Genomic DNA, 57671 nt, shown 5'->3' on the forward strand with positions numbered 1-57671 from the left:
TGTTTAAAATCGTATTTGTACAGGGAGTCTGCCGCTACAATGTACAGGGTTTCGCTTTCCCGGTCAAAAGCTACGCTGGGGGTGCCCTTTGTGTGCACGGCTCCAGCCAGTGCCCAGTCCTGGTGCTGTGGCCGTATCCAGCTGGCATTACGCACTTCCGCTATCTTTCCGTGGATGGTATCCCGGCACTGTTTGCCGGCGCTTTCGCCCAAAGGCCAGTAATATTTCTCTTTGCTGTCTTCACTGATCACGATATCGCGGATATTCATGGGCGGTATATCCATCATCTGGAAGCCCTCAAAATTGTTGGCCCCGAACAACAGGCGGCAACAGGGCGCATCGCCCAGGTTAGCCTGACTTTGGGCCACTAATTTGTTATTTATATATAGTGATACGTCCTTCCTGGCAGGATCGATCTTTATGCTGCAATGATTCCATTGCTGGTAAAGCGCGGCGGAGTCAATCGTGAATGTTTTTGAGAAGGTTTCCCCAATCAGGAAATCGAAGCGCTGTGTCTTCTGGTTGTAAACAAGATCTATATTCTGGCGGTTGGTGAAAATAATGCGCAGTACGTAACCGAAGTAGATATCATGATAAGGTATAAAGTTCAGGTCAAAGGAAAGAGTGGTTGTTTCTTTCAGGCACAAGGGTGCATCCGGCGTTAAATTAAGCGCGGTTCTCTTCTCTGGCACTACCTCGTGGCTCTGAAACCTTAATCCGTAAGATTGAGCAAAGAGCGTATCCCTGCACAGGCACAAAACAAGGACTATAAAGACACAATATTTCATAACGCAGCTAAAGCAAATACAATTTAGGTAAGTTTTACTTCAGCTGCAAATTTTCTGCCGGGCTCGGCCAGCAGCTACAAGATGCGTATAGCGTTATTTTTTTGCGGGCACTTTTGCCAGCACCCATTTTACAAAGTCTGCCGCGGCTTTATCATTTTCGAAGGCAGCGGGCAGGCGGCCGTTCACATACTCATTATACAACCAGGGATCGCCTACGGCTACTACCATGCCTCTACCATGATCTACTGCGGCAATGATGGCAGCATCTTTTGATTTCAGCACCGCTTTGCCGGGAGCTTTTACGCTGATGGAGCAGGCATCCTTCATGAAGATCTTTTTGGAGGTGCGGAATACCGGGTGATCCTGTATGTTGATGGCGCCATCCTCGAAATGCGCATCATCCACCACATGACTAATGATATCATTATTGAAATGCAGTCCAAATACAGCCGCCAGCTCATTAAAATGGGGCAGTTCCGTATTGGCGCTGTCATTAGCCAGCATTACCAGCACGCCGCCGGCCTTTACCCATTGTTCAATGGCTGTTACATCTTTCCTGGTAATATAGTGCGGAGCGGGGCTTTCTTTTTTAGTGTCCGGATCCACGATGATATATACATCCGACCCTTTCAAATTAGCGGAGGAGGGCGCTTCGTACAGCGTATTGAGCGTAGCGCCGTTCTTCTTAAAAAGATCACCCAGGATGGAATAGCCGTTATTATCTGTTTCTTCCCATTTGTAGTGGAAAGATTCCATTTTTCCGGCGGCATCCTTGCGGTGCTCGTCATTGAAATAAGAATCCAGGGTGACCAGCTTTTGCTGCGCGGTTACAGTGACAACGTGGAAGCAGGCAAAGGCCATGCTGATATATAAAGCTTTCATGCATCCAATTTAAAAAATTATTGTTTAAACCGGAAATACGAAAATAAAGCGGCCACCTCATAAGTGAGGCGGCCGCTTTCATGTTACGCTATGTGATCGTTTTACTGTATCACTATCTTATTGGTAATGGTATTACGACCGTTGGTGATCACCACGATATAGAAACCGCTGGCGATGTTGGTAGTCGGAATGTTTAACATGCCGGCGCTGGCTTTGTAAGCAGCCACCACCTTCATGTTGATATCCAGTACGGTTATCTGTACCGGCTGGGTAGCATCATACTTATCTACCCTTATTGAAAACGTATTGCCTTTGGCTATCGGGTTGGGATATACGGAAGCCGCTACTCCTTTGGCATTACCTTCTGCCACGGTGGTTGTTTTAGCAGCCGCCATTGTTCTCGCGGCAGCGCCTGCAACACCCCAGTTAAAGACTTCCCAGCCTTGCGGAGCAGGTCTGTTACAGGTCATTCCCTTTGTAGCGTTCTCGGAAGAAACGTACAGGCCATTGCTGCCTCTCAGGGAGATGGTACCATCTGCATTAACAAGCCAGTCAAATTTTTCCCAATCCTGGATGATGGTAGCGGCACAGGTCATATCCTGCGTACCGTTGCCGGAGGTAACGTATTTACCCATGTTGCTCAGCGCGATCTTACCGTTGCCGGCGTCTACTACCAGGAACTGGTTCCAGCCAGCTACCGCAGTAGCGTTACACCACATGGAGCCTACGCCGTTCTTAGAGCTTACGTACTGGCCATTAAAGCCCTGCAGCCAGATGGTCTGGCCGATAGGCGCGTCTGTAGTGGGAGGATCCACGGGGCCGCCATTGCCGCCCCTCTGTAACACTACGTCATGGATAGCGCTCAGCAGGGAGTTAGCACCGGTTGCGTCATTAGATAGTTCCCAGATCATGATACCGCCGCCATTGTCAAACGCCAGGTTGGTTTTGTTCTTGATGGTAGGGATACCGTTGTAACCTTCACCGTTAAAGGAGTCTGAGTTGGGGCTGGCGCCCATCTGCAGCAGCTGCCAGTACGGATACCAGTTAGGCCTTGAATAGAAAGGCACGCCCAGTACCGCTTTTTCTTTAGGTAAGCCACGGTTTCTCCAGTAGCTCAGGGAAGTTTGTGCATAGTTATAGGTAGAGTGGTTAGGTCCCTCTGCATCATATGCCATGATGTTCAGGAAGTCCACTACCGGGAATACGCTGGTCAGGATACCGCCGCCGGTACCGCCCTGCGCTACGATAGCAGCAGTAAGCAGTTTACCACGGCTGTGCATAGCGGTAGACAGTTGGGTCATCAGCGTTACGTAGTCGTTGGCAGATTGTGTGTTAGGATCCGGGTATTCCCAGTCAATATCCACACCATCCAGGTTATATTGGCTCACCAGGTTCACCAGCGCGTTTACAAAAGTAGTGCGTGCGCCGCTGTTGGAGGCCATGCCATGGAAACCACTGTCGTCACCATTATTCCATCCACCTACAGAGATCATTACTTTAACGCCGGCTGCATGTCCTTTGCTTACAATAGTTTGCAGTCTGCCAACATTAGGCATGCCCTGCAGGGTGCCGTTGGTGTTGGGCAGGATAAAGGCATAGTTGATATGCGTTAACTTGCTGTACTGTACTGCATTCAGATCCATATCACCCCAGGAAGGTATGTAACCGATCACTTTAAAGTCGCTGGTATTGGTTGGCGGCGGTGTAGTAGTGGTATCTTCGTCTCCGCCTGGTTCATCCGGTGGATTGGTGGCGCCTACTTCACCCCAGGTAAAGGCTTCCCAGCCCTGGATAGAAGGCCTGTTACAGTTCATGGGCTGCTCGCCGTTCTCAGAAGATACGTACATGCCATTGCTGCCTTGCAGGGAGATAGTACCGTCTGCATTCACCACCCAGGTGAAAGCTTCCCAACCCTGTGGCGCAGGTCTGTTACAGGTCATTGCCTTTGTACCATCCTCAGAAGATACAAACATCCCCTGGTTGCTCAGCGCAATCTTGCCGTTGCCGGCGTCTGATACCAGGAACTGCTCCCAGCCCTGTACATCAGGCCTGTCGCAGGTCATAGCGCCTACGCCATTTGCGGACGTTACATACTGACCGTTAAAGCCTTTGAGCCAGATGGTCTTACCGATCGGGGCCTCTGTAGGCTGCTGCGGCTCATTTGGATCTTCCGGATCTTCAGGGTCTTGCGGCGGGTTGCTGCCATTACAAGCGCCTACTACAGCCCAGGTAGTGTTAGTGCCCGGGATATCCGCAGCGCCAGCCCACCATTGGTTACGGTAGATGGTGCTGTTATAGCGCACAATACTGCCGGCAGCAGCATATGTTTTAGCGGCATCCCATAAAGGCAGGCCGGCGCAACCTTCAAAGGTCTGGCTGTTCCAGATGGAGAAGGTAGTGGAAGCTATTACAGAATCCTTACCGGGGCGGATACCCACTGCGGTAGCTGTATAGGATTTATAGGCAGATGGTTTCCATTGTACGGAAGTACCGGACAAACGCTGGCCGTCTATCTTGATGAATACCTGCGTGATCTCGCCACGCGGGTCGTTTTTAGCTACTGACAGGGTAACGTTTGCCAAAGAGGTTACATTCAGGATACCATTGGAAGGCGATGTAAAGGAGAGGGAAGCGATCTTGCTGCACTCTGCAGCGTCTGACGCAAAGGGGCGCATATTGGCGCATCCGCAGTTAGCAGGGTTGTTGCCGCCATTAAGCTCCATGCTTACCTGCTTAATGCCGGTATAGCGCTGGAAATGGCCTATACGGCTCTGCACCTTGGTGTTCTCTGAAGGGCCACCGCATTCAATACCACCGTTGATGATATTTACGGTAGCGCCAAAACCCGGGCGCAGGTTAAGTGATGACTGCTCAGGCGTAGGCGCCCATTTGCCGGGGATCATTACATCGTGACAGGAAGGTTTGGGATACTGCTGTGTCATCCAGAACCAGATACCGGTCTCAAATGCGATCACGCCATCTTCGATCACTTTCTCCGGGTTAGCCAGCAGCACGTTCTTATCGCCAAAGATGAACTCACTCACCTGTCCGTAGTTATAGTTATAACTTAACTGGATAGGACCGCGGCCGTGATAGGATTTACCAGCAGCAGGCGGATAGGTGGCGTCGGCTATACGGTAACCAATGTTGTTAGTACCCTCATAACCCTGCTCTTCGCGGAAATAAAGGCCCCAGGCATACTGTCCGCCGGGTGCTGTAGGCCAGCCACCGGTAGTTTCCTGGGAGATATTTGCCAGGAATGCCATCAGCTCCCTTTTGCGGGTAGCCAGGTCGCCCTCGCCTGCAAAGGAGGCATAATCAACCGTTTCCGTGAGGATGTTGTTGGGAGAGATGTTAAAATCCGCATCTGTACGGATCACTTTGGAAACGCCGGTGGTCTTGTCCACACGGGTAAGACGGTAGGCATTGGTGCCACAGCGCCTTTCCATAATGATCTTGATGTTGCCCATACGGCGTACTGCTTCTGCAAAGTTGGCATAGGAATAAAAATCCTTTGCAGCAGTGGTAGGCAGAGAACCGGAACCGGTACGGTCATCCGGGTTAAAGCGGTGCGGGAACAACGTGTTCCATTCTGAGCTGGCCAGCACATCGGAAAAATTCTGGGCATAGCCCTTGTTGGCTGCGGCCATGCAGCACAGGATAAAGGTTAAAAGAACGCTCCGCCTACACCATCGTTTGATGGTTGCGGACTGACAGTACAGGATTTTCATAGATATACAATTGGTTTTCAGTGAATAGACAATGAACGACAGATTTTTTTATGGTGAATAGGTGATATGGCTGTACAGTATATTACGTAGGTGTTTGGACATGGTTATAATACAAGCGATTATTCTGAGTGTTTGACTAAGGTGACGCACAACAAATGAAATGGTACTACGGAGAAAAATATTTTTTTTACCGGGCTATATTGTTATAAACGCAAATAGCTGCCACCATTACGGCAGCAGCTATTCGTCAGTCAGTCAATCAATCAACTTACCTTTACCGCGTGCAGCACGGCATTCAACCTTTCGTACAGGTCTTCGAGGTGCGCGCGCGTGGTATTATCCGCGGCTTGTACGGATGCGTTCTTTATCTCTGCGGCTAATGTCTTAGCATGGGCCTTTATGATGGAGAGGCCATCGTTCAGGCTATTGACGCCACTCTTCTCCGCCAGGGGCGGCAGCATGGTGATCAGCTTTTCCACATAGGCTTTTTGCAGCTGGCGGCGGTTTGTGCTAACAGGCTTGTGGGCTGCCAATTCTGAGAAGATGCCCTTTTTCAGATCCTGCAGCATATCTGCAGCAGCATAGGCTTTAGCCGGCTCATAGGCCTGCTGGTCCAGCAGGCGGTTAATAAGCTTTGGATCCAGCAGCATAAACAACACTTTATCCTGTACAGCGCTAACCATGTTAAAGCCGGTTTCTGTAACGTTAAATAGCTCTTGATCATTCAGCCATTCCGGCGTGGTAAACAGCTGCTCTTGTAAAAAGGCGATAGCCCTTTTCTGCTTTTCTTTTGCTACAAATTCGTATACAGGGCCAGCCTGCTCTACGGTACGGGGCGTGGTGAGGAGACCGCCTATATTGGCCAGCACATGGCCCATATAACGCTCGTACTGGTTCAGCACTTCTTTATACATTTCGCCGGCCTTTCCATAATCTTCTGCGGGCTCACGGGTCCATTCCATCAGGTGCGGCTCAATCCGCCGCAGGTTTTTAATACCATAGGCGCCTGCTTTCATGGCATCGTCGCCCAGGTCTTCATTCTGGTTACGCGGGTCCAGCATGGTCATGGGTACCCAGGGCATCTTTTCTATGCCAAAAGTGTAGCGTTTGCTGGCAGCCAGCTTATTGATGACCCATTTGTTCAAGGTTTCCTTTTCCGCAGCAGCAGTTTTTGCATCCGGGATGTAACGGTAGCCCCATTCAATGGCCCATTTATCATAGTCGCCTATACGGGGAAACATGCCTTTATCGCCAATGTGATCTTCCGGCTGCGCTACATAGTTAAAGCGGGCGTAGTCCATAATAGAAGGAGTATGGCCATGCGCCTCTACCCATTGTTTATTACGCAAACTATCTACCGGCACGGTGGAAGAGGAACCAAAGTTGTGGCGCAGACCTAACGTATGACCTATCTCATGAGAAGATACAAAACGAATAAGCTGTCCCATGAGCGCATCATCCAGCTGTAGCTGATGCGCGCGGGGATCTACTGCGCCAGCCTGAACAAAATACCATTTATGCAGCAGGTCCATTACATTATGGTACCAGTTGATATGCGTTTCCAGGATCTCGCCGCTACGGGGGTCCTTTACGCTGGGGCCCATGGCATTGGGCGTGCTGGATGGTTTGTACACCACTACGGAGTGGCGGGCGTCGTCTATACTCCAGGTACTATCATCTTTAGGCGCTTCTTTACCCACGATGGCGTTCTTAAAGCCGGCCTGTTCGAAGGCCGCCTGCCAGTCATTAATGCCCTGTATAAGATAAGGCACCCATTTTTTAGGCGTTTCCGGATCAATGTAGATCATGATGGGTTTAACCGGTTCTACCAGTTCACCACGCCGGTATTTGTCCATATCTCCCGGTTTGGGCTCCATCCGCCATCTCCAGGCCACGCTTTCTGTTTTTACGCCCTGGGGATTGGCGTCAAAATCCACAAATTCATCTGCAAAGAAACCTACCCGCGGATCGAAATAGCGGGGTTGCATAGGCTCCTTAGGTAACAATACTACAGAGGTATTCAATTCATAGGTATAGGACTTTATCTCATTTGTAATGGGATAAGGACGGGAACTATATGTCTTTACGGTCTTGATCTCTAGGTTCATCGGATAGGCCTTCACGCCTTCGATATAAGACCTGTCCGGCGCCTGCATGGAAAGTGTCATGAGCGCCTTCAGGGCAGCATCAAAAAAGAAGATGGAGTTATCGCCATTGATATAATCCGTCATCTCTATCACGCTGCTTTTGCTGGAATCGTTCAGCGCTTTAATAGGGAAGGCGGCCTGTACCGGCTGTATATTGCTGTTGGTGAGCGCGCGGTAAAGGCCATTCTCTGTGCTATCTGCGGAACGTTCCTTAAAAGAAAGTTTCTGCAGGAATAATTTGTTACCCGGCACTTTCTGAAAGCGGATCACGCACTCCCCTATCTCATCCCCTGCAAAGCTTAACGCGCCACCGGGCAGGCGTAGTTCTGCAGGCGCTTTGGCAATACGGGCCACCACCAGTATATCGCGTTCCAGCATGGAATCCGGTATTTCAAAAAAATACTTTTCATCCACCTTATGCACTTTAAAAAAGCCTTTACTGGTAATGGCGGTAGCAGGGATGATGTCCTTATAAGGTTTGGGCGCATCTGCCTTTGGAATAAGCAGGGCTTTCATGGCGGCCAGCGTGTCTACCTTTTTAACGGTGGTATCTGCTTTTTTGCTGTTGCCGGGCTTCTGGGCCAGGGCCGGCACAGTAATCAGCATAAGCAACAGGCGCAGGGCGCCTGTGCTGAAATTCTTCAGTTGCATGATGAACGATTACTTTTATGAACGGATGGTTTCCTTTGTTATGTTAATTTGGATATCCGGGATTTTGTGAGAGATGATCGTTTAACAGGATCTCGCTTTGCGGTATTGGCCATAGTAACCAGTTGCTGCTCCAAACGCCTCCTTTCTCCGGCGTTACAACACTCATGATGGCATCTGCCTTACCCGCACGTTTCAGATCAAACCAGCGGTGGCCCCATTCTGTGAAGAGCTCTACCTGGCGTTCATGCAGGATAGCATCCAGCAGCGCCTCTTTGGTGGCTGCGGTTGTACCGCCTAATCCTGCACGGGTGCGGATGGCGTCCAGATCGGCTTTTGCGCCGGTGAGGTTGTTCAGCTGGGCACGCGCCTCTGCACGGATCAGCAGCACCTCTGCCAGGCGGATGATCATACAATATTCCCCTGGCCCTGTGGGCAATTTATACTTCTTCGGGTAATAGTATGTGTGGGTAGGAACAGTACCAGTGGCGGCCACATCATCTACGCCTACCCAGGCGGCAAAACGCTTATCCCCTGTTTCAAATGCATTGAGCAGGCGGGTAGATAAAGACACTGGCCTGAATACATCCGGGGGCGCTCCGGGTGTAAGCAGGTATACCTGCGGATCACCCAGGCTTATACCCGCTCCTTCTGAGATGGGCGCCATTTGCCAGATAGCCTCCTGGCTGTTGGGCGGAAATGCGTCCACAGGATCTGCTGCCAATGCATAATGGCTATCACCTAATACGGCATCCGCCTGTTCTGCTGCATGCTGCCAGTCTTTCAAGTACAGGTATACCCGGGCCAGTAAAGCAGCAGCCGCCTGTTTATTGGGCCGGCCTTTATCCGTGGTGGTTTTACCATTCCCATTTTTATAATCATCGCTCAGCAATTGCTGCGCTGTCTGCAGGTCTTGTACTATCTGTTCATACACCTTTGCCTGCGGGCTGCGGGTGAGCGTATTATTGGCATTGTAATCCGTGGAAAGCGGCATGGGTACATCGCCAAACAGGTTCACCAACTGCAGATATAAAAATGCCCGCATTAACCGGGCTTCTCCCAGGGTCTGGTTCTTTACATCCGCACTCAATGCACCGGCGGCGGTAATGCCTTCTATAGCGGCATTGCATACATAGGTTTGCTGGTAAAGGCTATTCCAGATCGCGCTCACCAACCCTGTATTCTGTAATGCATTCACATAAAATGGCTGGCTGGTATTTTGCGGCGACCAGTTCTGCAGCTCATCCGCGTACTGGGCCATATAGTAACCGATGCTACGCTCGCCGCTGGCGATGCCGCCCCTGGATATCACCTTGCTGTATATACCTGTAAGTACGGCCAGGGCAGATTTATCATCATCGTATGCAGAACCTTTGGTAATGCCGGTAATGGGCGGATCTACCTGTACAAAATCCTTACATCCGGTAATGCCGGCTATGCATAGTATGCAGAGGGCAATGAAATATCGATGTATAATAGATGCTGTTTTATAATAGCGTTGCATGTTCTTCTGTTTATAAGGTGATCTGAAAACCGGCGGTATAATAACGTAGTGGCGGCATACGGGTGCTGCTAAGGCTTTCCGGATCCGTATTCTTATAACTGGAGATCGTGAAGAGGTTCTGCCCTTGTACATATACCCTTATATTAGCCACCCGCAGCCTGCTTAATACCTGGTGCGGCAACTGGTACCCGAAAGACAGGTTCTGCAGGCGGGCATAAGTGGCCTTACTAACGGCGCGTGTACTGGTGCGGGCTAATATCTGGGAATAAAATTGAAGGGGGCTCTGCGTATAACTGCGTACATCCGTTATATCGCCCGGTTTCTGCCAGCGGCGCAATGCTTCTACCGTAGCATTATACCTGAACCCCGGCGGGAATACCATCTGCTGTCCGAACGCATTCTGCCCCATCCTGCTGATGAAACTGAAATTCACATCCAGGGAGAAGCCTTTGTAATACAGGGAATTCAGTAAACCGCCGGAATATTTAGGCGTAATGTCTACCAGCTCCGTCATATCTGTAAGGGCATTAGGAGTTGAGGTGATATTGCCTTTGCTGTCATAGAAGGTATATACGCCTGTTTGCGGATCAACCCCTGCGTATTTATATAACTTATACATGCTTACGGACTTACCTATCACAAATCCATTCTTATCGGAAGATTTGTCCAGGTCAGGGTAGGCAATCAGTTGATTACGGTTGGCGCTGATGTTAAAGGACGTACTCCAGGTGAAATCCTTTGTTTTGATATTAACCGTCCGTAACACGGCTTCTATGCCCTTATTCTGAATAGTGGCCGGCGAGTTACGCGTAATGCTGCCAAAACCGGTTACCTGTGACAGATCATATGGCAACAGCTGATCAGAAGAACGGTTACGGTACAGGTTCACCTCCAGTGATATACGATCTTTCAAAAAACCAAGCTCAATGCCGGCTTCCAGTTTTTTATTCAGCTCCCAATGCAGATCCGGGTTATACAGGCTGGTTGGCACCAGGCCCTGGTTACCCTGGTAAGCATTACCAAAGGAATACAGATCATAGAATAAATAATCCCTGATCTGGTCATTACCAGTGGTACCAAAGCTGCCTCTTAATTTACCAAAGCTCAGGAAAGGCAGGTTATTCTTAATAAAAGCTTCTTCTGTAAAGATCCAGGTAGCGCCTACTGCGCCAAAGAAATGGAATTGTTTGCCGGGACCAAACCTGCTGGAGCCATCATAACGCCCGGTGAGGTTCAGGATATATTTATTGTTCCATGCATAATTGAGGCGGCCAAATAACGCATTATAGTTGTAGAGCGTTTGCGAATAGCTATCTACATAGCTGCTATCAGCAGCGCCTGGGTTTTCCAGCAGGGCCTCATTGCTGAACCCAAAAGCATCTATGGCCAGCGAGTTAGTTTTGGTGCTCTGGAATGTAGCGCCCACCAGGGAAGACAACACGCCTTTACCCAGGGTAATGGTATAGAGGGCCTGGGGCTCTATAGACCAGGTGCTGTTATTAAATGTGGTGTATGAGCTGCTGTTCTTCGGATTCAGATCCAAAGGGCTGAAGAAGGAAAGCGGCGTACCCAGGAATTCGTTAATGGTGGAAGTATTATAGCCTAATGAAGTTTTCAGTTCCAGGCCTTTTAAGGGGCGGTAGCTGATCACGGCATTGCCTATGAGATTATTTGCCCGCTTTTTATAGCGCTTCTGCAGATCCTGGTAGGGATTGGACCACTGGCCATTTGCCCAGTTCAGTGTTCCATCCGCATTAAAGGGATCCGGCGATACGGGCGGGTTATTGAATAGATAAGCGGCGAGGTCTGTGGCGTGTATATTATTGAAGGAATACACATAATCGCCGGACAGCTGCACGCCTACTTTCCGGTTGGCTGTTTCCGTATTAGTATTGAAATGCAGGTTAGCCCGCTGATCAGCGCCGCCGCCTGGCTGCACGGATGTTTCACGATGGTAACCGCTGCTGATGCGGTAGGTGGTACTGTTGGCGCCACCGGCAATACTGATCTGCGCATCTGAGGTATGGGCCTTCCTGTCCAGCAGCTGCTTAGACCAATCTGTATAACGGGTGGTATCCCATGTGCCGTTAAGATCATAATCATTGGGCAGTATGGGCATTTTATCATTTGCTTTTGCTTCGTGCCGCATCTGCATATATTGCTCCAGATTCAGCATCCTGGGCGCGGTAGATGGCTTAGAGAAACCGGAATATACATTCACGTCTATTCTCGCATTCCCAGGTTTTCCCTTACGGGTGGTGATCAGGATAACACCATTTGCACCCCTGGATCCATAAATGGCGGTGGCGTCTGCATCCTTTAGCACATCTACGCTTTCAATATCCGCGGGATTAAAATAACTCAGGAAATTACCGCCACTCAAGGCCTGGTTGAGCATGGTGGGATTCAGCTGTCTGGAGGGATAAGGCACCCCATCTATGATATACAGGGGATCGTTACCTGCAAAGCTATTGATGCCCCGGATATTTACGCGGATCGATGCGCCCGGCAAACCGGCATCCTGGGTAATGACCATACCCGGAACGCGGCCCTGTAAAGCCACCAGCACATTACTCACCGGATTTTTGCGGATGTCCTCTCCTTTTATCGTAGTCACATCACCGGTATTAAAACGTTTGGTGGTTTTTCCATAACCTATTACCTGCACCTGATCAAGATCGTTAGTGGCCGGGCTTAGGACAATGGTCATAGCAACGCGCGGATTAGCTTTGGCGGTCATTACATTATAGCCGGTGTAAGTGATCACCATCGTATTGTCTTCCTGATCAGAGCTGATCTCGAAATAGCCGTTTGCATCTGTTTGTGCGCCGCGCCTCGTACCCTTTATCATTACCGTAGCGCCGGGCAAAAGGGTTCCGTTAATGTCTATCACCCTTCCACGGATAAGGACATGGGGCCGCAGGCTGCCGGTATCTGCAACATTTGGCGGCGTAACAAGTGTTGCGGTCACCGGCGCCTTTGTTATAATAATGATGTTGTTCCTGATCTCGTAGCGCAGGCCACGATCCTTCAGCAACTGCCCAAGCAGCTCTTCCACCAGCCGGTTCTTTACATCGATGGTGACCGGAGCCGCATGTTCTGCAACGGCGGGGCTCAGCAGGAACTCCTGCCCCGTCTGGGCCGTCAGCAGTTTACACACCTGCGTGAGCGGCGCATTTTTCACTTTCATTGTTACCCGCTGTCCAAAGCCGGTAGCACTTACGTGCAAGGCTCCCACCAGCATCAGCACCATGATTAACTTCATAATCATCAGCGTTTTAATAAGCGAAAGATTTCGCATACCTTTACCAGGTACAATACAGTTCATACTCTTTGTACATTTAGGGATTTACGGAAAATGTTTCAAGGCATTTGTAAGCGATCCCGCCACAGCGGGTTTCGACGGCAATCGGAACCCGCTATTTTATGCAGGGATTACATGTTGGTTGTAATCTTTTACATAGACTCCTGTTGGTTGGTTGATTAATTAAATAATCCTGGTTGATTTTTGATCCCGACGATTTGCGGTCTTCCGGCTATTATTGCCCCCTTCCGGGAAAGACCGTTACTTTATTTCCTTCTATTTTAAAGTGCACTTCTCCTGTTGCTGCTATAGCATCCAATAACTCCACTGCAGATTCTTTTCTCGACAGAATGCCCTCGAACTGTATGCTGTCCACATTCCCTTCATAGGTAACGGTCATATCGTACCAGCGGGCCATTTGGCGCATAATGCTTTTAATATTGGTTTTACCGAAGCTGAATTTTCCTTCTTTCCAGGCCACCACTTCCTCCATGTCTGGATGGCTGATGCTGAAATCTGCTTGCTGGCCGGACAGGCTGGCCTGCACACCGGGCGCTACTACTGCGTCTGCCGCGCCAGCGCGTACTTTTACCGCGCCTGATAATACCGTAGTGCGGATGGCTGCTTCATCGTGGTAGGCCATCACGTTAAACGAGGTGCCCAGCACCTGTACGTCTACCCTGCCGGCTTTTACCATAAAAGGTTGGGCGGCGTTCTGTGCTACTTCGAAATATCCTTCACCTTCCAGCTCCACCGTACGGTCATTACCGGTAAATGCAGTGGGATAGCGGAGGGAAGAAGCTGCATTGAGCCACACCTTTGTGCCATCCGGCAGGGTAAGCCGGAACTGGCCGCCGCGCGGCACGGATAATTTATTATACTCTATAATGCTGCCGCTGCCCTGGTAGGCAATAAGACCACTATCCAGCTTTACTATCTGTACGCCGCCTGCATTGGCCACCTGGCCTTTAGCGGCATTATCCAGTATGATCTGCTGCCCGTTTGCCAGGGTAAGCATGGCCCGGTTACCACCCGGCGCCAATGGCTGCGCAACGGCTACTGCCGGCGATTTTTTTTGTGTGCGGAAAAAGAGGATGGTGCCCGCCCCGAGTATTACAAGCAGTGAAGCCGCAGCTAACCACCTGTAACTCCGCCGGGAACTTATGGGCACCACCATTTGTTGTTCCTGTCCTATGAAACCCTCCTGTGTTATTGAATCACGGAGAAATTGCAATTTTTGAAAGATACCCGCGGCCAGCTCCTTATCATACACCAATTCCTTATCTGCCGCCATTAAAAGGGACTCATGCACCGCCGCCAGGGCCTGGCGGTCTTCATCCGTGGCGTCGTTGAGCAGCCACTGCTGAAAAGCCGCCACTTGCGTTGCTGCTACCGTTTTTCCGGTAGCCAGTGCTTCAATATGCGCTATTGCCCCTTGTAAGTTCATGTGATATCGTACTAAAGACGGTGAGTAATTCCGGATTTTCACCCAAGATGTAAAAAATTTAAAAAAAAGTTCACAATTGCCGGTAAATGACGGCGTAATGGCATCACAATGAACTGTTTCCGCAGCAGGTTCCCTATTTTGTGTTATTGTTTGCCCGCAACGCATATTCGTTCTTTATAGTGGAAACCCATTCTACTTATTACACCCTTGTACCCTAAAAACACTCCCGCATGAAACAAATGTTACTTATTCACCTGTTCCTGTTGTTATCCATAACAGCGCTGGCGCAGCCTGCCGGATATACGCCCGGCGCCCAGGTATGCTGGAGCTTTAACGGCCGGGATCATGGCTATTTTAAAGCCGCAGGCAATGGCGAAAGACATATCCTTATCTCGTTCACCGGCGATGGGCAGAGCAATTGCAGCAATTATCAAAACGAAAGCCCTCAGAAATGGCTGAACGATGCCGGTCTTAACTGGGATGGCCGTACCGTGCGCGCCCCCGGTGACACCGTGGTATGGGAGATCTTTACTATCCCCAATAACTCCGGCACCTTTATGGCCGCCTATGCGGCAGACATCAATTATTTCTTTGCCCATATTGCAGCTATCGACACGTCAGATCATAGTAAATTCCATATAGAAGGGCTTAGTGGCGGCGTAGGCCGGCAGTGGGGCTTTATGACCAATTTACAGGATCATAACAGTCCCTACCGCAATATCTTCTCCACCACCATCAGCCAGTCTACTCCCTGGCTGGGGCAGGAAGCGCAGATGACGGCCTATAGCGTGGGCAGGCGGCACTGGGTATGGTATGGCGCAGCAGACTCCCTGCACCTAACGCCACCCGCCGCTTCTATTGCTTTATATAACCTGCTGAATGGCAGCAAACACCTGACGGTGCAGGCAGGCACCGGCCATAACGGCGATACCTGGGATAGCTGCATGTCCCTGAACGGGGCTGATACGCTTACCAACCGCTGGTTATGGATGGTAGCCCGCACTGATAGCGCTCCTGAGCAGCCCATCTGTTATCCCGGCGGCCCGGAAGGATATGTACCGGGGACCCAGGTAGTTTGGCGGTTCAATGGCCGCGATCACGGCTACTTCCGTGCTGCCGGCTGCGGGGAAAGACATATCCTGGTAAGCTTTAATGGCGACACCGTCATTGACAGCACCAATTACCAGGAGGCGTCTCCCCAGAAGCTGCTGGATGATCTGGGCATCAACTGGGATGGTAAAACAGTGCGGGCACCCGGTGACACCATCCTGTGGGAAGTGTTCTCCATCCCTTACAACAGCGGCTATTTCCTCCCTAACTATGCCAATGATATTGACTATTTCTTTACCCATATTTACCCAACGGATACTACTAACCATGACCTGTTCCATATCATAGGGGTAAGCGGCGGCGTAGGCCGTATGTGGGGTTATATTACCAATGACCAGTCGCATAACAGCGCTTACCGCGATCTGTTCTCTACCACCATCAGCGTGGCTACACACTGGTTCTCCAGCTATGCCCCCCTGGCGGCCTATAGCATTGGCAGGCGGCATTGGGTATGGCATGGGGCAGATGACATGAGCGGCACTAATCCCCCCGCTGCCTCTACTGCCTTATATACGGCGCTGAATGGAGAAAAACATCTGACTATGCAAGCCGGCGCGGGGCACGATTACACAGTGGTAGACAGCGTTTTTAGCCTGGCCGGTACAGATACCAGTACCAACCGGTGGTTATGGATGGTACGGCCCACCGCTTCCGGTGCGCGTACTATGTACAGCGGCAAACAACCAGTTCCACCAACCACCCCTCTGGAGCAGCAAAAGGCTTTCCGCCTGTATCCCAATCCTGCGGTGAGCCAGCTTACCATGCAGCTACCCTTACCACAGGCTGTTTATACTATAACGGTAACGGATATGAGCGGTAAGGTGTTCCGGGTGCTTACTCGCATACAAGGGCCTGTTTACCAGCTGGATCTATCTTCACTGCCGCCAGGCATTTACATCCTGCGGGCAGCAGGCGGTGGCGCTCAGTGGCAACAGTCATTCATTAAACAATAACACGGTGATCCCATAGAAAACAAGGGCTGGTCTGTTGGCCGGCCTTTTGTTTTGGCCATATGCAAATTTATTGGAGCAGATCCGCGCAGCAGCAGAGGATAATGAGCAGGTTGTAATGTACGCCATGCCGGCCCAGGTGATCGCGCAGGGCAGCAATGGCCTGCTGGAGGGATTTATGTATACCGCCTACGGACATGCCCATCTCGTCTGCTATTTCCTGGATGGTCTTATCATCGCGGGTGCGCAGCTCAAAGATGCGGCGCTGCTTTTCCGGCAGGGCAGCCAGGGCGGCACGGGCAATGGCCTCGTACTGGTCTGTAAGCAGCTTATCGTCCGGGCTGTAATGGTGCGGCTGCACAAAATCCCGTTCATAACCAGCCTGTTGCTGCTGGCGGGACTGCCGCGCACGTAGAAAATCGTTGAGAGCGTTACGGGTAATAATGAAGATGTAATTTTTGAACGAGCGAACGGTGATAAGGGTCTCTTTCCGTTTCCATACCTTCAGGAATACGTCCTGCCCTATCTCCTCCACATCCTGTTTTTCTGGCAGGTATACCTGTAAATAGTGCAATACCAGGGGGCTGAAAAGCTCATACAGGCGGGAAAATGCTTCCCAATTGCCGGCTGCTACATCGCCCAGCAGCTCTTTTTCCTGTTCTCCCGTAATTGTGGTATAAGTAGGTTGCACTGTCAAATCGGGTAAATATAGCTAAAAAATACCCTAATACAAAGGTCGGAGGTCATCAGGCTAAATAGATGACATGAAAGTACCAAAAAAGAATGCCGGCTGCTGTAGCAACCGGCATATGGTGATTGATATCGCTTGTTATTGGCCGGCGCCCATATCACTATTGCTTATAAACGCGATCCGCTTGCTATCGGGCGACCAGGAGGGCGTATTAATGGAGCCCTGCCCGCCATAGAAATAAGCCAGCACTTTAGGCGTGCCGCCGCCGGATGTGGGCAGCAGCCGGATGTATACATGTTTATAAGGCGGATGATTGCCCGGTTCTACCTCTTCCTTCAGGAAAGAGAGGAATACCATCCATTTACCATCCGGGGAGATATGCGCAAACCAGTTATTAAAATCGTCATTGGTTACCTGCTCCTGGTTGTTGCCATCAGGCGCCATACGCCAGATCTGCATGGTACCGGAACGTACGGAGTTGAAGTAGATGTATTTGCCATCGGGCGAATACTCGGGCCCATCGTCCAGTCCGGGTGAGGTGGTTAACCTTTCTTCCTGGCCACCGGCGGCGGGTATGCGGTATACATCAAACTCATTGTTACGTTGTCCGCAGAATACCAGGCTTTTACCATCCGGCGACCAGCCATGCAGGTAAGATGGCCCTTTGGGCGTAATTTGTTTAGGTATACCGCCTTTGATGGGTACTGTATAGATGATGGAGCCGCCCAGTTCCCGCACATTGCTGCTCAAGCCCAGCATCTTGCCATCGAAAGAGATCACGTGGTCGTTATTGTTATTGGTGATCGTACCGGTGTTGAGCTTTGAGGGCTGCCGGGAGGCCAGGTCAAAATTGTACATGATCCCTTTGTTATCGTTATAGATCAGGGATTTGCCGTCAGTGGTCCAGTTGGGCGCCTGTATGGAATACGGTACCGTATAAATGATCTCCCGGTTGCCGCTGGCTACTTCCAGCAACTCCAGGTTACTGCCCAAGGTCATGCGGACGTTCGGGTTGGTGTCATCCTTGTGCGGTACCGTGATACGTACATCGCGGAACACGCCGGTCTCCAGCACATCGGCATTATGCGAGCCAACAAAAAGCCCTACATATACCTCATCCCCCAGGTCAAGATCTGTTACCTTTTCTGTTACAAAAGGTTCTCCATACCTGGCTACGCGCATGGTATAAGTGGTACCCTTTCTTTCCAGTTGTATCACATCCGCATGGGTAAGGGAAGATTTCAGCTCTTCTGTTTGCGCGCCAACGGTCTTGCGGTACTGCAGGGAGGTAAGGCCATCTCCATGTGTTACCGCATTGATATGAGGGGAATTGCCTTCCAGGTTTTTACGCACCATCCAGCCTGCTTTACGGTGTTCCTCTACCCCTTTGGCGCCCACAAAGGCAGCGCGGGTATAGAGGATAAAATCGCCTTTTATCTTTTTCCAGAGATACTGGAATTCATCATGGTCGAACCAGATGTTATACCCGGCCCCGGAAATAACATATTGTTGTGTTTGCGGCAGGTAAACGGCAGACCCGGGCTTTACACCGGTACCTATATCCCCGTGCCCATCGAAGATACCTGACTGACTATGGCTATTTTGTGAAAATGCGGTATGGGTTATGCATAGGGTTGCCAGGAGTAGAAAAACGTGGAGTTTCAGTTTTTTCATACTGTGAGGATTGTGGTGGTTGATAAGTGAGGGGCGCGCCGGCGCCGGGAATATTTTGCCCTCACTCCTACCGGGTCCATGCGGATCTTTAAAAGTGCTCAAGGCAAAATATTCCTGTCCGGCTTATGGTCTTATACCAGGTTCTTTTTGATATAAGAAATGCTTTGAGCAATGCTGTTAAACGGATCGCCGGGGCATTTATCCTGCTCTACAAAGAAATATTTTAACCCCGCGTCCTGTGTATGTTTGAAGATCTCTTTAAAGTTAATGGTGCCATTGCCCACTTCTGTAAAGGCTTTTTCCGGCGTATTATCCATATCCTTTACATGCCATAACGGGAAGCGGCCCTTGTGTTGTTCCATAAGTTTTACAGGGTCCAGACCGGCCTTGGTTACCCAATAAATATCCATTTCCATCTTTACCAGGTCCTTATCGGTATTCTTGAGGAGAATATCATAGGGGTACTGGCCATCCTGCTGCTGGAACTCAAAATCGTGGTTGTGATAACAGAACTGGATGCCTGCTTTTTTACAGGTTTCTCCCGCTTTATTAAATTCCTCTGCCAATTTTTTGTAATGATCCAGGCCGCCGCGCTCCTCTTCTGACAGGTAGGCGCATACCATGTATTTAACGCCTACAGCCGCAGCATCCTCTACCGCCTTTCCCCATTCATACAGCATAGTGCCTTTTACCGGGGCGCCGTTGGCCTTTTCCTCACCCAGGCGGAAATGGCTGCTGGGCATGATAAGGCCCTGCTGTTTAAGCAGTTTGGCAAATGCCGGCGCATTCATACCATAGAATTGCTGGGTACCGGTGTAGGTAGCCCCTTCTACAGCAGTAAAGCCCAGTTTGGCCACTTTGGCCAGGGTGCCCGCAGGATCTTGCCCCATGGCGTCCCTTACCGTGTACAATTGCAAGCCTATATACTTTTTTTGTTGTGTGGCAGCCCATAACGCGGAAGGTTTCACCAGGAAACCCGTGGAAGCTAAGGTGGCGGCTTTGAGGAATGATCTTCTTGATGTCATTGGAATTTATTTCGCTTTAAAAAATGGGTTATTGAAGGCTATTCAATACGACATCGTGAAGTTATAAATAATAGGGGTCTGTTGCAATTAGTAATTAGTAGTGGGCTGTTAAAAATAAACAGCCCACTACTAATTACTTGCTGATCAATTGAACTAGGGCTCTGTGACAGCCGCTTTTTCCACATACTCCTTAAGCTTAGTGCCGATGAGCATGGTCCAGCCGGTTTCGAAATTGCCCCTGGCCACTTCCGGTGAATCGCCAAAGGTCTCGAGGCCAGCATGAGTAAGCTTTAACCGCGTTTTATCTCCTTCCGGAAACAATTCAAACGTAACAAAGGAGTTGCCGGGAAATTCCTCGTACTGCCAGCTATAGGTGAGCTTTTTATTAGGCTCCACCTCCGTTACCCTACACAGGTGCAGGAAAACCCGGTCTGTTTTGCCCGCGCGGAAGGAGAACTCAAACCCAACTTCGGCTTTAAATTCAGGCAGGTCAAAATACCATTGTTTCATATGGTCCTTATCAGTAATGGCGCGCCAAACCCGTTCAACGGGGGCATTAAAGGTACGCTCCAGCGTAAGTGGTTCCTGTTGCATGGTGATCAGTTTTTATGAATATGCGTAATTCCGTAACCAATTGGTTGCAATATATAAGAAACCATCCGGTTACACAAATATATTTTATGAGCGTCCTGGCGCAAACACCCACGCAAACTGTCGCACCCGCCCGGTAGCCTTTGGCAGAAGCTGCTTATCTTTGCAGGATGGATTATTTCAAAAAGCTGCAGCAACTGTTGAAGATCGAACGGGATGAAGACCGGCTATTATACAAACAACTTACAGAAAGCTCCTCTATAACGGCCCGCCGTGCCAACGGACTGGCCTGGTACCCGGTAGCCATTAAGGATACTGAACTGGGCCGGGGGGATTACCTGACCGTAGAAGTAGAGCGTACCACTCACCAGGATATCACCCACCAGTTCCGCCCTGGCGTATCGGCTATACTTTTTTCCAATCACGATGCTAAGAATAACCAGATAGAAGGCACTATTGTTTACCAGGGCGGCAACCGCATGAAGATCAGCCTGCGCACGGATGAGCTGCCGGAATGGTCGCGTGATGGCAAACTGGGTATTGACCTGCTGTTTGATGAGAACAGCTATGACGAAATGCAGAATGCCCTGCAGCTGGCCATCAACATGTCGGAGAAAAAGGAAGAAGGCCGTTTGATCAAAATACTCACAGGTGAACAACACCCTACCTTCCATAATGAACTACCGCCGCTAACCCTGCCCCGGCTCAATGCATCGCAGCAGGCAGCCGTTAACAAGATCCTGGCAGCCAATGAACTGGCCATCGTGCACGGCCCTCCCGGTACCGGCAAAACCACCACCCTGGTGCAAGCCATTAAAGCGCTGGTAAAACAGGATCATAAGCAGATACTGGTAGTAGCGCCCAGCAATGCAGCGGTAGACCTGTTAAGCGAAAAACTGTCTGACGAAGGGCTGAATGTACTACGCATCGGCAACCCCGCCCGCGTATCAGAGCGTTTGCTATCGCTTACCCTGGAGAATAAAATGGTTGACCATAACAGCACCAAAGAGATCAAGCGCCTGAAACGGCAGGCCAATGATTTCCGCGATATGGCGCACAAATACAAACGCAATTTTGGCAAAGCGGAGCGCGAGCAGCGCAAAGCCCTGTTTGACGAAGCGCGCAAGATCATGAAAGAGGTAGAGAAAACAGAGCAATATATCATTGACGATGTAGTGGCCAAAGCGCAGGTGATCACTGCCACACTGGTAGGCGCCAACCATTATACCGTACGGCATGTGCAATACCATACTGTAGTAATAGATGAAGCGGGACAGGCCCTGGAACCTGCCTGCTGGATCCCCATCCTGAAAGCAAAAAAGGTAATACTGGCCGGGGATCATTGCCAGCTGCCACCCACCATCAAATCCAACGAGGCAGCCCGTAAAGGTTTAAGCCATACCCTGCTGGAAAAAAATACGGCCCTGCATCCGGAAGCCGTGGTGCTGCTGGAAGAACAGTACCGTATGCATGAGACCATTATGGGCTATTCCTCCAGCACCTTTTACCGGGACCAGCTGAAGGCGCATGGCTCCGTAGCCCAACACCTGCTGTTTGCCGCAGATACGCCGCTGGCGTTTGTGGATACCGCCGGCTGCGGCTTTGATGAGAAGATGGAAGGCACCAGCGCCACCAACCCGGAAGAAGCCGCTTTCCTGTTCAAACACCTCACCCAGCTGGCTGCTGCCCTGAATGCCCATTATCAGCCAGCTAATTTTCCTACGATCGCTATTATATCACCCTATAAACAACAGGTACAGCTGCTGCAGGAATTATTGCAGCACTCCCCTGCCCTGCAGCCCTATGGTAAAAAGATATCGGTGAATACTATTGATAGCTTCCAGGGACAGGAGCGGGATATTGTGTACATCAGCATGACACGCAGCAATACGGAAAATAAGATAGGCTTCCTGTCAGACATACGCCGTATGAACGTAGCCATGACAAGGGCCCGTAAGAAACTAGTGGTGATAGGCGATAGCGGCACCTTGTCGCAGTTACCGTTCTATGCAGATTTTATCAGTTATGCCACTAACCGGGATGCTTACCAGAGCGCCTGGGAGTTTATGGATAATTAAATATTGTTGTTACTATGATCTTCCGCGAAATACGACCACAGGCTGCCCTGCAGCCCTATATCCGCAGCTTTTGGTGGATGGATGGGGAAGCGCCGGCATCGGTGAACGATACCATATTACCCAGCGGCTACCCGGAGATCGTATTTAACCTGAGCTCCGCCATCTGGGAGTCTGTGCATGACGGTAAGGCCTGTACCAATCCCCCGATTGAGCTCATAGGGCAGATCACCCAGCCCACGCCCGTCAGCACCCAGGGCCATGTACAGATGCTAGGCGTCCGTTTTCACCCGCATACAGCCGCTTTTTTCCTGAAAACCGGCATGGCGCCCCTTAATGATGGCATACACGATCTCTCAGACGTGCTTAATTGCGCAAGCGGCCTGCATGAGGCCCTATTGCACGTACACACACTGGAGAAAAAGATCTCCCTGATAGAGCAGTTCCTGCTGGAACACCTGCCCAGCAATAAACGCCAGGTATATAAAATGCAGCTGCTGGATCATGTGCTGCAGCAAATGCAGCAACATGAGAGCATAGATACCATTGCTTACCAATCCAATATCAGCGCGCGTTATCTGCAGCAATTGTTTATGGAGCACCTGGGCATCTCTCCGCGTATGTATCTCAAGATCCGCCGCTTTAAAAGAAGCATGCGGTACCTGAACCAACAACCCCGTTCCCTCACAGCTGTAGCTTATGAATGCGGCTATTTTGACCAGGCACATTTTATCCGTGATTTTAAATCCTTTACCGGCGTTACCCCTTCTGCCTACAAACCGGAGCAATTCCCGGTAAACCAGTTATTTCACTGATCCCCAAAAACTGTTCGGTTTTATACAATCCCTGCCGCCTTTTAGTCCGGTACTTTGTGTCATGACTGACGAGGGCTGGAAAATGTTCCGCGACTCGTTCAGTAGTAACCGTTAGAAACGGGTTGACACAAACGAAAAGCGGTCCCGTATCTGCGGGACCGCCTCTGTTATAGAAGTATAACGCTATTATTTGATCGATTTAAAAAAGCGGCTCCAGCGAAGCCCGTCCTTGCCATAGCTCAACCAGGTGATCCAGGCTTTGCCCACCACATGATCTTCCGGCACAAATCCCCAGTAGCGGGAATCTGTGGAGTTATGGCGGTTATCGCCCATCATCCAGTAATAATCCATTTTAAAAGTGTAGGCATCCGCAGGCTTATCATTAATAAAGTACCGGCCGTCTTTTTCTTCCAGTTTATTGTCTTCATATACCTGTATGATACGGCGGTATATTTCTATGGTGTTGCGGTTAACGGCTACGGTCTGTCCTTTCTTTGGTATCACCAGCGGGCCAAAATTATCCTCATTCCAGCGGTAATAGGCCGTATCGTGGGGGAATACCGCAATATCTGCCGTGTCTTTGTCAATATCCAGCTCCATATTCTTTACTACGGGAAAACTTTTGAATGTGGCTACATTAGCAGGCGTAAGGTTGTACAGGAAATATCCTTTACGTTCACCGGTTACCGGCGCGTCTATCAACCCTAACTCGTCCATGCGGTCAGTATTCAGTTCCGTACTGTCAGCTGTTTGCACCCAATAGGGCATTTCGCTTTCGGGCGCTATAAATGCTTTTTCATCGTTTATATATAATACCCCGTCCCGGATCCGCAACGTATCACCGGGAACGGCTACACAGCGTTTTATGATATTTTCCCGCTTATCCACCGGGCGGGCCAGGATCTGGTAATTTTCCCAGATCTTTTCACGTCCCCGCCGCCTTACCAGATCGTAATAGTTACTGCGTTCTTCTATTTCCAGCGCTACGGTATCGCCTTCCGGCAGGTTAAACACCACTATATCGTTACGTTTGATATGAGTAAAACCGGGCAGCCGGTGGTAAGACCATTGTACGGCGGTGGAATAGGAAGGCATATATTTCGTAAGCGGCATCTTATTATGCACCAGGGGGATGGCCAGCGGCGTCATGGGGATACGGGGGCCATAACTCACTTTACTTACAAACAGGTAATCGTTCACCAACAGCGTTCTTTCCATGGAGCCGGAAGGAATACAATAGGCCTCAAAGATAAAAGTACGGATCACAGTAGCGGCAATGATGGCAAACACACCTGCATCCAGCCACTCACGCAGTTTGGATCTTTTCACGGCGTTTTCAGGCGCTTCCTTTTTCCGGAAAGGGAATTTCATGGTAAGCATTTTAGAGGGATTAAAGTACTAAATGGTACTGAAAGCACACTTCAGTTTGTTATCAGCGGCAAAAAACCAATCCCTACACCATGGAAGGGGCCACACCGTATGTTTTCTTAAATGCAAAGGAAAAGTGGGAGAGGTTTTCAAAGCCAACATCCAGGTAAACATCTGAGGGTTTTCTGCCTTTTTCCTTGATCATATAATAGGCTTCAGATAGCCTTTTCTGCATAAGCCACTGGCGGGGTGAGGTACGGAAGATCTTTTCAAAATCGCGTTTAAAGCCAGCCAGGCTTCTGCCGGTGAGCTGCGCGAACTTGCTTACCGGTACATTGTACATATAGTTTTGATTCATGAATGCTTCCAGGTTGATCTTATGCGGCTCGCTGAAGTCGAACAGGAAATAGCTAAGCCGGGGGTTGTGCTGCAGCAACAGCTCAATGGCTTCATTCGTTTTCAGGTCAGCTATCTGACTGGTCAGGCGGCCTGGCTGGTCGAAATAGGGCATCAGGGAATGGAAGAATCCTTCCAGGAACGGATCCGGCGGCAGCTCCAGCAGCGGGTCCCCGGTATAGGGCCCGCTGGCTGTGATGTTAGCAGCTGCGCTGTAACGCCGCAGCGCATCCTGGGTAAGGAAGATGCTGATGGACCGGAACTGCCCGTCCTCGCCAGGCACCTTCAGCGCCTTTACCAGCTGGTTACGCCGGATAAGGCCTATCATGCCCTCGCGGGCAATACGGTTGCCCCTGGGCGTCAGCAGCTGGCTTTCGCCGGATAACATGATACCCAGGGTATGCTCCGGCACAAACTGTTCGTTACCGCGCTTTTTCTCCGAAAGGCAGGAATATAACAGGTTGTTAAGTATGATATCGCCTGTAGGATCAGTACTCATAGCTTGACTTTAAACTGGCTTCTTACCATGCCGTCCATCATCTTATCTGAAAATACCTTATTCATGAATAACATACCGTCGGCCATATACCCCGCGGCATAACGTGTTTTAGGCTTAGCGTCTGTAATAGCTTTTTGCACCAGCCGGGCAATGACCATAGGCGAAACGCCTTTTTCCGCCGCCGCTTTTCCCATCGCAACAAAACGGTCTGCCATGGGCCGGTATACGCTATGGCCGGATACCTTCAGCAGGTTATCTACCGCAATATTACCCCATTCTGATTGTACGCCGCCAGGCTCTATGACGATCACGTCTATCCCAAACTGCTTTACCTCATTACGAAGGCTATCGCTCAGACCTTCGAGGGCAAATTTGCTCGCATGGTACCAGCCACCCAGGGGCAATGCAAATTTACCGCCGATAGATGAAATATTCACGATCTTGCCCCAGCGCTGGCTGCGCATATAGGGTAACGCCAGCTGCGCCAGGCGTGCCGCGCCAAATACATTTACTTCCAGCTGGTAACGGGCCTCATTGAGGGGCATATCTTCCACTGCGCCGTAAGCGCCAAAACCGGCGTTGTTCACCAGTATACCTATCTTCCCTTCCTTTGCAATGATATGCTGCACGCCATTCACCATGGAGTCATCGTCTGTTACATCCATCTGCACGGGTGTTATGCCCAGGGGCAACAGGTCGTTCATTTTATCTGTTCTGCGCGCGGCGGCGTATACCTTATAGCCCTGTTGCGCCAGTAATTGCGCGGTTGCCTTGCCCATGCCGGAGGAAGCGCCTGTGATCAAAACTACTTTTTTCATGTGTTAGCTGTGTTTTTAAGATAACACAAAACTAAGCTGGTAAAGGGCCCGGCTGGTTTGCTGGAAGGCTCAAACCTGTTTTGCTGTATGGCTCAGGAGGGTGTTAACAGCTTTCTAATATTCTTTCCCTATTTTTGGCGGCCAAACCAAACAACTATGGCTACTACAAAGATCACAGTAAACAACAACGGCTCCCTGAAAGTGGAGGGCGATTTTGAGATCGTGGATAAGGATGGCAACAAGTATGACCTGGGTGGCCGGGAAGCGGTATCTATTTGCCGTTGCGGATTATCCAAAAACAAACCTTTCTGCGATGCTTCGCACAAGGGGCATTTTGAGCATGAGGCAATTGCCTTTGCACTGCCGCCTAAGAAAACTACCTGACCGGTATAACAGCAGCCCTGGTGTAGGATCACCGGGGCTGTTTTTTTACCACTCTTCCTGGTATACGAATTTAGGCATCTGCCATTCAAACCTGATAGCCAGTAAACGCAATATAAGCCCTAATACGGCCGCAATAATAGTTGCCCACTCCATGCTACCACCCAACGCCTCCACGCCCAGATAAATACCTCCTGTTACAAAAGAGGCGCTGGCATAGATCTCTTTACGGAATAACAGGGGAATATCATTACACAGCACATCGCGCAGTACCCCACCGGCACAACCGGTGATCACGCCGCTCATGACAATGATGACCATGGGCAAATGCATTTCCTCCGCCAGCTGGCAGCCGATGATGGTGAACACCACCAGGCCCAGCGCATCCAGGAAAAGGAACAGTTTCCTCAGCTGCCGCATAAAAGAAGCGATCAAACCGGCCAGTATAGCCCCGCCGGCCGTAATGAGCAGGTACTCTGGATGGCTTACCCAGGTCATGGGATAATGCCCCAGCAGTATGTTACGGATAGTACCGCCGCCCAGGGCCGTTACCCAGGCAATAATGAAAACCCCTACCCAATCCATATTGCGCCGCCCGGCGGATAAAGCGGCTGTCATAGCTTCTGCGGTAATAGCGATGATGTACAGGATGTGCAGCATAATATCTGGTTTTTAAAGGCAACTAAATATCGCATTTTTCCTGTGTATGCGTTACCGGCTGATCTTGTACAGGTAAAAATCCCCATACCGGTCTATCCCCCCTTCTTCTTTATCCAGCAGCTCTGAGTGAAAGCCTTGTGTGAATACTGAATCCCGCTCCTGCAGCACTTGCGGGGAATAAGTAGTGATCATATATACCTGCCGTAAACCCTGCTGCTGCAAAAAGGTATTAACGCCTTTATAATGCGGGTTCACGCCGCCAGGCACATTCATAAATTCTCCTTTTTTCCACATCAGGTAGCTCATCACCTTTTCCTGGTTCACGCAATAAGTTGGTTTATCTGCAAAAGCAGATACTGCTATCATACCCCAGTAATCAGTGACCAGTTGCTGCCCCTGCGGCACTTCCGCTACCATTCTTTTAACGGCCCAGGCGTTTGAAAATGGATACTTCAGGTCCTGTTGCAGCGCTACGCCAGCGCCCGCCAACTGTATAAACAACAGCATACTTACCAACCACTGTTGCCGTCTGTTAACCGGCGTTTCACTGGTATATAACCACCAGGCAACCATAAATCCTATAAATATAAATCCCACATAACGGGTGCTGGTAAGAGGAAATACGGTGGCTGTACCAAATGTAAAAAGGACGTTCAGGCCAAATAGCGCCAGGCTTTTCCTGTTACCGCGTAATACGGCAAAGGCGCAGGCCAGCAGACCCACAGAGCACAAAGCGCTTACTATCTTGAGGAACGGGTATTGCCCCTGTGCCTCCAGCAGGAACTGCGTATTCCACCAATGATGGTTCCACCAGGCAGGAATCGGCATCAGGGACCTTAACGGCGCATACAGGATAGTGGCCAGCTGCGCCGGCAACTGCCAATGCCGTTGCAGGAATGCCTGCGGATGCAGGATACTGTCTGCCGGCGGGAAAATGAACCAAAGCGCCGAGAGCCCCAGCAGGATACCAGCTACGCCATGTAAGAGCAGTGCCTTATTTGGCTGTCCCCTTTCCTTATTCAACAACAGGAAGTACAGGTGCAGGCTGCCCGCCAGCAATATGCCCAGCAAATGGGTACTGGCCAGCAGGATCAATAAAGCATAATATAACAGGCGCTGGTATTTAAACTGCCTGCGTATGATCACACAGATACAGCAGGCAATCAGGATACCGATAGCATAGTTCCTGCTCAGTGTTGTAAACTCAAACAGTAAATAATAGCTAAAAGGGAACCACACACGGGTAAAAACGGGTATAGTGGAAAAGAACAACAGCACAAAAACTGCAGCTACGGCTATCAGCAAATGAATTGTTTGCACCCAGACCAACTGATGGGAAAATTTTGAGATCGTCCACAGGATCAGGTACCATGCCGGCGGATGCCCCTCGTAACGGATATTGGTCATCAGTTCTCCCAGGCTGCTGCTGGATTTTGCGATGTTCCAGCTGTGGTATTCATCTCCCCACATTTCATGATGGAACATAGCGCAGGCAAATAGCAAGGTATAAGCGATAAAGGCTATCCAAAGCGCAGGTTTCTTAAAATTGCTGTTGTTCATTGATCATGTTACTGTTTGCCCGGCAAACGGCTTTCTGCAATCTGCTTTTGCAGGGCGTTAAGTTGCTGTTGTTGTTGTTCGTTCTCCTGCTTAAGCGAGATAACATATAAAGTTAACTCTTCTATTTTCTGTAACAGCTTTTTATTCATTTCTCCCAGGTCTTGTCCGGTCCGCGCTATTTCTTCGGCAGACGGCATATCGGGCAGGCGTTTGTTTTCATCAATATACGCTTTCACCATCTGCAGGGATGGCAGCGCGTAATCTTTGTTAAAAACATAGTCCGGCCAGGCAGCATTTAATTTTACAACTGCCTTGGTGAATACCGCGGAGCCATTTACCGCCAGCATATAACCTTTGGCGTCCGCGGTGCCAATGGCCACCGTACCGTCAGTGTTTATGCGCATACGTTCTACCAGGTTGGTCGAGAACGCCATCGGCATATTACTGGTAAAAAAGCCCGCCTTACCAAAATCCGGCGTATAGGCAATGTCAAAGGAAGATGTTTTTCCGGGAGCCCGGAACGTGATGAAACCAGATGGGCCCTGTAATTGAAAGATCCTGTCCGTGGCGCCAAAAGTGCCCATTAAGGCGGTAGCGCCTATCAATACATTCCCATCGCGGTAAAGGAGATTGCTGGTTGTAGTGGAACCGCTCCATTGCTGGGCATACAAATTACAGCAGGCCATGCTGAAGGCAAAAAGGGATACAATTTTTTTCATTGTCCGGGTATTAATGTTGATTTAATAACTTGATCTGTTTATCCTGGGAAAAAAGGGGCCGGGCGGGTCAACTGGTCAACAACATCGTATTTCCATAGGGATATAGAAACAAAAGAAAACATTTTTCTCTACAATAGCAACCCCGTCCTTCCATTATCATACAAACATACTATACATACAAAACACCCCGTATGTCTGCAAGTGCAAGTCTGTATTGGATAAGAGCGGTAAAAATTTTAGCTTTATACTATGAAATTCCACAGCCTGGCCATACGGGTAACAGTATGCTGCATTATTATTTTTTTTAGCATCACACGCGGTAACGCACAGAGTAACCCGCCCTCCTTTAAAGTGATCGCGTTTTACACGGCCAAAGAGGACCTTGCGCACATCAGCTTTGTACATGAGGCTAATCAATGGTTCCCGGCTATGGCTGCCAAATATCATTTCAGCTACGATTCCACCAATAACTGGGATAATCTGAATGATGATTTCCTGGCGCAATACCAGGTGGTGATCTTCCTGGATACAAGACCGGAAAAACCAGCCCAGCGCGATGCTTTCCAACGGTATATGGAGCATGGCGGTGGCTGGATAGGTTTTCATTTTGCCGGTTTTGCCCTCACTCCTTCCGCCTTTCCGCAAAACTGGGATTGGTATCATAATACCTTCCTGGGCGCGGGCTCATATGCCAGCAATACCTGGCGGCCCACGGCTGCCGTGTTGCGGGTAGAGGATAAAGTCCACCCGGCTACGCAGGAATTGCCGGCCATGTTCAGCTCCGCACCCAATGAATGGTACCGCTGGACCAACGACCTGCGTAAGAACCCGGATATTAAGATCCTGCTATCCATAGACAGCAGCAGTTTTCCGCTGGGCACCGGGCCCAAACAGCATGAGATCTGGCATAGCGGGTATTACCCGGTGGTGTGGACCAACACCCGCTACCGCATGCTGTACCTGAATATGGGACACAATGATATGGACTATGAGCACGGCACCAACAAAACGCTGTCGCTTACGTTTGGCAATGATACACAAGACAGGATCATCATTAACGCCCTGTTATGGCTGGGCAACAAACAACAAGGGTAAACTATCGTTTCATCATAAAATAGTTAGCTAATGGAATTCTTGCACACTTTGCTCCACGAGTTAGTCTCCTTTCTGGGCATAAGGCGCTTACTGGAAATGTATCAGACTGGCGATTATCATGCGTTGTTGACGTTTGACGGTGTCCTCTCGGCCATATCGCCGGTGATACCGTTCCTGTTGTTGTTAGAGATCGGGCGTGCCCTTGTGTACAAGCGCTTCCGTATAGAGGACTATAAGATGCCGTTCATCATCTTTGTGGCGAACCGTTTTATATCCCGGTTCCTTTCCATTGCCGCCGTTGCTTTTTGTATAGGCTTTTTTGAAAAATACAGCCTGTTTAAGACCAGCTTTACCTGGTACTGGTTTATTTACGGCTATATAGTATGGGAGTTCTCCCATTTCCTGTATCATTTCTGGGGGCATAAAGTCCGGCTGTTCTGGTGCCTGCATTCTACGCACCATACGCCGCAGACCATGAACCTCACCGTATCCTACGCCCACTTCTTTTTAGAAGCCCCGTATGCGGATGTGATCCGTACCACCGTATGTATACTGGCCGGCATAAACCCGCCCCTGCTGTTCTTTATTATGTTCATAGACGGTACCTGGGGTGCTTTTATCCATGTGGGCGAAGGTATTTTGAAGAACGGGCGACTGGGTTTCCTGAACAATATCATCCTTACGCCTTCCCATCACCGGGTGCACCATGCGCGCAACCCGCTGTATATGGATACCAATTTCTGTAACCTGCTCAACATCTGGGATAAAGTATTTGGCACCTTCCAGCATGAAAAAAAGGAGACAGTTATTGAATACGGCATTACCCGGGAAATGAATCCTAATAATTTCTTTGACGTGTATTTCGGGGAATTCTACTGCCTTTGGAAAGACCTGAAAAAGGCGCCCGGTATCAGGAACAAGCTGCTGTATATTGTAATGCCGCCAGGCTGGAGCCATACCGGCGATCATAAGACCGCCAAAATAGTTAAAAAGGCCTACCTGGAAGAAGAGCATGCACATGCGCATGACCAGGAGCCTTTGCCGCTGCAAACGCCGCAGGCCGTGTAATTACAGGCGATTTATATGCTGATAATAAAAGAAGGAAAGCTGACTGTTGAACAACAAATCAGCTTTCCTTCTTTTTATTTTTATTTTTTCACTTAACTATACCGGTCATTTCGCCAGGGGTAAGCCGTATTGGAATAACCCCTTTCTTCCCAAAAGCCAAGGCGGTTACCTTCCAGGAACTCTACCCGGTTGATCCATTTAGCACCCTTCCAGGCATATAATTGCGGCGTGATCATACGCACGGGGCCGCCATGCTCTTTGGGCAAGGGTATGCCATCTACGGTGTGGCCCAGCAGCACATCCGGCTTCAGGGCTTCTTCCAGCGCTACATTGGTGGTATAATCATCGTAACCGTAACACATGATATGTGTAGCTGTATCCTTAGGCATAACCAAGGCGGCCAGGTCCATAAAGCGCACGCCCCGCCATGGCATATCCAACCTGGACCAGGTGGTCACGCAATGGAAATCGGACGTGTCATCCGTTTGTGGTAAGGCCATAAAATCGTTCCAGGTAAGCACCAGCGGATGCTCCACGGCGCCATCTACAATAAGCCGCCATTCCGATAAGGAAATATCCGGCTGCACGCCCAGGTCCAGCACCGGCCATTTTTTGGTAATAGTCTGGCCAACGGGCAGCACCGGCATACCATGGCGGTTGGGCTTGCCAGTGCCCATGGGGCGGTTATCAGCCACAGATGGGGTGTTGCGCATCTTTTCCTCAAACCGGGATTTTAGCTTCATACGGGCTTCTACTACCCGTTTTAATTTATCTGCTTCTTCCATAATATGAAGGTAAGCTTTTAGATGGGATACCATAGGCACCAAAATTGATGTTTACCGGTTGCAAATCGAATCTCATAAAATATGGATATACCAATCTGGCCAGGCCACCCTTATCCCCTGGGCGCTACCTGGGACGGCGAAGGCGTGAACTTTGCCCTGTATGCGGAAAATGCTACCCGTGTAGACCTCTGCTTGTTTGACCAACCCAAAGACGCCCCGGAAACGGCCTCCATCCGGCTCAGAGAGCGCTCCAATAATGTATGGCATGCCTATGTACCGGGCATTAAACCCGGCCAATTATACGGCTACCGGGTAGATGGCCCCTATGAGCCGCAGAACGGCCATCGTTTTAACCGTAATAAGCTGTTGATAGACCCTTACGCTAAAGCGATTGCGGGCACTATAGAATGGCATGATTCCCTGTTTGGTTATCAAATGGGACATAGTGAGGAAGACCTTAGCTTCAGCGAAACAGACAGCTCACCTTTCATACCTAAATCGGTAGTGGTAGATGAGCAGTTTAACTGGGAAGGCGATAAACCGCCCAAAACACTGTATCACCAAACGGTGATCTATGAAACACATGTAAAAGGTTTTACCAAACTGCACCCGGATATACCGGAAGAAGAACGCGGTAGCTATAAAGGCATGGGGCACCCCGCTACCATTGCCTACCTGCAGGCCCTGGGGGTTACGGCCGTGGAGCTGATGCCCGTGCACCATTTTGTAACAGACCGTTACCTGGCAGATAAAGGCCTGACCAATTTCTGGGGCTATAATACCATTGGGTTTTTTGCACCGGACGTCCGTTATGCTGCCACCGGCATTTGCGGGGAGCAGGTGCGCGAGTTCAAGGAAATGGTAAAAGCCCTGCATAAAGCCGGTATTGAAGTGATCCTGGATGTAGTGTATAATCATACGGCGGAAGGCAATCATCTGGGCCCTACCCTTTCTTTCCGCGGTATTGACAATGCGTCTTATTACCGCCTTACGGACGACAAGCGCTATTATATGGATTATACGGGCACCGGCAATACGTTGAATGCCCGTCTGCCCAGCGTATTGCGCCTGATCATGGACAGCCTGCGTTATTGGGTGCTGCATATGCATGTGGATGGTTTCCGTTTCGACCTGGCGGCCACCCTGGCCCGCGAGCTGCATGAAGTGGACCGCCTGAGCGCATTCTTCGATATCATTCACCAGGACCCCGTGATCTCGCAGGTAAAGCTCATCGCAGAGCCCTGGGATGTAGGGGAAGGCGGCTACCAGGTAGGCAAGTTCCCTCCCGGCTGGGCAGAGTGGAATGGTAAGTACCGTGACAGCATCCGCGACTATTGGCGGGGCGCAGAGAGCACACTGGCGGAGTTTGCCTCCCGTTTTACCGGCAGCGCAGACCTGTATAAGGAAGAATACCGCCGCCCTACTTCCAGTGTGAACTTTGTAACGGCGCATGACGGTTTTACGCTGCGCGACCTGGTTTCTTACAACGAAAAACATAATGAGGCCAACGGTGAAAATAACCAGGATGGCGAAAGCCATAACCGGTCCTGGAATTGCGGTGCTGAAGGCCCCACAGACGATGCAGACATCAATGCCCTGCGGCAGCGGCAGCAACGCAATATGCTCACTACCCTGTTGCTTTCCCAGGGTGTGCCCATGCTGCTCTCCGGCGACGAAGCCGGCCGTACCCAGCAGGGGAATAATAACGCTTACTGCCAGGATAACGAGACCAGCTGGATGCATTGGGACCAGATGGACAAAGACCTGCTGGCCTTTACCCAAAGACTCATCCACCTGCGGCGGCAGCACCCCGCTTTTTGCCGCCGGCGCTGGTTCCGGGGTCAGCCGGTAGAAGATACGGTGGTGGAAGATATTGCCTGGTTCCTGCCAGAAGGCATGGAAATGTCGCAGGAGCACTGGGACACAGACTTTGCCCGCTCCCTGGCCATTTACCTGAACGGCCTGGGACTGCGCAGTATTGGGCCTAAAGGAGAAAAGATCACAGATGACAGCTTTTATATAATGCTGAATGCGCATCATGAGCCGCTTGACTTTAAGCTGCCTGCGGAAGCCTATGGCGATGCTTGGGAAGTAGTGCTGGACACCGCATCAGACTCCGGCCAGGGTGATACGCACACCTATAAAGCCGGCAGCACCATGCAGATAGGCGGCCGCTCCGTGGTGGTATTAACGTTTAAGGAAGCAAAAGACAATTAATGTAAGGGCTAATCATTCACCAAAAAAGCTACGGGAAATTTATCCAATAGGGCAGTTGACAGCTGCCCTTCTTTTATATCCACCTTTTCCGCTGTAAAGATATTTCGCCATTGCCGCGGTGCGTCTTCCGGCAGCACCAGGTCCTGCGGTATGCCTTCGCGGCCCACTGCGGCAGCATTTAATAACGGCGCCATGATCAGGCACCATTGCTCCTGCTCCCGCCGGGCATAGGCCATTACTGTTTGCGTACCCCGGCTGTAGATGGGCAGATAGGCGCCTTTTGTAAACAGGATTGCCCGCTCCCGCCTTGCCTGTAAAGCTTTCCAGGTTACGTACAGCTTCTCCATACCTAGTTGCCGGTTGTCTTGCAGAAATGATAACACGCTATCAATCCCCTTATTTTCCAGCAACTGCAGCTTGCGCAAATACTGTTTACGCTGCTGATAATCTACCGGGCGGCGGTTATCCGGGTCTACAAAACTAAGGTCCCATAATTCACAACCCTGGTAGGTATCCGGTATGCCGGGCGCGGTGATCTTAATAAGCGTTTGCGTTAAGGAATAGATACAAGCCTGCCGGTTGATCTTTTCCACATACGCCCCTATGCTGTCTTCAAAAGGATGATCTGCGGCAAACAGGTTCGCTATGAACTGCAGGCAGGCTTTTTCATATTCCTCGTTGGGAGACGACCAGTTGCTATGCACTTTTGCCTCGCGCAGCACCTTTACCATATAGTCAGATAACCTTTCAATGAACGCCTTTGTCACCACGCCATCCGCCGGAAAACCGGAAATAACGGACTGGTAGATGAAGTACTCGTCATTCATATCCGGCCCGGTCTCTTCGCTAAAAGGTTTATTGATGCAATGCCAGTGCTGCACCTGTTGTATCCACTGGTTAGGGCAAAGCGTCAGCACATTCAGGCGGATGCGCCCATCCTCGCCCCGTTTGGTATCATGCGTGGCGGTAGTGCTTAGTGACAATGGGTGGAAACGCTGTCTATGCGCGGCGTGTTCATGAAAGCGGTCCAGCGAGCATTTGCAGCCTTCCGGCGCATCGCCCACTTCATTATGTGAAAGCAGTGCATTGTACACGTAAAAAGTAGTATCCTCCACGCCTTTCGCGGTAAGCGGCCCGGTAAACTGCATTACCCGTTGCAGGAAACGTAGGCCGGCCTCACTTTTCTTTTCCTGCTCCCACCAGGTGCGGATGATATCAAAAACGCGGGTAAGGGAAGGGTTGCACCGGATAGCGCCATCCAACGCATACTCCAGCAGGGAAATACTGCGTATGCTCAGCGGCCAGCGCACGGGGTAAATGCGGTATACCGGCATATGTATCATAAAAAGTCCCAGGGCTTGCTGCAGTTCTTCCTGTGCTACCTTACGGTCTGCCAGGCCCAGTTCATAACAATACCTTACCAGGTTATCCCATTCCCCTTTCATCTGGGTTTCCAGTATCAGCTTTTTTTTGCTGATGACCAGGCGGTCATATTTAGCCAGGTCCGGGAACTGGCTGCGGTAAAAGCGATTGATGGTCTCCAGCCCCTGCTGATCAGTGAGCAGCTGGCTCACATCACCCAGGAACTCATAGCCGGTGCTGCCCTGCATGGGCCATTCCCGGGGCAGGGTCTCGTTGCCGGCCAGTATCTTTTCTGCAATGATATAACACTCTTCTCCCATCAGTTCCCGCAACCGTTGCAGATAAGCGCCGGGGTCCTGCAGGCCGTCTATATGGTCAACACGCACCCCCTGTATCAGCCCTTCTTTATACAACTCATGCAAAAAGCTGTGGTATTCGTCAAATACGGCCGGGTCTTCCATGCGCAGCGCAATCAATCCATTTACAGTAAAAAAGCGGCGGTAGTTAATACGGGTTTCTGCCTCCTGCCAGTAAGTAAAACTATAGTACTGGCGCTCCAGTACGGCGGTAAGCAGCGTTATATCCCCGTTGATCTTTTCTGTAAGCGCCTGCCAGAAGCCCTCCTTTGCGGCCGCCATGGCGGCTGCTTTTTTACGCTGCCATACTAACATAGGCTGCGGCTTATCCAGTTCTTGCTGCAGCTCCTGCAGCCATTCCTGCGTTTCCGTTTCTTCGTGCGGCAATAGCTGCAACAGCAGTTCATACGCGGGCGTAGATAAGGGGAACAAGAGCGTACCATATTGTATGCTCCAACCCTCCGGCGAAAAGATCAGTTGTATTTCGCCGGCCTTCAGGCTATCCTCCAGGGACTGGCCCAGGAAAGGTAACATCAGTTTACCGGTAAGCGCCGGATCCGGATGGTTCCAGTCTATATCAAAATAATTATAGTAAGGCGACAATGGTCCTCTTTCCAGCACATCCATTAAACGGGTGTTGGCCGGGTGCAGGGCCATATGATTGGGTACTATGTCCTGTACCCAGTTCATACCCAGCGATTGCAGGTGACGGTGCAGGCTACGCAGCTCGTCAACGGTGCCAATAGCGGGGTTAATAAGGTGCGGGTCCGTAATATCGTACCCGTGTGTGCTGCCAGGGGCAGCGTTAAAAATAGGCGAGGCATAAATAGTGGTAATGCCCAGCTCATGCAAATAGTCTATTTGTTCTTCCAGGTGCCTGAAAGTAAAGTCTGCATTGAACTGCAAACGGTAAGTAGCTACTGGGGCAAAGACTTCTTGTTTCATGGTTAACGGTTTGAACACTAGATCATTTCATACACAACAGCAGATAAAGGCTGTATACTCATTGTTCCGCCGGTGGCAGCTTCGTCCGGCGCCAATGCGCCCGGGCCGTTCCACTGCTCACCGGCAGAATCAAATAATTTACGGAGTTTGATGGCCGATGGCGGATGCCAGGCCTGTTCTGTTTTGCTGAAATTGAGCAATAACAGCAGGGCTTCCTTTCCAGGGCTCCTGCGCTCTATTACCAGCACTGCGTTATTAACAGGTGCATGCACCTTAGTATTACTACGCTGGCGGTTTCGTAAGGCAGCATGCGTTTTCCGCAGGTTGATCAGGAACTGGTATAATGCCAGCAATGCGGCATGCTCTCCTGCCTGCGTTTGCCAGCTAAGCTTAGCAGATGCAAATACCTCTTCCGCCTGGGGATCCTGCGCTTCCCCATTCAGATGGAATGCCGCGAACTCCCTTTTCCGCCCTTCGCGCACAGCCTGCACCAGGTCTGCATCCTCAAACGAACAGAAGAAGGGGAACGGATTTTTTTCGCCATATTCCTCGCCCATGAACAACAGCGGCACAAAAGGCGATAGCAGTAAGGCCGCCGCAGACAGCTTCTGCGCTTCAAATGGTAATAGTACGCCCAGGCGCTCACCCAACATGCGGTTACCAATCTGATCATGGTTCTGGATGAAAGTAACAAAGCGGGTGTAGGCATGCTGATCCGGCTTTACGCCAAATTTCCGTTTGCGGTGCACGGAGTACTGGCCGGTATATACATATGCATCCGCATAGGATTTAGCGAGTAAGGCCAGGTCTCCAAAGTCTTCATAATATCCCTGTTGTTCGCCGGTGAGGCAGCTGTGCAGGGCATGATGGAACTCATCCACCCATTGCGCATCCAGGCCATAACCGCCATTGGGTATGGGCGTAATGTAGCGGGGATTATTGAGATCTATTTCGCCTATCAGTGTCTTTTTACGGCCCGTACGCATCTCCAGTTCCTGCACGGCGGCCGCCAACTCCTGCGTAAAGTGCAGGGCGCTGCTGTCCCAATAAGCATGCACAGCATCCAGCCGCAGCCCGTCTATATGAAACTCGTCCAGCCACATAAGGGCGTTCTGTATGTAAAAGGCGCGCACAGGGTCGCAGCAGGCATCGTCAAAATTGATGGCCTTTCCCCAGGGCGTATGATATTTATCCGTAAAATAAGGGCCGTAATCACCCAGGTAATTACCCTCTGGCCCCTGGTGATTGTATACTACATCCAGGATCACCGCCATGCCCAATTTATGCGCGGCATTTACCAGCTTTTTAAGATCATTGATATTGCCATAGGTATTTTGCAATGCGTAGGGAAACACGCCATCATACCCCCAGTTACGGTTGCCGGGGAACTGTGCTACGGGCATTATCTCAATAGCGGTGATACCCAGTTCCTGCAGCCATGGCAGGCGGGTGGTCAATGCATCTATCGTGCCCTCCGGCGTAAACGTGCCAATATGCAGCTCATACAGGATCATGTCGGCAGTATCCATGCCCTTCCATTGTGCATCTGTAAAGCTAAAACCGGCAGGGTCCGTAACAGCAGAAGGGCCGTGTACGCCCTGTGGCTGCCAGCGGGAGGCCGGATCAGGCCTTTGGAGATCATTGTCCAGCACAAATTGATACAATGTGCCTGCCCCTATGCCTGGTATCTGTACCTCCCAGTAACCTTCCCCATCGCGCTCCATGGCGTAGGTAGCATTGCTTTCTGGTAACAGCAGCGCCAGCTTTTCCCTGAATGGCGCCCATACCCGGAAAGTGCATATGCCGCTGGCTGCCAGCAGCGCGCCTGTTTGTTTATACGTGCTTGTCGCCATTGGTCCGTATTCTGTTGTAGGTTTGCGCCCACGTTTTTAAACGTTGCATAATTGTATCATTGAACTGGCCGGGCAGCATACGCCATTGCCAGTTGCCGTTTATCTCCGCCGGTTTGTTCATGCGGGCCTTCCCATCCAGCGCCAGTACATCCTGCATGGGCAGTATAGCGGTGTGCGCTACAGAGGCATAGGCCATACGGCCCAGCACAAGCGGGGCCTCTTCTTGTGTAACAGTTTGGCCGGCATATGTGTTTAGCCGGTCCCTGTCTTCCGGCCCTAAATCTTCCTCCCACCATCCACGGGTGGTATTATTATCATGGGTGCCGGTGTACACAAAGTAATGGGGGCTGTACTCGTGCGGAATGTGCTCAGAAACGGGCATGTTATCGCCAAATGCAAACTGTAATACCTTCATACCCGGCCAGCGGAACTGATCCCGCAGCTGCAGCACGGCCTCATCTATCTGCCCCAGGTCTTCCGCTACAAAAGGCTGTGCGGGAAAAGCGGTCTGCAGCACCTGTAGCAAATCCGCGCCGGGCCCTGGCTGCCACGCCCCATCTACCGCGGTGGCCGCTCCGGCAGGTACTTCCCAATAGCCGGCAAATGCCCGGAAATGATCCAGCCGTAGCAGGTCAAACCATACCAGGTTACGGCGGATCCGGTCTACCCACCAGCGGTACTGCGCCTTTTTTAAATGCGGCCAGTTATATACTGGCATATTCCACAGCTGTCCGTTCTCATTAAAATAATCCGGTGGCACGCCGGCCACGCCCAACATATTGCCCGCTCTATCCAGCTTAAAGCTCCCCCGGTTAGCCCAAACATCTACCGAATCATAGCTCATATAAATGGGCATATCACCAAATAGCAGAATACCCCGTTTATTACAATACTGTTTCAGCGACTGCCACTGGCGGTCGAATATGAACTGCAGCCATCGCTCTTTTTCGCGTATATCGTCCAATCCGGGCGCAGGGGCTTTATCATTCCGGTGTTTTGCTTTCCATTCGTACCAGGGTTTGCCCTTGTGGTATGCTGTCAGCGCGCGGTATTGCACAAAATCGTTCAACCACCAGGCCTGCGCCGTACAAAACCTGTCATACGCTTTGACTAGCTTTCCGGAATTACCCTTACAGTAATTGCGGTAGGCTTGTTCCAGCAAATTGGTTTTTACGGCGTATGCCTTGCTAAAATCTACCGTACCGGTTGCTGGCAAAACGGCCTTCTGCAGAGCGGATCTATCAAGCAAGCCATCCTTTAGTAACAATTCCGGGCTGATGAGCATGTCATTGCCCGCCATAGCAGACATGGCGCTATAAGGTGAATAACCGCCTGCGGATGGGTTCACTGGCAGCAGCTGCCACAGTTGTTGTCCGCTACGTTGTAACCTGTCTGCAAAATCCCTGGCGGCAGGCCCTAGATCCCCTATTCCAAAGGGGCCTGGTAAAGAAGTAATGTGCATTAATATACCTGCGCGCCGCGCAGTAGCAATTGGGTCCATACTGGTGGTAGCGGATTCAAAACCAATGCCTAATCAGAAACAGGAGTTAAGCGGCATAGACTGCCGTTACCAGGTACCGGTGTTTGTAGATAAAAATGCACTGATTGAGGAGTGTTACTGTCCGGCTGCCCAGAAAATAGCATTGCGGAAAAGCCGGGTATAATCAGCGTTATTGAACAGCTCCGGCGAGTGACCCATAAAGATATAGATGTTACGGGCGGGGTAATGTTCGTTGGTCCAGATAACGGGATGATCGCCCATTTTTTTATCAGAAGGAGGCGTGTAGGAAGATTCGTCTACGCTGGCAATTACATGCACATTAGGGCGCGGGCTTTTATCGTAGGTATACCACTCATCTTTTTCGATGACAAAAGAAGCTGGCAGACCTTTCATCACCGGGTGTTTTGCATCTTCCACCACTACTTTACCGGCAGCAAAATCCGCAATATAGTTGGTGAAGCGTATGCCGCCCATGAATTGCCAGAACCATTGCCACATGGGGTAACCGTCAAACTCGCCCAGCAGGGTGGCATGGTGAAAACCTATCCAGCCACCACGGCCGGTGCTGATGTATTTTTCAAAAGCCTGTACGGCTTTATCCTTCCAGGCATAAGGTGGATAGTCCAGCTGTATGAAAAGCTGGTATGCCTGCAGGAAATTGTCGTCTATCTTATCCGTATTCTGGATATAATCGACGGCCAGGCCACTATCGGCCGCCAGTTTATCCAGCCACACACGGGCGGCTTTGGAGTAGGCAATATGGTGGCCGCCCGGCTCTGCCAGGGCCAATACCTTAAACCGCAGGCCTACGCCGCCCTGTTGGGCAGCAGCAGGCATACAGTTTATGATGGTAATAAGTAATAAGCTACACAGAAAATACAGGCGCATAGTGATAGATTTATAACGGGAAGCCCCATTGCGCCAGTTTATCGCGCGTGGTAGCGTAATCCGTGTGGCGGATGCCGTTGATGCCCAGCCCTTCTGCTACGGTAACAAACAGCGCGCGGTCATCAACATACACCACTTCTTCCGGTTTTACCAGGGCTATATCCAGCGCAATACGCCAAATGTCCGCATCTGGTTTACGGAAATGTACAAAACAGGAAGAGATAAAGAAATCCACGTATTTATTGAGACCAAATGTGCGGATACGGTATTCATTCAGTTCCCGGCCTTCGTTGTTCACCACGGCGATCTTGATGCCGTATTTTGATTTGATCTGGCAGATCATATCTATCATATCCTGGTAGGGCTCTGTGCGTGAGTACATAAACTCCTTGAACTCCTCCCTGCTAAAAGGGCGGTCTTCGTAAAACACGATCCTGTCCAGGTATTCATCCAGGGTAAGCTTGCCTTCTTCGTACGTATCAAAAGTAAGGTGATGACGTTCTTCGAGCTCCGCCAGGTCTAATGAGAATTTCGTTGCCGCCACTTTGCGGGAAGCGCGGTCCCAGCCGTTTGTTAACAGCACCCCGCCAATGTCCAGGAATAATGTTGTGATAGGAGTTGTGTGTTGCATAGGTTTAAAAGTAAAATAAAAAACTCATATTCAATTACCGGTTTTGATGCAAATAACACGGAATCCCTTACCAATTTACCGGTATTAACGGGTCTGGGCCAACAGACTTTTTAATTGTAACACCGCCGCCTCCAGGGCTTCGTAGCTAAAGCCCGTAAAACCAAGCAGCAAACCGGGTGGATGCTGAAATTTAATACAATAATCCGCTACCGGCTGTATGATCATACCAATGGCATTGGCCTTTTTTAAAAGCAGGGGCATATTACAGGGCTGTTTTAACCAGCCTATAAGGTGCATACCGGTATCGCTGGGGGCTACGGTAATGTATTTATGCAGGTGTTTTTCCAGCAGCTGCGTCAGATCATCCTGCTGTTTTTTATACAAGGTACGCATCCGGCGCAGGTGCCGGGCAAAATGCCCTTCGCGCATAAACTGGGTAAGGATAGCCTGGTCTATGACGGGGCTTTGCCGGTCAATAGTGGATTTTACGATCTTGAACTGTTGCGCCATGGCAGCCGTTGGCAACACCATATAGCCTATACGCAAGGCGGGAAACAATACTTTGCTGAAGGTGCCAATATAGATCACATTGCCTTTATCATCAAAACCCTTTAGGGCCGGTACCGGCCGGCCATTATAACGGAACTCGCTGTCATAATCATCTTCCAGCAACCATAACTGGTTTTTGGCGGCCCATTGCAGCAGCTTTAAACGTTCCGCCAGCGGCAGCGCGCCACCCAATGGGTATTGATGGGATGGCGTTACATACGCCAGCTTTGCGGCAGGATAATGCTGTATGGCGTAATCAATATCCAGTCCGTAAGGCGTTAATGGCACCGGGCATATTTTACCGCCCCAGCGCATAATAGCCGCCCTGGCGGTGCGGTAACCGGGATCCTCCATCCAGCAGGGATCGCCTTTTTTAAGCAGTATCTGGGCAGAGAGGTTAATGGCCTGGCGGGAGCCGTTCACTATCAGTATCTGGTCCGGTGTGCAGTTAATGGACCGGTTCACGCGCAGGTAATCTGCCAGGGCCTGGCGCAGCGGCAGGTAACCCTGCGTATCCGCATAGCCCAGGTACAGGGATTGTATGTTGCGGTAAACGCCGGCAGCTATCCGGGCCCATACCTTAAACGGGAACTGTTGTATGGCCGGCACGGATACCTGAAAAGGCAAACCGGGCTCCAGGGAGCTGTCGCTAAGCAGGGTTTCCTGTGGCAGCGAGGGATCTTTATAACGGATGGTATCCGCCAGGGTATTCCTGCGGCGTGCGGTTTTGCCATTTTTTTGCGTTGCATCATTCAGCTGTCCGCATACATAGGTGCCATCCCCTCTTTTACCATCCATAAAACCTTCCAGCATCAGCTGCTCATAGGCCATGAATACGCTGTTGCGGGATACGGACAGTTCTGCCGCCAGTATACGGGTAGAGGGCATACGCTCCCCTTCCTTTAGCTGCCCGTTGAAAATGGCCTGCTTGATCTGCTCATACAGCTGCAGGTACAACGGTGTGGCTATACGTTTGTTAAGCCGGATAAACGGCGTAAAGATCTGCGGTGGCACCTTGCTCATAATGGCCCTGTTAAAATTCTTAAAATGGCTCTTTCCTCAATACCAATATACAACTACTTTTGTTGTATAATTATTACGCATGAAGATCGCATACGTCTGCTACCAGACGCAGGAAAAGTACAGCGTGGGCACGCTGGACGATGAGGAAAGCCTGTTACTGGGCTACCTGGCCAATAAAGGTTTACCTATTGAAAGGGTTGTCTGGAATGATCCGTCTGTACGCTGGGAAGATTATGGCCTGGCGCTCATAAAAGCCCCCTGGGACTACCATGAGCAGATAGGGGCTTTTTACCAGTGGCTGGATAAGCTGCAGGCCCTGGGCATTCCGCTTTTAAATCCGCATCATATCATCAAATGGAACAGTGATAAACATTACCTCATGGAGGTAATAGCCGCCGGTTTTGCTGTCATTCCTTCCGCCATCATAGAAAACGGGGCGCCTCATGGGATAGCCCCGTTCTTCCATCAATTTAACACCGCGCAGCTGATCCTGAAGCCCTGCGTAAGCGCCGGCGCCAAACACACCTATGTGATCACGCCGGCCAATGTAAGCCAATACCAGGAGGAGCTAACGCCGCTGTTACTGCAGGAGGCCTTTCTGGTGCAGCCTTTTATACAGGAGATAGAAACACAGGGCGAGTGGTCCTTTATTTTCCTGAACGGGCAGTTCAGTCATGCGGTGATCAAACGGCCCCGTACCGGCGACTTCCGCGTACAGCCTGCCCATGGCGGCACTACGGACGCCGCGTCTCCGGCGGAGGAGCATCTGCACAGCGCTGCCAGGTTTGCAGAGCGGTTTGCTAAGGACTGCCTGTACGCGCGGGTAGATGGGGTGATCATCAATGGTGTATTTACGCTGATGGAGCTGGAGCTGATAGAGCCCTACCTGTTCCTGGGCAATGTGGAGAATGGTTATGAGCGTTATTACCAGGCGCTGATCCAACGGATGCCGCAATTGGCTGATCATATTAACATGCCATCCTGATATAGTTATGATACCGCTACACGAATTGCTCATTTTTATGCTGGCCGCCTTTGTAATGGTGATCACGCCAGGGCCAAACATGATCTATTGCATTTCCCGGTCCATTACGCAGGGCCGCAAGGCGGGACTGATCTCTCTGCTGGGCGTAGCCTGCGGTTTCCTGTTCCACATCCTGCTGGTATCCTTTGGATTAACAGCCGTGCTGTTCACGGTCCCATATGCCTATACAGTATTAAAATCAGCCGGGGTTATTTACCTGTTGTACCTGGCCTGGGAAGCCGTAAAACCGGGCAGCAAAAGCGTATTTGAGGCACGGCGGGAACTGCCACCGGACGGTCCGGGCAAGTTATTTACCATGGGCCTGTTCACCAATATGCTCAATCCTAAAGTGGCGGTATTCTATCTCTCCTTTTTCCCGCAATTCATTAAACCGGAATACGGCAACCTGTTGGCGCAAAGCCTGTTCCTGGGCTTTACACAACTCAGCATCAGCTTTATAAGCAATGGTTGTATTGTGCTGATGGCGTCACGGGTTACGGCCTGGTTCTCTCATAATCCCCGCTGGATACGTGTACAGAAATGGTTTATGGCCAGCGTATTATCTGGCCTGGCGTTAAAGCTGGCGCTGGATAAAGGAAAATGATCACAGCTGATGATCCACTATAATACCATTTACCCATAGTTTATTACCCCGCCGTTCCGGTTTGCCGTTCACGGGCATTATCACCAACACGGCCGCTGTTCCCGCGGGCAGAGACAATGCATAACTGCCCTTTGCCTGTGGCGCTATAAATGTATGCGTGACCGTATTATAAATACGCGCGGTGGCATCCCCTAGGGGCACTTGCACCGTTTGGGCCTGCGGATGCGGGTTGTAATACAGGTAAGAAGGATAGGCGTCTTCCCGGAAAAAATCGGTTGCCAGCAGATTCAGTTGCAAAATGCCCGGTACATTGGTAGCGCGGATAATACTGCCAAATATGCCTACATGCCCGCTGCCATATACGCTGAACTGTGATACATCCGGGTTGCCGGGGGCCCACAACGGGCCATCTCCTTGTGCTACCGGCGCCCGCAGCTGTGCATACTGCGGATAGGAACTGGTGTGGATAATACCTTCGTAACCTATTACGCCTTTGGTAATGGCTGCCTGCTGTGGAATGGTCTCATGCTCATCCGGCATGTATTGCGTATAAAAAAAGCGGGCTGCATTAGCCGCGTGCAGCATCCATTTACCTATGGCCTCTGCATAGGCAGGGTCATACCTTACCAGCGGTATTAAAGGCCAGGCCGCATCAAATGTGTTCATTAAAAAGCCGTAACCGCCGCGGTCTTTGGTATTGCCTACAATACCGGAAATATCCATCCCGTTCCATACTCCCATCAGCACGCCCCAACCATCCCGGCAATGCGCATCGCCATTAAAGGTCCACTCCATAAACTGCTGCACATTAAATTGCGTGCCCAGTTCCGCATTGAGCCTTGCCGCCAGGTAAGCGGCAAAAGGCATAAATACTTCATAAAAGGTATTTGTGTTCTCTTTTTCCAGTGATTGCAGCGCATGTAATGCCGCCTGCAGGTAACGGCGGTCCCCAAACTTCCGGTAAGCGGCATAAAGCACCCAGGCATGGCCGGCAGCGGCATCCGGCTGCTGACAGATAGCGTTATTCTTTGGCTGCTGCAGTGCATAGTTAAAGAAAGAGTAATGGTAATTGCCCTGCAGCACGGAATCTGCCTGGCAGAATTTTTCTGCGATGCTCCGGGCCAATGTATCAAACCCCGGCTCATTGGGATACCGGTCGTAAATGGCGTAGAACAGCATGTTGGGATATACATCATACCACCAGTCACGCCCATAACCGCCACCCAATAAGGCTACTTCCGGACAGGTATTGTTCATCATAATATTCCAGCCGGTTTCGCGGTTAAAATAGTTCTTTAACATACCCACATAGTTCAAACCCTGCTGCCGGGTTTTATCGACGCCGGTAAGCGTAGCCCCCAGTGTGGCGCCCATGGTGGCCAGCGCTTCATGGAACATGCCCTTGTTATGCGTGCCCTGCCGCTGATCGTCCAGCGCGGTATAGAGCCCTACTACCGGCTGTGGGAAATTGTGGCCGCTGCTATCCCACCAAACCAGTGGCCAATGCGCGCCAGTGGCGTTAAAATCAAACACCGTGCTATCAAAGCTGCGGGCCATCGCATACCAGTCTATGATCTGCAATGGATGTGGCAGGCTGCTCATGCTGTCTATACGGGCCAGGTGTTTCTGTACAACCGGCGCGGGTGGTGCTTCCCGGCAGCTGCCGGCTAAAAAGAGAAGCAGGATAGCGATATGGAGACGGGTTTGCATAACGTGGGTTTGGTATAAGATAGTAAAAAAAAGCCCGGCAAAATAATTTGCCGGGCTCTATGTTCCTGAAGTGGAAACTCAATAATCCAATGTCCCAAACTTACCCTCCGCATAATCCTGTTCCGCCTGCGCTATCTCCTCGTTGGTGTTCATCACAAAATTACCTTTGGCAGCTACCGGCTCATCGATGGGTTGGGCAGTAAGATATACCAGCTTACTGTCTTCCAGGGCGGTGACCGTAATATCCGTGCCGGCTTGATTGAACACCACCAGGTGATGTTTTTCAATCTCTTCGCCATTTACGGTAAGGGCGCCATCCAGCAGGTATAATAATGTCCAGTCGCCTTCATTGGCAAAGAAGTCTATATACTCGCCGCCTTCCATGGTACCAAAGATAGCGGTAACCGGGGTAGGAGGTTTAATAGGCCCCTCCAGCTCATCGTATGTACCGCTTACCAGGTGCAGGTCTATTCCTGCCTCCTCCGCAATCCGGGGCATTTCCGCGTTGCTGGCCTGCTGGTACCAGGGTGCTGTCATCTTATATTCCGCAGGCACATTCACCCACAATTGCACTAGTTCATAATTGCCGCCCTTGGCCAGGAACTCCGGCGTGGGGCCTTCGCTGTGCAGCAGGCCGCTGCCGGCAAACATCCACTGCACTTCACCCGCTTTAAGCAGGCCGCTGTTACCTGCAGAATCTTTGTGATAGTTCTCACCCTGGAACAGGAAAGTAACCGGTGCAAAACCGCGGTGTGGATGCGGGTTTAAACGCACTGGCGGGGAGCCCGCAGGATAGTTACGCTCCGGCATGTGGTGCACCACGATAAAGGGACTGGCAAAGCGGAAATCTTTATGTGGCAGGGACTGCAGCACGACCTCGTCGTCGCTTATGTTCTTTTCCCTTCCCAGGAGTATATGATCAATCTGTTTTTTCATATTAATGCGTTTAACGTTTTACGATGTTTGCAGGATGGTAACAATATCACTGGGTTTGCTTAAGAGGCGGTGCACGGGACAGGCCTTTGCTATCTCGAGCAAACGGGCCTGCTGCGCTTCATCCAGCTCGCCGGTGACGGCTAATTCACATAAAAAAGTATTATGGCCGGACGGCATCTCCTCCCCTTTTACCAGGTCTACCTTTACCCTGATCAGGTCTACTTTCCATTTTTTACGGGCGGCATACATACGCACGGTAATGACCTTACAGGTAGCCAGGGCCGTACACAGGTAATCGCTGGGCGCGGGGCCGGTATCTTCGCCCCCTATGTCCGGCAGCTCATCCGCCAGCAGCATATGCTGGTGTACTTTTATATCAGTGGAGTAATGCGCTCCGCTGTTTTCCGCTTCGGCGGTGGCAATGATCTTTGGCAAAGTGATGGTTTTAAAGCTGTTCGTCTATATGTCCGTCTGTTCCCTGACCGTCGGTGGGCGATGGCGTCCACAGATCCGCGTACTCCTCCGGATGTCTTTTAAACTGCGCATATACATACGGGCAAAGTGGTTTCACCTGGAGGTGATGCTCCCGCGCATACCCCACCATCGTATTGAGGAGTTGCCGGGCAAACCCTTTGCCTTCTGCTTCCGGTACCACTTCTGTATGGAAAGCAATGATATGGGTACCGGTGATGCCGATCATCATTTCGCCCATCTGTTTCCCATCTTCCATCAATAAAAAGGAACCACGCCCTTTTTCATTGAGTACTGTTTTAATTTCAACCATAATTTCAGCTTTTGCCTGGTCCGCAAGGTAGATAAAAAAATTATTAACTTGCGGGCCTACCCTTATGTACGATATTCTGCTTAAATATATCAGCGAGCATGCTACCTCTCCCATCACTGAAGAAGGAGCCAGTCTTATCAGGGCGGCATTCGTCTATAAAAAACTGCGCAGGAAACAATACCTGCTGCAGGAAGGGGATGTAAGCAAATATTTGTCCTTTATTCTCAAAGGCGCTATACGGCAATACACTGTTAATGAAAAGGGGATGGAACATATTGTGCGCTTTGGTATAGAAGGCTGGTGGACAAGTGATCGCGAAAGTTTTGAAATGGGCACGCCTTCCAGATATAATATAGACGCCTGGGAAGAAACGGAATTGCTGCAAATCTCCCGCGAAAAGTACGTGGAACTTTTTAATACCGTACCGGCCATCCAGGAAATGACCCAGGAACTGGACCGGCGTGGCGCCATTGCCGCGCAAAAACGGATCCATTCCGCCATTAGCCTCACGGCAGAAGAACGCTACCTGAACCTGGTGCAAACACACCCCATGTTCCTGCAACGCTTTCCGCAGAATATGATCGCCTCTTACCTGGGCATCTCCCCGGAAACGCTTAGCCGGATCCGCAAGCAATCTAAATAATACAAATAGTATCTATCGTGCTGCAGGATTGATAAATGTCAATCCTTTTTTTTGCCATTTATCATTTCCGGCCCAGCTGGCCTGATGGACCTTTGTGATGTAAAAACAATCCATCATTACATCATAAAACCATACAAATGTCAAAGACAGTTTTCATTACAGGCACCAGCACCGGTTTTGGTAAACTGGCCACCATTACCCTCTCTAAAGCCGGTCATACTGTTATTGCCGCTATGCGCGGTGTTACAGGAAAAAATGCCGCTGTGGCAAAGGAGTTATCCGCCCTTCCTAATGTGGACGTAGTAGAAATGGAGGTTACCAGCGATAGCTCTGTACAGGAAGCTGTACAGCAATCGTTACGCAAACACGGCAAGATAGACGTACTGGTAAATAATGCCGCCATGGCGGGATACGGTCCGTTGGAAGCCTATTCCCTGGACCAGGTAAGAAGTATGCTGGACGTAAACCTGTTTGGTGTGCTGCGCACCTACCAGGCGGTACTGCCATCTATGCGGGCTAACGGCAATGGGCTTATCATTAATATCACTACCGGCGCCAGCGGTTTTACCCTCCCCTTTATGGTGCCCTACCTGATCTCCAAATTTGGTGTAGAAACCATTACAGAAGGCGGGCACGGTGAGCTGCAAAGGTTTGGGATTGAGACCGTATCCATACAGCCGGGCGTATACCCTACGGAAATGAACACGGGCGTTAAGACCGGCATACATGCGGACCGGCAGGATATATTTGCCGCCTACGGCGAGGAGACTGCCCAGGCAATGCAATCCGTAGGCGCTACTTTTGGGCAACGGATGGCTGAATTTAAGCCGGATCCCCAGATGATAGCCGACGGCATATTAGCATTGGTAAATATGGCAAAAGGTACCCGGCCGCTGCGTTACCCGCTGGATATCATTGCGGAAGGTACCGATAAGGATTTCATTGACGCGCGCGCTGCCCTTAAAGAGAAATGGCTGGCAAAGTATTTTAAGTTAGCATAAACACAATATTACCATCCCGCCGGCATGGAAAACATTCACTAACTTGCTTACCGAAAAAAATCATTAGGATGGAACAGCAGCAATTATTTGTAAGAGTGGCTTTACACGCATGGGAAGTAAATGTAAGAAGAGCCACTACTATCTTTGACAAGTTTACGGATGAGCAGTTACTCACGGAAATAGCGCCAGGAAAGAACACGCCTTTTTACCTGCTGGGGCACCTGATAGCGGTGCATGACAGGATGCTGCCGCTGCTGGGACTGGGCGAAGCCCAATACCCGCAACTGGTGGAAGCCTTTATAAATAACCCGGACAAGGCTATACAGGAAGTACCAACCGTGAAAGAGCTGCGCGACTGGTGGACAAATATTCATGAAGCACTGGCCGGACATTTTAAACAGCTAACGCCTGCAGAATGGTTACAGAAACATACCGCAATGACGGACGAGGATTATGAAAAAGATCCCACCCGTAACCGCCTGGCAGTGCTGATTAACCGTACCAACCACCTCTCCTATCACATAGGGCAGCTGGTACTGGCTTAACAAAAGCTATTTATACAATACCTGGCAATTATTGCAAAAGAAACTACGACGGTTTGTTTTGCCAAGATGCTCCCGGATCAACGGAATGTTGCACCGGGGGCATATTTTTTTTGTATGCGCCAGCCAGTGCTTTTTTAACTCATAGGCCTTTTTCCATTTCAGGAAATCGTAACTGTAATTCATGGCCTCCTTTATAAGCAGGTTTAATTGCTTCTGTGGCAGCGCACCTACGCTGCTTTTAGGATGCACCCGTATACGGAACAATACTTCGTTTTTGATAATGTTGCCTACCCCGGCAAAAATATTTTGATCCAGCAAGGCATCACAAACCAGGAGATCCGGCATGGCGAGCAATTTTTTCTTTGCCTTGCGCGGGCTCCAGCTATCGCTGAGCACATCCGCGCTCCAGTCGTAGATCTCATCCAGCGGCTCCGTGATCAGCTTTACAGAGCAGGCGTAAAAATTAAGGATACCATTCTTGAACTGCAGGAAAAAACGGGGCGGGGCATCCTTTTCTTCGTTGATGCGGTAGGAACCGAACAACATAAAATGTATACGGATGGTGAAGGCAGGGAAACAGATGAGGAAATGTTTACCCCAGCTTTTAAAATCAGTGACCGGGAGCCCAATCAGCTCAGGCATCTCTATCTTTGTATTGCCCCCGGCACTGACGACTTTTTTACCCTTAAAGGCTTGTACTGCTTCCTTTAATATAACTATGGACGGTCCTTCCGGCATATCATCAGTATTTACTGCTGATGATACAAATGTCAGACCAGCCCTTAATGCACGATCTTGTTGGTGTACCAGTTACGGTCATAGTACACGAAGAAAGAGAGCCAGATGGTCCTTGACAAACGCATCAGTAACGGCTGCATAATAAGCAGGATAACGGCATTTACCCCAATCCACCAGAACAGGCGGTTGTCATATACGGATATGCCTATAAATAACCACCAGGCAATAAAGCTGGCCACGCTTAACGCAATAGAAAGGGCATAACTTACATAACCGGTGCCAAAGTAGAAGCCGGTTTCCGGTTCAAAAGGCTGGCCGCACACATCACAATACTCGTTCATGTCCATAAAATCTTTCAGGCGGTAGGGATGGGAATGTTTGTACAGCTTACCCTGCCGGCAGCGCGGACATTTATTCTGTAATACGCTGAGCAGAAGGTTCGGTTTGCTGTCTTGTTGATGGGCACACATAGTATGGTAATTTTTTTAATGACTGATTTGTTTCCTGAAGGTTTCCGGGGTAATGCCCACATTCTTTTTAAAGAAGCGGTTAAAGTAAGAGTTATCCTGGAAGTTCAGGTGGTAAGCAATTTCTGTAACGGTGAGCTCATGGTTGACCAGCAGCCTTTTGGCCTCCAGCATAATACGGTCGCGGATAAGCTCTCCTGCGGTCTTACCCAGCAGGTCCTGGCACAGGGCGTTCAGATGGTTAGGCGTTACATACAGCAGCTCCGCATATTCCTTGGGTAGCCGGATGGTATTATAATGCCGGTTGATGAGTTGCTGGAAATTGTTCAGCAGCAGCTGTTTCTGTTTAGGTATATGCCTGGGCGTGATGGTAGCAATGCTCCGCTCCAGCCGGATGAACAGTTCCAGCAGATAGGTACGGATCATATCCAGACCAGCGCCCTTTGGTTGCTCCAGCTCCTCCAGCATGCGCTCAAACAAGGTTGCCGCAGCCGGCTGCAAACTCACGGGCAGCTGGATAACAGCTTCCTTAGAATCGCCCTGCAGGAAACTGAAACGTTCCAGGTAATGCTGATCGCTTAAAAAAGACTGGAAGAAAGCGGGTGAAAAATGCACCAGGTAACCTTCTACATCGCTATCAAAATGCCAGCTATGCACCTGGCCCGGCGCCATAAAATATACCTGGTAAGGCTGTATGGTAAAGCTGGTGAAATCAATGGTATAACTGCCACTCCCCTGGATAAACATCACCAGGTGATAAAAGGAGTGGCCGTGCTGACGGTGCAGGTGGTGATATTCCCGTGCGTAAGGTCCCAGGCGTTTTACCAGCAGGTCCCGCTGGGTATGCCCCGGGATGATGCTGTAAATATCGTACACTGGTATGTTAGCTCTGACCATTATATCCTGGCTTTTGTACGACACAAAATTAAGCTGGCGGTCATCACCCCAATGGGACCAAACAGGGATGTTATGGTACTTTTTACCGTTTGGGCTATTTTTCCTCCTGCACCAGGGCGGTAAAAGCGGTAGTAAGCTTCTCCAGCTGCTGCTGCGCTTTGGCGTCCTTAAACTCGCCGTCAGGGGTTATCTTTCCCTGAATGCCCTGTATGAGCAACACGGTGTCATCTGTAAAGCTGGCTTCTATAGTTTTCATGATCAGCTGCAGGGACTCGTGCGCTTTGAGGCCCCTGGCCGCAGCAGTAATCAGTGCCACCGGCTTTCCGGAAAAGAAGGTGGTAGACACCATCCATTCCAGCGCGTTCTTAAGACTGCCGGGCAGGCTGAATACATATTCCGGGCTGCAGATAAGCACGCCATCTGCCTGCTGCACCTTTTTCCGGAAGGATTTTATGATTGCCGGCGGCTTATCATCAAGATCGGGATTAAAATGCGGCAGGGTATCCAATTCGTTGAATATTTCCACCTCCAGGTGCCCATCGGCCATAGCGGCGAAAGCTTTAACAAGCTGCAGGTTAGTGGAGTTTTTACGCGTGCTGCCGGAGATAGCCAACACCTTTTTGAGCGATTTTGTTTTCATGGGTTTAAATATAAAAATAATACTTATTGGCCACTATAAATCACCCTAAAGGATGAACGCATTTGCAGGACAACGCCCTATTTTTGTAATCATCATCACCTTAAAAATGTACCGCATGCAAAAGATCACCACATTCCTGATGTTTGAAGGCCAGGCAGAAGCCGCCATGAACTTTTACACGTCCTTATTTGCAGATGCGCAGATCCTTAGCATTACCCGATATGGCCCAAACCAACCTGGCAAGGAAGGCTCCGTGATGCATGCCATTTTTACCCTGAATGGCCAGTCCTTTATGGCCATAGACAGTTATGTGCATCATGCCTTCACGTTTACCCCTTCCATGTCACTGTACGTAACTTGCGAAACGGAAGCAGAGATTAACGAGCGTTTTGCTAAGCTGAGCGAAGGCGGCACGGTCCTCATGGGACTGGGAGAATACCCATTCAGTAAAAAGTTTGGCTGGTGCAACGACCAGTTTGGCGTATCCTGGCAACTCACGCTGGCGCCGGCGGGTTAATCTGTTGCGCCTTGTTCTTTTAACAGCGCCTGTTTGGCCTGCCGGTTCTTTAAAATGTTAAGATACTGCAAGGCCAGGTGATTATTATAATCTTCATAAGCTTTTTGTGACCATTTAATGGCCTTATCAAGGTCGCCATTTATTTCCGAGATAATGGCCATATTATAACAGGCCCTGCCGGCAATGCTGCTGCTGGGATTTGTGGTCTCTTTCTCCCAGAGGGCCGCGGCGTCTGTCCAGTTGCCGGTTTGAGCCTTGCGCCGCGCCATGGTGAAATTATCTGAGCCTTTTACATAATAGTCCCGGGATACGCGCACCCAATAAGGCACTATACGCGCCGCATAGTCCTCCCCGGCTTTGCTGCCGGCCTGTTTTACCGCTTCTTTACGGTCCAGCAGCGCGCTCGCAGCTGCTACGGGGTTAATACCCTTGCCGGAGAAACTCAGGTTGCGCGCGGCTACATATTCATCCAGCACCGTACGCGTTGCCGGATCATAGATGCGCCAACCGGTTTTTACGGTGGTGAGCATATTGGCATTATGTTCCAATGCAGGTACATTGCCCAACGGCGTCTTAATACTGGTGGGCGTGGTGCTGTAACTCATTTTGGAGTCCGTATCAAACAACTCCAGCGTAAACAGTCCATCCAGCTTATTGACACGGCATATGCGGTCTATGGTGTCCCAGGGGATGGGCGCGGGGAAAGTTCCGTTTACCGGCGTGGTCATCACCAGATCCTTAAAGGGATAAACACCGGCAAATACCTGGTCTTTTACCAGCATGTCCGCCAAACCATCTATGCTTGCCAGGGCGCCTTCCTTATCCAGGTTGGCCCCTTCGAGCGTAAAGACCTTATCCACCGCATCTATTACTTTGTTCTGCGCAGGCGCGCCCGTACGGTTCACCACGCCAATATTCTTTATATAGGCGGGTAAGGTAACCGGCGCCGGCTGTTTTACGTTCAGGTACACCAATTCAGTGCTTTTACAGGAAATGATTGTGCAGGCGCATATGGCCAGGGCAATGCTTTTCATAGGATAGTTAGTCATGACAGTGTTTTTCATTATTCTGTATATGGAAGATAACCCGCAGGGTGCGGAGAGATCTCTAACAGTTGCTCTTGTCCCAAATTTCACAGACAAAATAGTAAGAGGAATCCATGTTTTCTATTTATATATTAAATAAATTTTTATCACATAAACTATCCTTGACAATCAACCCATTACCGCCGGGTTTGTACTGGTTCAAGTAACTTTATTGCTGTAATTCCGCGGTAAATTGGGCATGTTATACAATCATATATGCAACCATGCGGGGGAGAAATTAAATGTTAGCTGCTAACAGTTTTCAGCCCGCCTTTATTGAAAAAACCAGACTTATCTTATGAGGAGATCATTGATATTGTTAACTATATCATTGCCGCTTTTTGTACAGCATGTTCGTGCGCAATTACTGGACTCTTTACTGGTTCAAGTAGGCACTACCGGCACATTTGCCACAAAGGATTATCAACCGTTATGGATCACTGCGCAACATTTTGGCGCGCTTACGGACCGTAAGTCCGACCTCTCTACACAGGCGGGTTTCAGCAATGCGCATATACTGGGCAGCAATGGCCAGTTCTATATCAAATACGGACTGAACCTGGTGAATAATAATCACTTTGGCAACGTGATCGTACAGGAAGGATATGTAAAGGCCGGTTTCAAACACCTGGAGATCCGTGCCGGCCGGTTCCGCGAAGTAATTGGCGAAGTGGATAAAGACCTTTCCAGCGGCTCTCTGGGCGTAAGCGGCAATGCGGTGCCCATACCGCAGATAGGTATAGCGGTGCCGGAGTATACGGATGTGCCTTTTACAGACGGCTGGCTGCAGTTTAAAGGACAATTCACCCATGGGTGGATGGGAGAAAAGCAGTTTATTAAAGACGCCTGGCTGCACCAGAAGACTTTTTACGTACGCGTGGGCAAAAGAAAACTGAAAGTGGGCGCCGGCCTGGAGCATTTTGCCGTATGGGGCGGCCATCGTGAAGGTTTGCCCAAGATCGATAACTCCCTAAAGGGTTTCTGGAATGTGTTCACTGCCAGGGAAGCTAATGACGGCACCGTGGGCGGGGATATTGGCGGCAGCGTTATACGGCCCAACCGCGCCGGCGATCACCGCGGCGTAATAGAAGGTACGATTGACTGGGATAATGACGTAACAGGCTTACATCTTTATATGCAGATGCCCTTTGAATCCAGCCAGGGCATGAACATCAAAAACATTGACCGTCTTTTGGGCATCGCCTATACCAATAAACACGAAGGGGCCTGGCTGCATAAAATAGTAGGCGAGTTCATTTATACCAAACAAATGAATGACTGGTATATAAACCGTGTGCGCGAAAGCTATTACAACAACGGTATTTACCTGACCGGCTGGGAATACCAGGACCGTATTGTAGGCACGCCGCTGTTTACAGACAGGATCAGGAGCAGCAAATATTTTCCGGGACAGGTAAACCCGTATGACTGGAATGCGCCCATCACAGATATAAAAGGCCAGGGCCCCAATATCCTCAACAACCGCGTGGTAGGCGGCCATTTGGGTCTGCAATATACCATCGGGGAAATGCTGCAGGCAAAAACGCTGATCACCTATACACAGAACTACGGCAACATTAACGCGGGCCCTTACAGCCCTTCCAAATCCCAATGTTATACCCTGGAAGAGCTCAGTTATACACTGCCCATTATGCCGCTTACATTGCATGCAGGCGTAGCAGTTGATTTTGGCGAGCTAAGCGATAATGCCGGGCTGATGCTGGGCGTATCCTGGCAGTTCCGTAAATTCAATGAAGAGCAGTAAACACAAGCTACACATTTCAGTATAGTCATTACAGTGAGGTCTATAAATTAATCAGGGGATATGAAAATATCCCCTATTAGTTTTAACCTTATCTATGCACGATCCGGTTAAGGACCGTACAATAGCGCGCTAAAGTAAAGCAACACGCCGTTGCGTTACCAATATGATTGATGAATGGCAGTATTTTTTCCGCAGTGAAGATTATAAGGTATAAGAGGGGCGGTACGGTATCTTCACCAGTATCTCCACATTCTTCTCT

At 50.3% G+C, this 57671-nt stretch carries 48 protein-coding genes (2 of these 48 running past the window's edge); 14 read left to right on the forward strand and 34 right to left on the reverse strand.

Annotated features, from left to right (window positions below):
* The 7 genes from F0L74_RS14070 to F0L74_RS14115 form a co-directional block, all read right to left on the reverse strand.
* Positions 1 to 692, reverse strand: the 5' end (the start) of a protein-coding gene (locus tag F0L74_RS14070; RefSeq protein WP_188315999.1) for a bacterial transcriptional activator domain-containing protein. Its footprint begins 1744 nt before the window's first position; only the first 692 of its 2436 coding nucleotides appear in the window; its start codon is at positions 690 to 692; the stop codon falls past the left edge of the window.
* 189 nt (positions 693 to 881) lie between these two features.
* The gene (locus tag F0L74_RS14075) at positions 882 to 1670 is read right to left on the reverse strand and encodes a DUF4350 domain-containing protein (protein ID WP_149838484.1); all 789 of its coding nucleotides are present in this window, start codon (positions 1668 to 1670) and stop codon (positions 882 to 884) included.
* Between the two features lie 101 nt (positions 1671 to 1771).
* A complete protein-coding gene (locus tag F0L74_RS33640) occupies positions 1772 to 5320 on the reverse strand; it encodes a glycoside hydrolase family 19 protein (protein WP_213086962.1) in 3549 nt (1182 codons plus the stop codon).
* 344 nt (positions 5321 to 5664) lie between these two features.
* Positions 5665 to 8199: a zinc-dependent metalloprotease gene (locus F0L74_RS14100; RefSeq protein WP_149838485.1), complete on the reverse strand. Its 2535-nt coding sequence runs from the start codon at positions 8197 to 8199 to the stop codon at positions 5665 to 5667.
* Positions 8200 to 8242: 43 nt separating this feature from the next.
* On the reverse strand, positions 8243 to 9700 hold the full coding sequence (locus tag F0L74_RS14105) for a RagB/SusD family nutrient uptake outer membrane protein (RefSeq protein WP_188316000.1): 1458 nt from the start codon (positions 9698 to 9700) through the stop codon (positions 8243 to 8245).
* Between the two features lie 10 nt (positions 9701 to 9710).
* Positions 9711 to 12965 carry a SusC/RagA family TonB-linked outer membrane protein gene (locus F0L74_RS14110; RefSeq protein WP_188316001.1) on the reverse strand — a complete coding sequence of 1085 codons (3255 nt, stop codon included), beginning with the start codon at positions 12963 to 12965 and terminating at the stop codon, positions 9711 to 9713.
* A 274-nt stretch (positions 12966 to 13239) separates the two neighbouring features.
* Positions 13240 to 14451, reverse strand: coding sequence for a FecR family protein (locus F0L74_RS14115; RefSeq protein ID WP_188316002.1), 1212 nt, complete (start codon positions 14449 to 14451; stop codon positions 13240 to 13242).
* 230 nt (positions 14452 to 14681) lie between these two features.
* Here F0L74_RS14115 and F0L74_RS14120 point away from each other — a divergent pair, with 230 nt between their 5' ends.
* Positions 14682 to 16514: a T9SS type A sorting domain-containing protein gene (locus F0L74_RS14120; RefSeq protein WP_149838489.1), complete on the forward strand. Its 1833-nt coding sequence runs from the start codon at positions 14682 to 14684 to the stop codon at positions 16512 to 16514.
* Between the two features lie 67 nt (positions 16515 to 16581).
* On the opposite strand, the gene F0L74_RS14125 is transcribed toward F0L74_RS14120, so the two are convergent.
* From F0L74_RS14125 to F0L74_RS14140, 4 genes are all read right to left on the reverse strand, one after another.
* Complete coding sequence (locus F0L74_RS14125) at positions 16582 to 17202, reverse strand: RNA polymerase sigma factor (protein WP_213086963.1); 621 nt, start codon at positions 17200 to 17202, stop codon at positions 16582 to 16584.
* Positions 17203 to 17340: 138 nt separating this feature from the next.
* On the reverse strand, positions 17341 to 18876 hold the full coding sequence (locus F0L74_RS14130) for a TolB family protein (protein ID WP_149838491.1): 1536 nt from the start codon (positions 18874 to 18876) through the stop codon (positions 17341 to 17343).
* A 131-nt stretch (positions 18877 to 19007) separates the two neighbouring features.
* Positions 19008 to 19901, reverse strand: coding sequence for a sugar phosphate isomerase/epimerase family protein (locus tag F0L74_RS14135; protein ID WP_149838492.1), 894 nt, complete (start codon positions 19899 to 19901; stop codon positions 19008 to 19010).
* A 153-nt stretch (positions 19902 to 20054) separates the two neighbouring features.
* A complete protein-coding gene (locus F0L74_RS14140; RefSeq protein ID WP_149838493.1) occupies positions 20055 to 20495 on the reverse strand; it encodes an SRPBCC family protein in 441 nt (146 codons plus the stop codon).
* A 167-nt stretch (positions 20496 to 20662) separates the two neighbouring features.
* Between F0L74_RS14140 and F0L74_RS14145 the strand changes: the two genes are divergently transcribed.
* On the forward strand, positions 20663 to 22570 hold the full coding sequence (locus tag F0L74_RS14145; RefSeq protein WP_149838494.1) for an AAA domain-containing protein: 1908 nt from the start codon (positions 20663 to 20665) through the stop codon (positions 22568 to 22570).
* 14 nt (positions 22571 to 22584) lie between these two features.
* The gene (locus F0L74_RS14150; protein ID WP_149838495.1) at positions 22585 to 23382 is read left to right on the forward strand and encodes a helix-turn-helix domain-containing protein; all 798 of its coding nucleotides are present in this window, start codon (positions 22585 to 22587) and stop codon (positions 23380 to 23382) included.
* 186 nt (positions 23383 to 23568) lie between these two features.
* On the opposite strand, the gene lepB is transcribed toward F0L74_RS14150, so the two are convergent.
* From lepB to F0L74_RS14165, 3 genes are all read right to left on the reverse strand, one after another.
* Entirely contained in the window at positions 23569 to 24753 is a 1185-nt protein-coding gene (lepB, locus tag F0L74_RS14155; protein ID WP_149838496.1) for a signal peptidase I, read from the reverse strand.
* Positions 24754 to 24835: 82 nt separating this feature from the next.
* Positions 24836 to 25645 (reverse strand): helix-turn-helix domain-containing protein, encoded by an 810-nt coding sequence (locus tag F0L74_RS14160; protein WP_149838497.1) that lies wholly within the window; start codon positions 25643 to 25645, stop codon positions 24836 to 24838.
* A complete protein-coding gene (locus tag F0L74_RS14165) occupies positions 25642 to 26463 on the reverse strand; it encodes an oxidoreductase (RefSeq protein ID WP_149838498.1) in 822 nt (273 codons plus the stop codon). The genes F0L74_RS14160 and F0L74_RS14165 overlap by 4 nt, the downstream gene beginning before the upstream one ends.
* Before the next feature lie 156 nt (positions 26464 to 26619).
* On the opposite strand from F0L74_RS14165, the gene F0L74_RS14170 reads away from it, so the two are divergent.
* Positions 26620 to 26847, forward strand: coding sequence for a CDGSH iron-sulfur domain-containing protein (locus F0L74_RS14170; RefSeq protein WP_149838499.1), 228 nt, complete (start codon positions 26620 to 26622; stop codon positions 26845 to 26847).
* 45 nt (positions 26848 to 26892) lie between these two features.
* On the opposite strand, the gene F0L74_RS14175 is transcribed toward F0L74_RS14170, so the two are convergent.
* The 3 genes from F0L74_RS14175 to F0L74_RS14185 are packed head-to-tail and all read right to left on the reverse strand — an operon-like array spanning position 26893 to position 29783.
* Positions 26893 to 27504: a trimeric intracellular cation channel family protein gene (locus tag F0L74_RS14175; protein WP_149838500.1), complete on the reverse strand. Its 612-nt coding sequence runs from the start codon at positions 27502 to 27504 to the stop codon at positions 26893 to 26895.
* Between the two features lie 51 nt (positions 27505 to 27555).
* Positions 27556 to 29064, reverse strand: coding sequence for a hypothetical protein (locus F0L74_RS14180; protein WP_149838501.1), 1509 nt, complete (start codon positions 29062 to 29064; stop codon positions 27556 to 27558).
* A gap of 8 nt (positions 29065 to 29072) precedes the next feature.
* Positions 29073 to 29783: a hypothetical protein gene (locus F0L74_RS14185; protein WP_149838502.1), complete on the reverse strand. Its 711-nt coding sequence runs from the start codon at positions 29781 to 29783 to the stop codon at positions 29073 to 29075.
* A 249-nt stretch (positions 29784 to 30032) separates the two neighbouring features.
* Here F0L74_RS14185 and F0L74_RS14190 point away from each other — a divergent pair, with 249 nt between their 5' ends.
* The gene (locus F0L74_RS14190; protein WP_149838503.1) at positions 30033 to 30878 is read left to right on the forward strand and encodes a ThuA domain-containing protein; all 846 of its coding nucleotides are present in this window, start codon (positions 30033 to 30035) and stop codon (positions 30876 to 30878) included.
* Between the two features lie 30 nt (positions 30879 to 30908).
* Positions 30909 to 31946, forward strand: coding sequence for a sterol desaturase family protein (locus F0L74_RS14195; RefSeq protein WP_149838504.1), 1038 nt, complete (start codon positions 30909 to 30911; stop codon positions 31944 to 31946).
* A 92-nt stretch (positions 31947 to 32038) separates the two neighbouring features.
* Here the strand turns inward: F0L74_RS14195 and F0L74_RS14200 are convergent, their stop codons facing one another.
* Complete coding sequence (locus F0L74_RS14200) at positions 32039 to 32731, reverse strand: sulfite oxidase-like oxidoreductase (RefSeq protein ID WP_149838505.1); 693 nt, start codon at positions 32729 to 32731, stop codon at positions 32039 to 32041.
* Positions 32732 to 32812: 81 nt separating this feature from the next.
* Between F0L74_RS14200 and glgX the strand changes: the two genes are divergently transcribed.
* Positions 32813 to 34948, forward strand: coding sequence for a glycogen debranching protein GlgX (gene glgX, locus F0L74_RS14205; RefSeq protein ID WP_149838506.1), 2136 nt, complete (start codon positions 32813 to 32815; stop codon positions 34946 to 34948).
* An 8-nt stretch (positions 34949 to 34956) separates the two neighbouring features.
* On the opposite strand, the gene treY is transcribed toward glgX, so the two are convergent.
* From treY to pdxR, 6 genes are all read right to left on the reverse strand, one after another.
* Positions 34957 to 37611 (reverse strand): malto-oligosyltrehalose synthase, encoded by a 2655-nt coding sequence (gene treY / locus F0L74_RS14210; protein WP_149838507.1) that lies wholly within the window; start codon positions 37609 to 37611, stop codon positions 34957 to 34959.
* 17 nt (positions 37612 to 37628) lie between these two features.
* Positions 37629 to 39464, reverse strand: coding sequence for a malto-oligosyltrehalose trehalohydrolase (gene treZ, locus F0L74_RS14215; RefSeq protein ID WP_149838508.1), 1836 nt, complete (start codon positions 39462 to 39464; stop codon positions 37629 to 37631).
* Positions 39445 to 40965 carry a 4-alpha-glucanotransferase gene (malQ, locus tag F0L74_RS14220; protein ID WP_149838509.1) on the reverse strand — a complete coding sequence of 507 codons (1521 nt, stop codon included), beginning with the start codon at positions 40963 to 40965 and terminating at the stop codon, positions 39445 to 39447. The genes treZ and malQ overlap by 20 nt, the downstream gene beginning before the upstream one ends.
* A gap of 114 nt (positions 40966 to 41079) precedes the next feature.
* Complete coding sequence (locus F0L74_RS14225) at positions 41080 to 41853, reverse strand: ThuA domain-containing protein (RefSeq protein WP_149838510.1); 774 nt, start codon at positions 41851 to 41853, stop codon at positions 41080 to 41082.
* 10 nt (positions 41854 to 41863) lie between these two features.
* Positions 41864 to 42484: an HAD family hydrolase gene (locus tag F0L74_RS14230; protein WP_149838511.1), complete on the reverse strand. Its 621-nt coding sequence runs from the start codon at positions 42482 to 42484 to the stop codon at positions 41864 to 41866.
* Between the two features lie 84 nt (positions 42485 to 42568).
* On the reverse strand, positions 42569 to 44056 hold the full coding sequence (gene pdxR / locus F0L74_RS14235) for a MocR-like pyridoxine biosynthesis transcription factor PdxR (RefSeq protein WP_149838512.1): 1488 nt from the start codon (positions 44054 to 44056) through the stop codon (positions 42569 to 42571).
* 79 nt (positions 44057 to 44135) lie between these two features.
* Between pdxR and F0L74_RS14240 the strand changes: the two genes are divergently transcribed.
* Positions 44136 to 45041 (forward strand): ATP-grasp domain-containing protein, encoded by a 906-nt coding sequence (locus tag F0L74_RS14240; protein WP_149838513.1) that lies wholly within the window; start codon positions 44136 to 44138, stop codon positions 45039 to 45041.
* Positions 45042 to 45048: 7 nt separating this feature from the next.
* Positions 45049 to 45684, forward strand: coding sequence for a LysE family translocator (locus tag F0L74_RS14245; protein WP_149838514.1), 636 nt, complete (start codon positions 45049 to 45051; stop codon positions 45682 to 45684).
* Here F0L74_RS14245 and F0L74_RS14250 read toward each other — a convergent pair whose 3' ends face one another.
* The 4 genes from F0L74_RS14250 to F0L74_RS14265 form a co-directional block, all read right to left on the reverse strand.
* Entirely contained in the window at positions 45685 to 47394 is a 1710-nt protein-coding gene (locus F0L74_RS14250; RefSeq protein WP_213086964.1) for a hypothetical protein, read from the reverse strand.
* A 78-nt stretch (positions 47395 to 47472) separates the two neighbouring features.
* Positions 47473 to 48330: a pirin family protein gene (locus F0L74_RS14255; protein WP_149838515.1), complete on the reverse strand. Its 858-nt coding sequence runs from the start codon at positions 48328 to 48330 to the stop codon at positions 47473 to 47475.
* Positions 48331 to 48348: 18 nt separating this feature from the next.
* Positions 48349 to 48765 (reverse strand): OsmC family protein, encoded by a 417-nt coding sequence (locus tag F0L74_RS14260; RefSeq protein WP_149838516.1) that lies wholly within the window; start codon positions 48763 to 48765, stop codon positions 48349 to 48351.
* A gap of 10 nt (positions 48766 to 48775) precedes the next feature.
* Positions 48776 to 49114, reverse strand: a complete 339-nt coding sequence (locus F0L74_RS14265) for a GNAT family N-acetyltransferase (protein ID WP_149838517.1) — start codon at positions 49112 to 49114, stop codon at positions 48776 to 48778.
* Positions 49115 to 49178: 64 nt separating this feature from the next.
* On the opposite strand from F0L74_RS14265, the gene F0L74_RS14270 reads away from it, so the two are divergent.
* The 3 genes from F0L74_RS14270 to F0L74_RS14280 all read left to right on the forward strand — a co-directional run bounded on the left by F0L74_RS14270 (position 49179) and on the right by F0L74_RS14280 (position 51303).
* Positions 49179 to 49757, forward strand: a complete 579-nt coding sequence (locus F0L74_RS14270; RefSeq protein WP_149838518.1) for a Crp/Fnr family transcriptional regulator — start codon at positions 49179 to 49181, stop codon at positions 49755 to 49757.
* Between the two features lie 137 nt (positions 49758 to 49894).
* Entirely contained in the window at positions 49895 to 50758 is an 864-nt protein-coding gene (locus F0L74_RS14275; protein WP_149838519.1) for an SDR family NAD(P)-dependent oxidoreductase, read from the forward strand.
* 68 nt (positions 50759 to 50826) lie between these two features.
* Complete coding sequence (locus F0L74_RS14280; RefSeq protein WP_149838520.1) at positions 50827 to 51303, forward strand: DinB family protein; 477 nt, start codon at positions 50827 to 50829, stop codon at positions 51301 to 51303.
* A 6-nt stretch (positions 51304 to 51309) separates the two neighbouring features.
* On the opposite strand, the gene F0L74_RS14285 is transcribed toward F0L74_RS14280, so the two are convergent.
* The 4 genes from F0L74_RS14285 to F0L74_RS14300 all read right to left on the reverse strand — a co-directional run bounded on the left by F0L74_RS14285 (position 51310) and on the right by F0L74_RS14300 (position 54045).
* On the reverse strand, positions 51310 to 52041 hold the full coding sequence (locus tag F0L74_RS14285) for an endonuclease (protein WP_149838521.1): 732 nt from the start codon (positions 52039 to 52041) through the stop codon (positions 51310 to 51312).
* Positions 52042 to 52085: 44 nt separating this feature from the next.
* The gene (locus F0L74_RS14290; protein WP_149838522.1) at positions 52086 to 52511 is read right to left on the reverse strand and encodes a DUF983 domain-containing protein; all 426 of its coding nucleotides are present in this window, start codon (positions 52509 to 52511) and stop codon (positions 52086 to 52088) included.
* 15 nt (positions 52512 to 52526) lie between these two features.
* Entirely contained in the window at positions 52527 to 53405 is an 879-nt protein-coding gene (locus F0L74_RS14295) for an AraC family transcriptional regulator (RefSeq protein WP_149838523.1), read from the reverse strand.
* Positions 53406 to 53499: 94 nt separating this feature from the next.
* The gene (locus F0L74_RS14300; RefSeq protein ID WP_149838524.1) at positions 53500 to 54045 is read right to left on the reverse strand and encodes an NADPH-dependent FMN reductase; all 546 of its coding nucleotides are present in this window, start codon (positions 54043 to 54045) and stop codon (positions 53500 to 53502) included.
* A gap of 52 nt (positions 54046 to 54097) precedes the next feature.
* Here F0L74_RS14300 and F0L74_RS14305 point away from each other — a divergent pair, with 52 nt between their 5' ends.
* Positions 54098 to 54562 (forward strand): VOC family protein, encoded by a 465-nt coding sequence (locus F0L74_RS14305; RefSeq protein WP_213086965.1) that lies wholly within the window; start codon positions 54098 to 54100, stop codon positions 54560 to 54562.
* On the opposite strand, the gene F0L74_RS14310 is transcribed toward F0L74_RS14305, so the two are convergent.
* Positions 54559 to 55611, reverse strand: a complete 1053-nt coding sequence (locus F0L74_RS14310; RefSeq protein WP_246197708.1) for a DUF6340 family protein — start codon at positions 55609 to 55611, stop codon at positions 54559 to 54561. The genes F0L74_RS14305 and F0L74_RS14310 overlap by 4 nt on opposite strands.
* A gap of 334 nt (positions 55612 to 55945) precedes the next feature.
* Here F0L74_RS14310 and F0L74_RS14315 point away from each other — a divergent pair, with 334 nt between their 5' ends.
* Entirely contained in the window at positions 55946 to 57412 is a 1467-nt protein-coding gene (locus tag F0L74_RS14315) for a capsule assembly Wzi family protein (RefSeq protein ID WP_149838525.1), read from the forward strand.
* A gap of 201 nt (positions 57413 to 57613) precedes the next feature.
* Here F0L74_RS14315 and F0L74_RS14320 read toward each other — a convergent pair whose 3' ends face one another.
* Positions 57614 to 57671, reverse strand: partial view of a hypothetical protein gene (locus F0L74_RS14320; protein WP_149838526.1) — the 3' portion only. The gene runs 695 nt beyond the window's last position; the window shows 58 of its 753 coding nt (coding positions 696-753); its start codon lies off the right edge, out of view; the stop codon is at positions 57614 to 57616.

The sequence above is a fragment of the Chitinophaga agrisoli genome (assembly GCF_008386695.1).
GTDB lineage: Bacteria > Bacteroidota > Bacteroidia > Chitinophagales > Chitinophagaceae > Chitinophaga > Chitinophaga agrisoli.

What these genes read in the sequence shown, in the direction of transcription:
- F0L74_RS14075 (WP_149838484.1), bottom strand. Translation starts at nt 1,670, where the DNA reads ATGAAAGCTTTATATATCAGCATGGCCTTTGCCTGCTTCCACGTTGTC.
- F0L74_RS33640 (WP_213086962.1), bottom strand. Translation starts at nt 5,320, where the DNA reads ATGGCCGCAGCCAACAAGGGCTATGCCCAGAATTTTTCCGATGTGCTG.
- F0L74_RS14100 (WP_149838485.1), bottom strand. Translation starts at nt 8,199, where the DNA reads ATGCAACTGAAGAATTTCAGCACAGGCGCCCTGCGCCTGTTGCTTATG.
- F0L74_RS14105 (WP_188316000.1), bottom strand. Translation starts at nt 9,700, where the DNA reads ATGCAACGCTATTATAAAACAGCATCTATTATACATCGATATTTCATT.
- F0L74_RS14110 (WP_188316001.1), bottom strand. Translation starts at nt 12,965, where the DNA reads ATGAAGTTAATCATGGTGCTGATGCTGGTGGGAGCCTTGCACGTAAGT.
- F0L74_RS14115 (WP_188316002.1), bottom strand. Translation starts at nt 14,451, where the DNA reads ATGAACTTACAAGGGGCAATAGCGCATATTGAAGCACTGGCTACCGGA.
- F0L74_RS14120 (WP_149838489.1), top strand. Translation starts at nt 14,682, where the DNA reads ATGAAACAAATGTTACTTATTCACCTGTTCCTGTTGTTATCCATAACA.
- F0L74_RS14130 (WP_149838491.1), bottom strand. Translation starts at nt 18,876, where the DNA reads ATGAAAAAACTGAAACTCCACGTTTTTCTACTCCTGGCAACCCTATGC.
- F0L74_RS14135 (WP_149838492.1), bottom strand. Translation starts at nt 19,901, where the DNA reads ATGACATCAAGAAGATCATTCCTCAAAGCCGCCACCTTAGCTTCCACG.
- F0L74_RS14140 (WP_149838493.1), bottom strand. Translation starts at nt 20,495, where the DNA reads ATGCAACAGGAACCACTTACGCTGGAGCGTACCTTTAATGCCCCCGTT.
- F0L74_RS14145 (WP_149838494.1), top strand. Translation starts at nt 20,663, where the DNA reads ATGGATTATTTCAAAAAGCTGCAGCAACTGTTGAAGATCGAACGGGAT.
- F0L74_RS14150 (WP_149838495.1), top strand. Translation starts at nt 22,585, where the DNA reads ATGATCTTCCGCGAAATACGACCACAGGCTGCCCTGCAGCCCTATATC.
- lepB (WP_149838496.1), bottom strand. Translation starts at nt 24,753, where the DNA reads ATGAAATTCCCTTTCCGGAAAAAGGAAGCGCCTGAAAACGCCGTGAAA.
- F0L74_RS14160 (WP_149838497.1), bottom strand. Translation starts at nt 25,645, where the DNA reads ATGAGTACTGATCCTACAGGCGATATCATACTTAACAACCTGTTATAT.
- F0L74_RS14165 (WP_149838498.1), bottom strand. Translation starts at nt 26,463, where the DNA reads ATGAAAAAAGTAGTTTTGATCACAGGCGCTTCCTCCGGCATGGGCAAG.
- F0L74_RS14170 (WP_149838499.1), top strand. Translation starts at nt 26,620, where the DNA reads ATGGCTACTACAAAGATCACAGTAAACAACAACGGCTCCCTGAAAGTG.
- F0L74_RS14175 (WP_149838500.1), bottom strand. Translation starts at nt 27,504, where the DNA reads ATGCTGCACATCCTGTACATCATCGCTATTACCGCAGAAGCTATGACA.
- F0L74_RS14180 (WP_149838501.1), bottom strand. Translation starts at nt 29,064, where the DNA reads ATGAACAACAGCAATTTTAAGAAACCTGCGCTTTGGATAGCCTTTATC.
- F0L74_RS14185 (WP_149838502.1), bottom strand. Translation starts at nt 29,783, where the DNA reads ATGAAAAAAATTGTATCCCTTTTTGCCTTCAGCATGGCCTGCTGTAAT.
- F0L74_RS14190 (WP_149838503.1), top strand. Translation starts at nt 30,033, where the DNA reads ATGAAATTCCACAGCCTGGCCATACGGGTAACAGTATGCTGCATTATT.
- F0L74_RS14195 (WP_149838504.1), top strand. Translation starts at nt 30,909, where the DNA reads ATGGAATTCTTGCACACTTTGCTCCACGAGTTAGTCTCCTTTCTGGGC.
- F0L74_RS14200 (WP_149838505.1), bottom strand. Translation starts at nt 32,731, where the DNA reads ATGGAAGAAGCAGATAAATTAAAACGGGTAGTAGAAGCCCGTATGAAG.
- glgX (WP_149838506.1), top strand. Translation starts at nt 32,813, where the DNA reads ATGGATATACCAATCTGGCCAGGCCACCCTTATCCCCTGGGCGCTACC.
- treY (WP_149838507.1), bottom strand. Translation starts at nt 37,611, where the DNA reads ATGAAACAAGAAGTCTTTGCCCCAGTAGCTACTTACCGTTTGCAGTTC.
- treZ (WP_149838508.1), bottom strand. Translation starts at nt 39,464, where the DNA reads ATGGCGACAAGCACGTATAAACAAACAGGCGCGCTGCTGGCAGCCAGC.
- malQ (WP_149838509.1), bottom strand. Translation starts at nt 40,965, where the DNA reads ATGGACCCAATTGCTACTGCGCGGCGCGCAGGTATATTAATGCACATT.
- F0L74_RS14225 (WP_149838510.1), bottom strand. Translation starts at nt 41,853, where the DNA reads ATGCGCCTGTATTTTCTGTGTAGCTTATTACTTATTACCATCATAAAC.
- F0L74_RS14230 (WP_149838511.1), bottom strand. Translation starts at nt 42,484, where the DNA reads ATGCAACACACAACTCCTATCACAACATTATTCCTGGACATTGGCGGG.
- pdxR (WP_149838512.1), bottom strand. Translation starts at nt 44,056, where the DNA reads ATGAGCAAGGTGCCACCGCAGATCTTTACGCCGTTTATCCGGCTTAAC.
- F0L74_RS14240 (WP_149838513.1), top strand. Translation starts at nt 44,136, where the DNA reads ATGAAGATCGCATACGTCTGCTACCAGACGCAGGAAAAGTACAGCGTG.
- F0L74_RS14245 (WP_149838514.1), top strand. Translation starts at nt 45,049, where the DNA reads ATGATACCGCTACACGAATTGCTCATTTTTATGCTGGCCGCCTTTGTA.
- F0L74_RS14250 (WP_213086964.1), bottom strand. Translation starts at nt 47,394, where the DNA reads ATGCAAACCCGTCTCCATATCGCTATCCTGCTTCTCTTTTTAGCCGGC.
- F0L74_RS14255 (WP_149838515.1), bottom strand. Translation starts at nt 48,330, where the DNA reads ATGAAAAAACAGATTGATCATATACTCCTGGGAAGGGAAAAGAACATA.
- F0L74_RS14265 (WP_149838517.1), bottom strand. Translation starts at nt 49,114, where the DNA reads ATGGTTGAAATTAAAACAGTACTCAATGAAAAAGGGCGTGGTTCCTTT.
- F0L74_RS14270 (WP_149838518.1), top strand. Translation starts at nt 49,179, where the DNA reads ATGTACGATATTCTGCTTAAATATATCAGCGAGCATGCTACCTCTCCC.
- F0L74_RS14275 (WP_149838519.1), top strand. Translation starts at nt 49,895, where the DNA reads ATGTCAAAGACAGTTTTCATTACAGGCACCAGCACCGGTTTTGGTAAA.
- F0L74_RS14280 (WP_149838520.1), top strand. Translation starts at nt 50,827, where the DNA reads ATGGAACAGCAGCAATTATTTGTAAGAGTGGCTTTACACGCATGGGAA.
- F0L74_RS14285 (WP_149838521.1), bottom strand. Translation starts at nt 52,041, where the DNA reads ATGCCGGAAGGACCGTCCATAGTTATATTAAAGGAAGCAGTACAAGCC.
- F0L74_RS14290 (WP_149838522.1), bottom strand. Translation starts at nt 52,511, where the DNA reads ATGTGTGCCCATCAACAAGACAGCAAACCGAACCTTCTGCTCAGCGTA.
- F0L74_RS14295 (WP_149838523.1), bottom strand. Translation starts at nt 53,405, where the DNA reads ATGGTCAGAGCTAACATACCAGTGTACGATATTTACAGCATCATCCCG.
- F0L74_RS14300 (WP_149838524.1), bottom strand. Translation starts at nt 54,045, where the DNA reads ATGAAAACAAAATCGCTCAAAAAGGTGTTGGCTATCTCCGGCAGCACG.
- F0L74_RS14305 (WP_213086965.1), top strand. Translation starts at nt 54,098, where the DNA reads ATGAACGCATTTGCAGGACAACGCCCTATTTTTGTAATCATCATCACC.
- F0L74_RS14310 (WP_246197708.1), bottom strand. Translation starts at nt 55,611, where the DNA reads ATGACTAACTATCCTATGAAAAGCATTGCCCTGGCCATATGCGCCTGC.
- F0L74_RS14315 (WP_149838525.1), top strand. Translation starts at nt 55,946, where the DNA reads ATGAGGAGATCATTGATATTGTTAACTATATCATTGCCGCTTTTTGTA.